44 protein-coding genes and 4 pseudogenes are annotated in these 57,671 nt (G+C 71.7%); 35 read left to right on the forward strand and 13 right to left on the reverse strand.

Annotated features, from left to right (window positions below):
• A partial coding sequence (locus tag ABT403_RS25860; protein WP_502966016.1) for a glycosyltransferase family protein occupies positions 1-914 on the reverse strand: 914 nt, incomplete at its 3' end.
• A 147-nt stretch (positions 915-1,061) separates the two neighbouring features.
• On the opposite strand from ABT403_RS25860, the gene ABT403_RS25865 reads away from it, so the two are divergent.
• Positions 1,062-1,676, forward strand: a complete 615-nt coding sequence (locus tag ABT403_RS25865) for a cysteine peptidase family C39 domain-containing protein (RefSeq protein ID WP_344161896.1) — start codon at positions 1,062-1,064, stop codon at positions 1,674-1,676.
• A gap of 65 nt (positions 1,677-1,741) precedes the next feature.
• Here the strand turns inward: ABT403_RS25865 and ABT403_RS25870 are convergent, their stop codons facing one another.
• Positions 1,742-2,362, reverse strand: coding sequence for a TetR/AcrR family transcriptional regulator (locus ABT403_RS25870; RefSeq protein ID WP_344161893.1), 621 nt, complete (start codon positions 2,360-2,362; stop codon positions 1,742-1,744).
• A gap of 85 nt (positions 2,363-2,447) precedes the next feature.
• On the opposite strand from ABT403_RS25870, the gene ABT403_RS25875 reads away from it, so the two are divergent.
• A complete protein-coding gene (locus tag ABT403_RS25875; RefSeq protein WP_344161890.1) occupies positions 2,448-2,885 on the forward strand; it encodes a DUF4345 domain-containing protein in 438 nt (145 codons plus the stop codon).
• A gap of 275 nt (positions 2,886-3,160) precedes the next feature.
• Complete coding sequence (locus tag ABT403_RS25880) at positions 3,161-3,781, forward strand: DinB family protein (RefSeq protein WP_344161887.1); 621 nt, start codon at positions 3,161-3,163, stop codon at positions 3,779-3,781.
• Positions 3,782-4,005: 224 nt separating this feature from the next.
• Here ABT403_RS25880 and ABT403_RS25885 read toward each other — a convergent pair whose 3' ends face one another.
• On the reverse strand, positions 4,006-4,749 hold the full coding sequence (locus tag ABT403_RS25885; RefSeq protein WP_344161884.1) for a hypothetical protein: 744 nt from the start codon (positions 4,747-4,749) through the stop codon (positions 4,006-4,008).
• 137 nt (positions 4,750-4,886) lie between these two features.
• Between ABT403_RS25885 and ABT403_RS39070 the strand changes: the two are divergent.
• Together ABT403_RS39070 and ABT403_RS25890 are read left to right on the forward strand one after the other, a co-directional pair.
• Positions 4,887-5,042: pseudogene (locus ABT403_RS39070) on the forward strand (hypothetical protein); the annotation flags it as partial.
• A gap of 213 nt (positions 5,043-5,255) precedes the next feature.
• Positions 5,256-5,894 (forward strand): annotated as a pseudogene (locus ABT403_RS25890) (aminoglycoside phosphotransferase family protein); the annotation flags it as partial.
• A gap of 158 nt (positions 5,895-6,052) precedes the next feature.
• Here the strand turns inward: ABT403_RS25890 and ABT403_RS25895 are convergent.
• Positions 6,053-6,502 (reverse strand): hypothetical protein, encoded by a 450-nt coding sequence (locus tag ABT403_RS25895; RefSeq protein WP_344161881.1) that lies wholly within the window; start codon positions 6,500-6,502, stop codon positions 6,053-6,055.
• A 257-nt stretch (positions 6,503-6,759) separates the two neighbouring features.
• Here ABT403_RS25895 and ABT403_RS25900 point away from each other — a divergent pair, with 257 nt between their 5' ends.
• Entirely contained in the window at positions 6,760-7,701 is a 942-nt protein-coding gene (locus ABT403_RS25900) for a DUF5829 family protein (protein ID WP_425580224.1), read from the forward strand.
• Positions 7,702-7,959: 258 nt separating this feature from the next.
• Here ABT403_RS25900 and ABT403_RS25905 read toward each other — a convergent pair whose 3' ends face one another.
• Positions 7,960-9,090: an NADH:flavin oxidoreductase gene (locus tag ABT403_RS25905; RefSeq protein ID WP_344161878.1), complete on the reverse strand. Its 1,131-nt coding sequence runs from the start codon at positions 9,088-9,090 to the stop codon at positions 7,960-7,962.
• Positions 9,091-9,189: 99 nt separating this feature from the next.
• Between ABT403_RS25905 and ABT403_RS25910 the strand changes: the two genes are divergently transcribed.
• A complete protein-coding gene (locus ABT403_RS25910; protein WP_344161875.1) occupies positions 9,190-9,729 on the forward strand; it encodes a MarR family winged helix-turn-helix transcriptional regulator in 540 nt (179 codons plus the stop codon).
• A gap of 271 nt (positions 9,730-10,000) precedes the next feature.
• Here ABT403_RS25910 and ABT403_RS25915 read toward each other — a convergent pair.
• Positions 10,001-10,830, reverse strand: a pseudogene (locus tag ABT403_RS25915) (IS5 family transposase).
• A gap of 128 nt (positions 10,831-10,958) precedes the next feature.
• Here ABT403_RS25915 and ABT403_RS25920 point away from each other — a divergent pair.
• Positions 10,959-11,228 (forward strand): hypothetical protein, encoded by a 270-nt coding sequence (locus tag ABT403_RS25920; RefSeq protein ID WP_344161873.1) that lies wholly within the window; start codon positions 10,959-10,961, stop codon positions 11,226-11,228.
• 227 nt (positions 11,229-11,455) lie between these two features.
• Here ABT403_RS25920 and ABT403_RS25925 read toward each other — a convergent pair whose 3' ends face one another.
• Positions 11,456-11,854, reverse strand: coding sequence for a VOC family protein (locus tag ABT403_RS25925; RefSeq protein WP_344161870.1), 399 nt, complete (start codon positions 11,852-11,854; stop codon positions 11,456-11,458).
• A 94-nt stretch (positions 11,855-11,948) separates the two neighbouring features.
• On the opposite strand from ABT403_RS25925, the gene ABT403_RS25930 reads away from it, so the two are divergent.
• The 3 genes from ABT403_RS25930 to ABT403_RS25940 all read left to right on the forward strand — a co-directional run bounded on the left by ABT403_RS25930 (position 11,949) and on the right by ABT403_RS25940 (position 16,810).
• Positions 11,949-13,043: a helix-turn-helix transcriptional regulator gene (locus tag ABT403_RS25930; protein ID WP_344161867.1), complete on the forward strand. Its 1,095-nt coding sequence runs from the start codon at positions 11,949-11,951 to the stop codon at positions 13,041-13,043.
• A gap of 897 nt (positions 13,044-13,940) precedes the next feature.
• Positions 13,941-16,292 carry a glycosyltransferase family 2 protein gene (locus ABT403_RS25935; RefSeq protein ID WP_344161864.1) on the forward strand — a complete coding sequence of 784 codons (2,352 nt, stop codon included), beginning with the start codon at positions 13,941-13,943 and terminating at the stop codon, positions 16,290-16,292.
• A gap of 140 nt (positions 16,293-16,432) precedes the next feature.
• Positions 16,433-16,810 carry a hypothetical protein gene (locus ABT403_RS25940; RefSeq protein ID WP_344161861.1) on the forward strand — a complete coding sequence of 126 codons (378 nt, stop codon included), beginning with the start codon at positions 16,433-16,435 and terminating at the stop codon, positions 16,808-16,810.
• A gap of 74 nt (positions 16,811-16,884) precedes the next feature.
• Here ABT403_RS25940 and ABT403_RS25945 read toward each other — a convergent pair whose 3' ends face one another.
• Positions 16,885-18,006: a sensor histidine kinase gene (locus ABT403_RS25945; protein WP_344161858.1), complete on the reverse strand. Its 1,122-nt coding sequence runs from the start codon at positions 18,004-18,006 to the stop codon at positions 16,885-16,887.
• Positions 18,007-18,011: 5 nt separating this feature from the next.
• Positions 18,012-18,728: a response regulator transcription factor gene (locus tag ABT403_RS25950; RefSeq protein ID WP_344162344.1), complete on the reverse strand. Its 717-nt coding sequence runs from the start codon at positions 18,726-18,728 to the stop codon at positions 18,012-18,014.
• 148 nt (positions 18,729-18,876) lie between these two features.
• On the opposite strand from ABT403_RS25950, the gene ABT403_RS25955 reads away from it, so the two are divergent.
• A complete protein-coding gene (locus ABT403_RS25955; RefSeq protein WP_425580223.1) occupies positions 18,877-19,599 on the forward strand; it encodes a helix-turn-helix transcriptional regulator in 723 nt (240 codons plus the stop codon).
• Between the two features lie 133 nt (positions 19,600-19,732).
• On the opposite strand, the gene ABT403_RS25960 is transcribed toward ABT403_RS25955, so the two are convergent.
• On the reverse strand, positions 19,733-21,853 hold the full coding sequence (locus ABT403_RS25960) for an eCIS core domain-containing protein (protein WP_344161852.1): 2,121 nt from the start codon (positions 21,851-21,853) through the stop codon (positions 19,733-19,735).
• 464 nt (positions 21,854-22,317) lie between these two features.
• On the opposite strand from ABT403_RS25960, the gene ABT403_RS25965 reads away from it, so the two are divergent.
• A complete protein-coding gene (locus ABT403_RS25965; RefSeq protein ID WP_344161849.1) occupies positions 22,318-22,977 on the forward strand; it encodes a Pvc16 family protein in 660 nt (219 codons plus the stop codon).
• A 2-nt stretch (positions 22,978-22,979) separates the two neighbouring features.
• Positions 22,980-25,058 (forward strand): ATP-binding protein, encoded by a 2,079-nt coding sequence (locus ABT403_RS25970; protein WP_425580230.1) that lies wholly within the window; start codon positions 22,980-22,982, stop codon positions 25,056-25,058.
• Between the two features lie 33 nt (positions 25,059-25,091).
• On the opposite strand, the gene ABT403_RS25975 is transcribed toward ABT403_RS25970, so the two are convergent.
• Positions 25,092-26,570: an RICIN domain-containing protein gene (locus ABT403_RS25975; protein WP_344161846.1), complete on the reverse strand. Its 1,479-nt coding sequence runs from the start codon at positions 26,568-26,570 to the stop codon at positions 25,092-25,094.
• 268 nt (positions 26,571-26,838) lie between these two features.
• On the opposite strand from ABT403_RS25975, the gene ABT403_RS25980 reads away from it, so the two are divergent.
• The 4 genes from ABT403_RS25980 to ABT403_RS25995 all read left to right on the forward strand — a co-directional run bounded on the left by ABT403_RS25980 (position 26,839) and on the right by ABT403_RS25995 (position 29,605).
• Positions 26,839-28,452: a phage tail sheath subtilisin-like domain-containing protein gene (locus ABT403_RS25980; RefSeq protein ID WP_344161843.1), complete on the forward strand. Its 1,614-nt coding sequence runs from the start codon at positions 26,839-26,841 to the stop codon at positions 28,450-28,452.
• A 75-nt stretch (positions 28,453-28,527) separates the two neighbouring features.
• On the forward strand, positions 28,528-28,971 hold the full coding sequence (locus ABT403_RS25985) for a phage tail protein (RefSeq protein ID WP_344161840.1): 444 nt from the start codon (positions 28,528-28,530) through the stop codon (positions 28,969-28,971).
• Complete coding sequence (locus ABT403_RS25990) at positions 28,971-29,450, forward strand: hypothetical protein (RefSeq protein ID WP_344161837.1); 480 nt, start codon at positions 28,971-28,973, stop codon at positions 29,448-29,450. The genes ABT403_RS25985 and ABT403_RS25990 overlap by 1 nt, the downstream gene beginning before the upstream one ends.
• On the forward strand, positions 29,447-29,605 hold the full coding sequence (locus ABT403_RS25995) for a DUF6760 family protein (RefSeq protein WP_344161834.1): 159 nt from the start codon (positions 29,447-29,449) through the stop codon (positions 29,603-29,605). The genes ABT403_RS25990 and ABT403_RS25995 overlap by 4 nt, the downstream gene beginning before the upstream one ends.
• A 1,860-nt stretch (positions 29,606-31,465) precedes the next feature.
• Here ABT403_RS25995 and ABT403_RS26000 read toward each other — a convergent pair.
• Entirely contained in the window at positions 31,466-31,588 is a 123-nt protein-coding gene (locus tag ABT403_RS26000; RefSeq protein WP_344161831.1) for a hypothetical protein, read from the reverse strand.
• Positions 31,589-32,837: 1,249 nt separating this feature from the next.
• On the opposite strand from ABT403_RS26000, the gene ABT403_RS26005 reads away from it, so the two are divergent.
• The 10 genes and pseudogenes from ABT403_RS26005 to ABT403_RS26050 all read left to right on the forward strand — a co-directional run.
• Positions 32,838-33,191, forward strand: a complete 354-nt coding sequence (locus tag ABT403_RS26005) for a hypothetical protein (protein ID WP_344161828.1) — start codon at positions 32,838-32,840, stop codon at positions 33,189-33,191.
• A gap of 43 nt (positions 33,192-33,234) precedes the next feature.
• Complete coding sequence (locus ABT403_RS26010; protein WP_344161825.1) at positions 33,235-33,660, forward strand: phage tail protein; 426 nt, start codon at positions 33,235-33,237, stop codon at positions 33,658-33,660.
• A 15-nt stretch (positions 33,661-33,675) separates the two neighbouring features.
• The gene (locus tag ABT403_RS26015) at positions 33,676-34,434 is read left to right on the forward strand and encodes a CIS tube protein (RefSeq protein ID WP_344161822.1); all 759 of its coding nucleotides are present in this window, start codon (positions 33,676-33,678) and stop codon (positions 34,432-34,434) included.
• Positions 34,434-36,338: a VgrG-related protein gene (locus tag ABT403_RS26020; RefSeq protein ID WP_344161819.1), complete on the forward strand. Its 1,905-nt coding sequence runs from the start codon at positions 34,434-34,436 to the stop codon at positions 36,336-36,338. Before ABT403_RS26015 ends, ABT403_RS26020 begins: the two co-directional genes overlap by 1 nt.
• 61 nt (positions 36,339-36,399) lie before the next feature.
• Complete coding sequence (locus tag ABT403_RS26025; RefSeq protein WP_344161816.1) at positions 36,400-36,840, forward strand: GPW/gp25 family protein; 441 nt, start codon at positions 36,400-36,402, stop codon at positions 36,838-36,840.
• On the forward strand, positions 36,840-38,798 hold the full coding sequence (locus ABT403_RS26030; protein WP_344161813.1) for a putative baseplate assembly protein: 1,959 nt from the start codon (positions 36,840-36,842) through the stop codon (positions 38,796-38,798). Before ABT403_RS26025 ends, ABT403_RS26030 begins: the two co-directional genes overlap by 1 nt.
• Positions 38,795-39,358 carry a phage tail protein gene (locus ABT403_RS26035; protein ID WP_344161810.1) on the forward strand — a complete coding sequence of 188 codons (564 nt, stop codon included), beginning with the start codon at positions 38,795-38,797 and terminating at the stop codon, positions 39,356-39,358. Before ABT403_RS26030 ends, ABT403_RS26035 begins: the two co-directional genes overlap by 4 nt.
• A complete protein-coding gene (locus tag ABT403_RS26040; RefSeq protein WP_344161808.1) occupies positions 39,355-41,076 on the forward strand; it encodes an NADase-type glycan-binding domain-containing protein in 1,722 nt (573 codons plus the stop codon). Before ABT403_RS26035 ends, ABT403_RS26040 begins: the two co-directional genes overlap by 4 nt.
• Before the next feature lie 109 nt (positions 41,077-41,185).
• Positions 41,186-46,300, forward strand: coding sequence for a hypothetical protein (locus ABT403_RS26045; RefSeq protein WP_344161805.1), 5,115 nt, complete (start codon positions 41,186-41,188; stop codon positions 46,298-46,300).
• A 366-nt stretch (positions 46,301-46,666) separates the two neighbouring features.
• A pseudogene (locus ABT403_RS26050) lies at positions 46,667-46,933 on the forward strand (IS5/IS1182 family transposase); the annotation flags it as partial.
• Positions 46,934-46,948: 15 nt separating this feature from the next.
• On the opposite strand, the gene ABT403_RS26055 reads toward ABT403_RS26050, so the two are convergent.
• The gene (locus tag ABT403_RS26055) at positions 46,949-47,716 is read right to left on the reverse strand and encodes an NAD(P)-binding domain-containing protein (RefSeq protein WP_344161803.1); all 768 of its coding nucleotides are present in this window, start codon (positions 47,714-47,716) and stop codon (positions 46,949-46,951) included.
• A gap of 950 nt (positions 47,717-48,666) precedes the next feature.
• Between ABT403_RS26055 and ABT403_RS26060 the strand changes: the two genes are divergently transcribed.
• The 7 genes from ABT403_RS26060 to ABT403_RS26090 all read left to right on the forward strand — a co-directional run bounded on the left by ABT403_RS26060 (position 48,667) and on the right by ABT403_RS26090 (position 57,364).
• On the forward strand, positions 48,667-49,413 hold the full coding sequence (locus ABT403_RS26060; protein ID WP_344161801.1) for a hypothetical protein: 747 nt from the start codon (positions 48,667-48,669) through the stop codon (positions 49,411-49,413).
• A gap of 650 nt (positions 49,414-50,063) precedes the next feature.
• Complete coding sequence (locus tag ABT403_RS26065; protein ID WP_344161798.1) at positions 50,064-50,462, forward strand: hypothetical protein; 399 nt, start codon at positions 50,064-50,066, stop codon at positions 50,460-50,462.
• A complete protein-coding gene (locus ABT403_RS26070) occupies positions 50,459-52,012 on the forward strand; it encodes a PrsW family glutamic-type intramembrane protease (protein ID WP_344161795.1) in 1,554 nt (517 codons plus the stop codon). The genes ABT403_RS26065 and ABT403_RS26070 overlap by 4 nt, the downstream gene beginning before the upstream one ends.
• Positions 52,009-52,440, forward strand: coding sequence for a hypothetical protein (locus ABT403_RS26075; RefSeq protein ID WP_344161792.1), 432 nt, complete (start codon positions 52,009-52,011; stop codon positions 52,438-52,440). The genes ABT403_RS26070 and ABT403_RS26075 overlap by 4 nt, the downstream gene beginning before the upstream one ends.
• A gap of 118 nt (positions 52,441-52,558) precedes the next feature.
• A complete protein-coding gene (locus ABT403_RS26080) occupies positions 52,559-54,622 on the forward strand; it encodes a hypothetical protein (protein WP_344161789.1) in 2,064 nt (687 codons plus the stop codon).
• A gap of 1,049 nt (positions 54,623-55,671) precedes the next feature.
• Positions 55,672-55,911, forward strand: a complete 240-nt coding sequence (locus ABT403_RS26085) for a hypothetical protein (protein ID WP_344161786.1) — start codon at positions 55,672-55,674, stop codon at positions 55,909-55,911.
• 1,084 nt (positions 55,912-56,995) lie between these two features.
• Positions 56,996-57,364 (forward strand): hypothetical protein, encoded by a 369-nt coding sequence (locus ABT403_RS26090; protein WP_344161783.1) that lies wholly within the window; start codon positions 56,996-56,998, stop codon positions 57,362-57,364.
• Positions 57,365-57,671: the final 307 nt, after the last annotated feature.

Consider the following 57,671-nt stretch of genomic DNA (forward strand, 5'->3'; position numbering starts at 1 on the left):
GCCCACGACGACGAGGCCGCCGCCCCCCCCCGCCCCCCCCCCCACGCATCGCCTACCGCGAGGGCCAGGGGCGGGGCCTTGTGCCGGCGCACCACGGGGAGCGTCAGGACGGCGAGGGGGGTGCCGGTGAGCAGGAGCTTCAGGGCGGCGGGGAGGGTGTCCTGGCCGGGGGTGAGGAGCCAGGTGAAGCAGCCGAGCGGGGTCCCGGCGGTGACCGGCGCGGCGTCGCCCACGGCGGAGCTCTGAGCGGAGGCGAGGATCAGCAGCGGGAGGACGGCGGCGACGCCCGCGCTTTGCGCCAGCAGCAGGCGGACGACGACGCGGCCGCCCGGGCGCCGGAGGGCGATGGTGACCGCGTGGGCGGGCACCAGCAGCAGCCCCAGCAGGTTGAACCAGCCCAGCAGCGCGAGCAGCACGGCATAGCAGGTCAGCCACCGGCCTCGGGCCCGGCCGCGCAGGGCTTTCACCAGGGCGCACGTGGCCAGCACGGCCACCGCCATGACGAAGACGAACGAGCGGGCTTCCTGCGCGTAGCGCGACGCGGTCGGCAGGACGGCGAGCAGCAGCCCGGCGCACAGCCCGAGACGCCGACCGCCGAGCAGCCGTCCCAGCCAGGTGGGCCCGGCCGCCGCGACGGCCACCGCCATCGCGGACGGCACCCGGGTGAGGAACTCGTTGAGTCCGCCGAAAAGCTGCCCCACCAGGTACATCAGCACGTACTGCAGGCCGTGCACCGCATCGACCCGGCCCAGCAGCTCCATCAGCTCCGGCCAGGACCGCCGCGCCACGTCGATGGTGACGAACTCGTCGGTCCAGGCGGAGGGGACCGTGTTCCCCCACACCCCGAGGCTGAACGCCAGGACCGGCGGCACCCACCCGACGATGCGCATCCAGCGCACACGGCCGGTCGACACGCCGGTACCGGCGCCCTGGCCGCCGTCCTCGCGCGCCGTGCATCCCGCGAGTCGGGGACGATCGGGGTGATGACCTCCGGTGGCGGCGTGGGCCGGCCCCCTTCCACCGGCTCATCCGCCAGCCCACGCACCGGAAGGACCCCGCACGTGCCCGACCCCGACCTTTCGTTCCCCACCGTCACGCAGTACGCCAGCCCCGACCTGATCTCCGCCATCGTCTACGACGGCCACGACCCAGGGGACGACCCCCGCTGGGCCGGGACCGGCGCCCCGGACGTCGACACCTACCGCACCTGGTGCGGCCACATGTGCGGCATGGCCTGCCTGCGCATGGCCCTCCTCGCCCGAACCGGCGACGCCCCCACCCTCTTCGAACTCCTCGACGGCGCACGGAAGTACGGGGCCTACGTCGAGAGCGCGGACACCGGGACGATCCGCGGCCTGATCTACGCCCCGTTCGCCCAGTACGTGAACGACGTCCACCCCCTGCACGCCGAGGTCCACCCCGCCCTGCCGTCGGCGGACCTGCTGGCCCTGCTCGACTCCGGCCGGCTCGTGATGGCTTCCGTGCACAAGGAGATCCGCCAACCTGAGAACCGCTCCCCGGGCAAGGGCGGTCACCTCGTGCTCGTCACCGGCCGCCGAGGAGACACCGTGTTTTTCCGCAACCCGTCCGGCCACACCGACCAGGCCCGCACCGCGAACCTGCCTCTCGCCGAGTTCACCGAGTTCTTCGCCGGCCGCGGAGTATCCCTGAGGTGACGGTGCCTGACGTGGCCGGGCTGCTCGCGAACCGGCGCGCGGAATGCCGCATGGGACGCGGGCGTTCAGGCGGGCGGGGCGGGCGGCCAGTCCGGGGCGGGGTCCTCGGGGAGCAAGGGGCGCAGGGCGCCGACCGCCGCGCCGACAGCGGTGTCCCGCAGCTCGGTGCGGGTGCAGGTCTCGTGCGTGAGCCAGTCCACGCACAGCACCTGGACGAACACGAGCCAGGCCTTCAGTACCGCGGAGACGGCGGCGTGCATGCGTTCGTCGGCGAGGGGGAGCACCCCGAGCAGGCGTGCGCGCAGGGCGTCGAGTTCGTTCGTCATGATCGTCTGGATGACGGGGTCGCCCGCCAGTACGCGGTTCGCGGCTAGGACGGCGTGGCGGTTGGGGATGAAGTAGTCGAGGTGGGCGTCCAGGCCCTGGGTGAGCTGCTCGACGAGCGTGGCGCCGGGATCGAACGTGGTCGCCTCCAGCAGTCGGTCGGACGCCTGCTGGTACACCGCCGCGAAGAGGGCGTGCTTGCTCGGGAAGTGCTGGTAGAGCAGCGCGCGGGACACACCGGCCTGCCGGGCGACGTCCTCCATCAGCACGTCGTCGTAGGGGGCGGCGGAGAAGAGCCGGGCGCCGACGTCGAGCAGCTGGGTACGGCGGTCGGCGGGGTTCATACGTCGGCGAGGAGGCACGCACCCACACTACTTGACATGTGTCTACTAAGGGGAGCTAGGCTGAATCTTAATAGACATGCGTCAACTAAGGGGTGGGGGCGTCATGACCAAGGCACTCCGGGTGTTCGCGTGGGTGACGGGCCTCGCCTGCACGGCGATCGGGCTGTTCCACGTGGTCGCCGGCAATGCCGCGATTCCGGGCGAGGCCGACGCCGGCCCCACGATGGACAGCCTGGGCCGGTTCTTCGGCGCGATCTTCGCCGGGTACGGGCTGGCCTGGCTGTGGGCGGCCCGGCAGGAGCCCGTGCCGGCGCGGGTCGTGCGGTGGCTCGCGGTGGTGTTCCTGCTGGGCGGCGTGGGGCGGCTGCTGTCCCTGGCGGTGGAGGGGTGGCCGCACCCGTTCCAGGTGGTGCTGACCTTGATCGAGCTGGTCCTCCCGCTCCTCTGGTTCTGGCTGGCGGATGCCGATGAGCGGGCGCCCCGAGAGCGGCCGACCGCGGGTACGCCGGCCACCACGCCGACTCTTCCGGATCCCGCCTGACCCGCGTGGCGGCGTAGCGGGAAACCCAACGGGGGCCCCCGCCTTGGGACTGGTGGGTTCGCATGTTCAGGTTCCGTGGCGAAGGCGGACGAGCGTGGCCGGGAGCGGGTCGATGAACACCCGCCTGACGGCGTCGTTCTACGAATCCGCGGCCCGGTGGGTGAGCGTTCCCGGGTCGGCTCCGGTGAGGCCCTCGCGAAATTGGGACGCGGTTGTGGTGCCGGCTGTGCCAGGCTGATGGACCGTCCCCGGACCGATTCGACACAGGAGCTCCGGTGACGGCAGCGTCCCGCCTGTCTCCCCTGCTGGCGCAGTTCGACTTCGCGTGCAAACGCCTCGTCGACCGTATGACAGGGCCGGTCATGGACAGCGGTGACGGGACGGACACCGAGGTCGGCTGCATGACCGACGAGGAATACCTCTGGGAACCGGTGCCCGGCTGCTGGTCGGTACGGCGGCGCGTGGACGGGCCGGGACCTCGCGCGACTTCCCTGGCCGGCGCCGGCGACTGGGGCCGCGACGCCGCTTCCTACCCGCATCCCTGGCCGCCGCCCTTCACCACCATCGCGTGGCGCCTGAGCCACCTCGGCGAAATGCTGGCCCTGCGCGCCGACCACACTGCCGGCAGCCACGCACTCACCCGGGACGACCACCCCGTCAGCGGGGACGCCGCAGGAGCGGTCGCGGCCTTCGACGCCAGTGCCGCGGCCTGGCGGAAGGCGCTGCTGAGCGTCGACGAGGCGGCGCTCGACACCGTGGGGTATTGCACCTACCCGCACGGCAGCGACCCGGAGGAGCCGTTCATCGACATCGTGTGGTGGGTCAACCAGGAACTGCTGCACCACGGGGCCGAGGTCGCCCTGTTGCGCGACCTCTATCGCGCCCGGCCGCGCTGAGCCCCGTCACCAGCGCACACCGCGTGGCAGCCAGGCTGGGTTCCGGGACAGAGCCCGGTTCCCGGGTGCGGTCGGTATCGCCGCCCAGGGCCACGGCCCGAGCGCCGGTGGTGTGGCGGCGCGCGGCGACTCCGACGCGAAAGGGGAGCCCGGCGCCCGCCGCGATGCCGGCATCCGGCCCTGGCATGCGACGGCTGCCAGGTGGGGGTGCGTGGCGGGTGTTGTCAGGGGAGGGTGCGAAGCCGCTGCACCTGATGGGTCATGAGCTCGGCCGGGAACTCCATGGTTTCCGCCGAGGGAGACGGGTCCAGCCGGAACTCGGCGATCACGGAGCCGATCCGCACGAGCGTGAACCGTTGGATGGTGCGGATCTCCGGCACATCGGGGTTGAGGTCACTGACGTCCGTCCAGAGCGTCAGGGTGTACCCCACGGCCTCATCGCCCTGCGTGGGCGCCTGCCCCACCGTGAGGGTGGCGCGGGTGCCGGTGCCGTTGCCGCTGTAGACGTTGCGCCAGTGGAAGTCGCGGCAGCCCTGCATGGCCTTGCGGAGCCGGTCGAACTCGGAGGCTGCCTCCGTCGGGCCGGGGTGGGCTGTGAGAGTGGTGGCGCCGGCCCACTCCAGGTTCTCCTTGCTGTGGAAGATCTGGAGCACTGTCGTGGGCTGTGGCCTGTCCCGGTACGGGTCGGTGAGCAAGGCGCAATGGGGGTCGCTGATGGGGAAGGGGGCACGTTCCGGGTCGCGTTCGTACACCTTCTTCTCTGCGGAGCCGGCGGGTTCGATCTCGCCGTCCGGCAGGGCGGCCGCGAGCAGCCTCTGGGCGTCGACGGGGCGGGGCGCGGGCGGGGCCGGACGCGGTTCCGCTGCCGCAGGGCCGGACGGACCGGCGGCGGTGCAGCCTGCGGCCAGGGCTGTCACCAGCAGCAGCCCCCCGACCGCTGTGCCTCGTCTGCCGTGTGCGCTACTCATGGTTCCCCCAGGTGGATCTGTTGCGTCCCGGATGCTACTCGGGGCCGCCACGCGCAGAACGCCCGGGCGGCCCGGTTGCTCGCCGTCCACACGGTCGCGTAGCTCCTGACGGCTGGGGGCCGGCCCCTGGCCGAGGCGTGGCGCCCGCGTACCGGCCCACTCCCCTCGATCTCTTCATACGGCTGACGAAGGCCAGGGACTGGTCCCGGCTGCTCGGCAGAGTGCCGCCGCGCCACGTCCCGGTCGTCGCTGAACTCACCTGCGGTCGCGCCGACATGTGGCGGCAGATGGCCGAACACCTGGAAGAGGTCGTGGTGGACCTGACGAACGTCCGCACCACGGACGCGAAACATCAGCCCGGTGCACCGGGCCGGACGGGACTACGGTCGGGTGCCCGAGCACGTACCGCCCGACTCCTCCCCGCTCGGCTGCCCTCCGGCCGGCGAAACCCGCCCGGGTTCCGTCGGCCCGGCGCGGGAAGCCCACACCCCGAAGGAAAGCCCCACATGACATCGGCGGAAGACATCGACGTCCCCGAGGACGGCGGCAGGGCCAAGCTGAAGCCCCAGATGCCCCGCGAGGAGACCGCTGCCGCGCTGATCGGACTGCGGGCCTGGAAGGGCGACGGCATCGTACGGCTGCTCGATCACGACCCGGAGAGCAGCGCCATGCTGCTGGAGCGCCTCAACGCTTCGCGCAGCCTCGCGTCCGTCGTCGACGACGACACGGCCCTGGGCACCCTGGCCGCCCTGATGGCCCGGCTGCACGCCGCCCCGGCACCCGCCGGCCTGCGCCGTCTCGACGGCATCGCACGCGACATGCTGGCGGCAGTGCCGCAGGCCCTCGTCTCCCTGTCGGACCCTGACGACCAGAGGCGGCTGCACACCTGGGCAGCGGCCGTCGCCGAGTTGGTGGACGAGCCCGGTGACCGGCTCCTGCACTTCGGGAACGTGCTGGCCGCCGAGCGCGAACCATGGCTCGCCATCGACCCCGAACCCCTGTTCGGCGACCCGGGCTTCGACCTGTGGCCAGCCCTGGACACCGGCTGGGAGAAGTCGGAGACCACCGGGGACGCCAGGCGGGTGGTGCGGCGCCGCTTCGACCTGCTGACCGAGGCACTGGAACTGGTCCGCCGGCTCGCAGGGCCGCTGATCACGTCGGCAGCGACCCGCCCACCCTCCGGCGGCGGTGGGTCACCCATCTGTCCCTTCCCGCCGGAGTACAGTCCAACGCCGTGCTCGCCCGCAGGCCGCACAGGGGTGGAGCGGGCGGGGCTCGCCCTCCGCCCCCCCGGCTCAGCCGCTCACCGGGCGGGCCGCGCCGTCCGCAGCCGCGACGTTCGAGCCTCCCGGCCCGCGGTGCCCTCCCGAATGGCGCCTGCCCGGTCCATGCCGCTCCAGCCGGAACCCCGCTCGGCGTTCACCTCCTCGCGTACGTCCATCAGCCCGTAATGTGCGAACAACCGCTGCTCCTCCGCCACGGTCAGCACGTCCCCGCAGTCCAGCGCCGCGCACGGAGCCCGTTCGATCAGCGAGACGGCATACGGCAGCACGAGCCGGTCCCGCTCCAGCACCGCGTGCCGCAGCGGGGCGAACACGCCTCCCAGACCGGACGCCAGGTCGATGATCCGCACCCACTCGGGCCTGCCGGTGGTGTCGTCCACCAGGACGTACTCCACACCGCCGACCCGCTGGCCCCCCTCCGCCCACGCCGCACACCCCGCCATGGCCGCAAGCTGCTCCTGCTTGATCATCGCTCCTCCTCCGTCACCTGCCGCGCGCCGCTGTCACTGCCCGGCTACCCACACGGGGCGGCGAGAAGCGGACCCGTCGCCACCGGCCGCAGCCCGGCCCGGACACGTCCCCGCCCGGACAGCGCGACGGCGGACTACGAGAGCGACTGGAACGCCTGGCTGGCCGGTGTGCAGCCGCTCAGCCGGAAGGCAGCTCCAGTTGCGTGCACGGGAAAAGGCAGAGGTGGATGCGGGCCGCGCCGCCTACGATCACCCGCATGCGACTTCGACGACTGTTGCACGTGTTCATGATCCTCGCCGTGGCACTGGCCGGGTGGGCCGGCGGCACCAGCGGGATCGCGTCGGCGCTGGAGGAAGGTCCGCCGCCGACGGATCGTCAACTGCTCTTCTTCAACCACGCCTACGGGGTGCTCGACCGGGAAACCGCCGACGCCATCGAGCACTCCGCCTACCTGCGTGACTTCGCGGACTTCCAGGTCCGCACCACGACCGGCTCGGGGGGCGAGACCTGGACCGGCCGTTACCTGATGGGACGCGAGACCTACCTCGAGCTGTTCGGGGTCGGCGACGTCCCCGGCCAGGACGGCACGCTCGGCGCCGCCGGAATGGGGATCTCCGCCGAACGGGCCGGCGATCTCGCCACGGCCACCGCCCGTCTGCGCGACCAGGGCGTACCGAACCCGATCACCTTCCGCCAGACCAGGGACTTCGGCGACGGCGTACCGGTGCCGTGGTTCGACGCCGTCTTCACCACCGGCCAGTACGACGGCTTCGGCGCCTGGGGCATGGAGTACCTCCCCGAGTACTTCGCCGACCCGCGCGGCAACACCGAGCCGGCCGCCTACCCCGGTGACGTCGGCCGCGAACGGTACCTGTCCGACCGCTACCGCGACCACCTGATGCGGGACGTGACCTCGATCCGCCTCGCGGTCACCGCCCGCGACCTGGCCGCCACGCTGCCCCTCCTCCGGGCGGGCGGCTTCACGGTGCGCGAGCTCCCCAACGGCAGCGTCCTGGCGCAGGGCGCCGGCACCACCATCCGCCTGGACCCCGTGGCACGCGAGCAGGCCGGGCTGCGCCGGGTCGAGATGTCCCTCAACCACCCGGTGCCGTACCGCCACGAGGAGCGCATCGGTAACTCGACCCTCGTCGTAGGCCCGGGCGACCGAGCCGTGTGGACCTTCGGGGCCGCAGGGTAACGGGGACGGCCGCCCCCGCCGCCCCCCTCCCGCCGTCGCCCGCCCCGAAGGCCCGGGCGGCGGCGGCACTTCCGAGGCGGTCGGCGGTCACGAGCGCGTGACCGTCGAGGCGACGAAGGCGGAGAGGAGAAGGCGGCGAGGCGACGAAGGCCGCGCAGAGGCCTGCGCGCCGCCCGCGACTTCGCCCGCGCGGTGGCCCTGACCGCTCCCGCGAGCGGTCAGGGCCACGAGCCCGGGAGCCCCCGGCCTGCGCCGGTGCTAGCGGCTGAGCGACGTGAGCGCGGCCGCGTCGTACGGCTTCAGCTCGTCGAAGCGGTTGCCGAGGACCTTCGCCGCCCACTGCGGGTCCTGGAGCAGCGCCCGGCCGACGGCGACCATGTCGAACTCGTCGCGCTCCATGCGGTCCAGGAGGTTGTCGATGTCGCCGAGAGCCGCTCCCTCGCCCGCGAACGCGCGGATGAAGTCCCCGTCGAGGCCGACCGAGCCGACGGTGATGGACGGCCGGCCGGTGAGCTTCTTCGTCCAGCCCGCCAGGTTCAGGTCCGAGCCCTCGAACTCCGGGACCCAGTAGCGCCGGGTGGAGGCGTGGAAGACGTCGACGCCGGCCGCCGCCAGCGGGGCCAGGATCGCCTCCAGCTCCTGCGGGGTCTGCGCGAGGCGGGCGTCGTAGGCCTCCTGCTTCCACTGCGAGTAGCGGAAGATCACCGGGAAGTCGGCGCGGACGCGCTCGCGGACCGCGGCCACGATCTCCGCGGCGAACTTCGTACGGGCCACCGCGGTGCCGCCGTAGGCGTCGGTGCGGCGGTTGGTGCGCTCCCACAGGAACTGGTCGAGCAGGTAGCCGTGGGCGCCGTGCAGTTCGACGCCGTCGAAGCCGATCCGCTCGGCCTCCGCGGCGGCGTCGGCGAAGGCGCCGATGACGTCGTCGAGGTCGGCGCGGGTCATCGCCTTTCCGGTTCCCTCGGTGCCGTCGACGCGGATGCCGGAGGGGCCGACGGCGGGCGCGTCGGCGTACGGCGCCTGGCCCTGCTCGCGCACCATGCCTATGTGCCACAGCTGCGGCACGATCGTGCCGCCGGCCTCGTGCACGGCCGCCGCCACCTTCGCCCACCCGGCCAGCTGCTCCTCGCCGTGGAACCTGGGCACCCGTCCGCTCTGCCCGGCGGACTCGTGACCGACGTAGGTGCCCTCGGTGACGATCAGGCCCACACCTGCGGCGGCCCGGCTGGCGTAGTACGCCCGGACGTCCTCTCCCGGAACGCCGCCGGGGGAGAACATCCGCGTCATCGGGGCCATCGCGATGCGGTTCGGGACGGTCAGGCCGTTCAGTGCGATGGGCCGGGACAGGATCTCGGCCGCGCGGGAGGCGGTGGACGTGGTGACGGTCATGCGGGTCCTCCGGGGTGAGGCTGTGGCTCGTCGGACGGCAACGAGAAGTGCATACTACACACGATATGTATTGTGCATATCGGCGAGGGGTCGGTGATAATGGATCCGCCGGAAGGAGCGGGAGGCGCAGTGCTGGAGAAACTGGAGCGGGAGCTGATGCTGCTCTCACGGCACCAGGTGCTGGCCCGGCGCGAGCGCGACCCCGAACGTCTGGAACGGTCGGCGTACCTGCTGCTCAGCCGGATCGACACACAGGGCCCCATGTCCATCGGGCAGTTGGCCGAGGCTTTCGGGCTCGACACCTCGACCGTGAACCGCCAGACTGCCGCACTGCTGCGCTGCGGACTGGCCGAACGCGTCGCGGACCCGGACGGCGGCATGGCCCGCAAGCTCCGCATCACCGCCGAGGGCGGGCGCCGGCTCGCCGACGACCGCGAGGTCAACCGGTCCTGCCTGGCCCGGGTGGTCGCCGACTGGTCCCCGGAGGAGGTGCGGGAGCTGGAGGACGTCCTGGTCCGCCTCAACCGCAGCGCCGAGGCCCTCGAGGGGCGCTACTGGCCCCGCGAGGAGGAAGACGACACCCGCGCCACGCCTGGCCGACCGCCGGTCCCGCGGGCTTCCGCGGAGCCCGCACCGTAGGAAACCCGGCGCTCCGCGAAGACCCGGCGGCGGTGCCTGAAGGGGAACGACAGCGGGGGCGATAAGGCCGCCCCCGCGGTGATGGCCCGCTGGTCGCCGGGGAGCGCCCCACCCTGAGCTCCCTCGCCTCACAGTCCTGGCGACGGGGCATGTTCAAGCCCCGCGTACTACCTCCCCGGGGTCCTTGCTCCATGTCCGAAGGCCGAGGCGCACGCCTGCGGTCTCCCGCCACACGATGAGGGCGGCCTAGTCCGGAGTTGTCGTCAAAGTGTCACGCCCACAGCAGGAGCGATGCGAGGGTGACGGCTGCTTGGTAGGACTGGGCGGTCTTGTCGTATCTGGTGGCGATGCCGCGCCACTGCTTGAGGCGGTTGAAGCACCGTTCCACGACGTTGCGGCGCTTGTAGACCTGCTTGTCGAAGATCGGGGGGCGGCCGCCCCGGCTGCCGCGCCGGGCCCGGTTGCGGACCTGATCGGACCGCTCGGGGATGGTGTGGGCGATGCCCCGGCGTCGGAGCCAGGTCCGGATCGCCTTCGAGCTGTAGCCCTTGTCGCCGATGACATGGCCGGGCCGCTTGCGCGGCCGGCCCGGTCCTGTGCGAGGTACCCGTATCGCGTCCATCACGGCGGTGAACTGGGTGCAGTCGTTGGTGTTCCCGCCGGTCAGGACGAAGGCCAGCGGCCGGCCCGCTCCGTCGCAGGCGAGGTGGATCTTGCTGGTCAGCCCGCCGCGGGACCGGCCGAGGGCCGGGCTGCGGAGCCCCCTTTTCGGGCTCCGGCCGCGTGCTGGTGGGCACGCACGACAGTGGAGTCGACCGACACGAGCCACTCGATGTCGCCCGCGGCGTCCGCTCCCGCCTGGGCTGCCTGGAGCATCCGCTCGAAGGTCCCGTCCGCCGCCCACCGGCGGAAACGGGTGTGGAGGCTGGCCCACGACCCGTACCGTTCGGGCACGTCTCGCCAGGCGACCCCGGTCCGGAACTTCCAGACGATCCCGTTCAGGACCGTCCGGTCGTCCAGCCGCGGCCGCCCGAAAACGGGCCGGGGCAGCAGCGGTTGCACGAGTTCCCACTCGGCATCGGACAGTTCATGGCGACGTATCACGACACCATGATCCACAACGCAAGATCACTTTGACGACAGACCCTAGTCCGCACGGCCGTACGGCCATGACCGTCCAACGCCCGGCCGCCCTGAGGCCGATTCACAGGCCCGGCTAGGATTCGGGCATGACTCACTCGGGGGACAAAACGCCTACCATTGCCACGCGCGGTCAACTGACCGCACTCGCTTTCCTGCTGGCTGCCATAGCCGTACTGGCGAAGTGGCACGACGGCCCGGTCTTCTGGTGCGGCGCCCTCCTCGGCCTCGCCGGCATCGGTGGCTACTTCACCCAATTCGACAGCCCGCGCGGCGCGGCCCCGTGGCTCCTCGCCGCCGTCGGCTTCTGCATGGTCGCCATGTTCACCATCCAACTGCTGATCGGCGTCTTGTCCTGACCGCAATCGCCTCTGGCCCCGACATCGCCACGCGAGGGGCAGCGATAGCAGTACGGCGGCCATGGGCGGTCCAGCCCCCAGACGGGCCATCCCGGGCGGATGCCGACCGATCCCCGACGGGCACCCCGGACAGGTGGCTGCGCTCGGCCTCCGCGGGGACCTGCGGAGGCGGGGCACAGGTGTGGAGGTGGCTGTTGGGGCCGTCGAAGCAGTGGTCGCCGGCCGCGTCAGCGAGCGAACTTCTCGATGGCCACCGGCGTGACCGGGGTGAAGAAGTTGACGAGGTTGCCGTCGGGGTCACGGAGCAGGAGCGACCGGTTCCCCCAGGGCATCGTGGTGGGCTCGGTCACGAAGTCCTCGACGAAATCGGCCAGGTTCCGGTACACGCCGTCCACGTCGGCGACGAGGAACTCGATGATCACGGTGTTGTTGTCGGCCGGACGGGCGGAGCCGGGAGCGAACAGTGCCACGGTGCGGGTGCTGCCGATCGCGAGGGTCCCGCTCGGGGTCCGCAATTCGGCGAAGTCCTCGGTGGACCAGTGGGCCCGCACACCGGTGGCCCGCTCGTAGAAGTCGACGAGGCGTGCGACGTCGCTGGTGATGATCCGGATCGAGACGAAGTCCATGGTGCTCTCCTCAAGCTGGTGAAGCCGTTGCACCTCGGACGCTAGAGCAAATAGTGGACAGAATCGGTCCAGTATCAACGCTAGGCTCGTGGACATGGCTCGACCCACCAGCCGCGTGCTCACCCTCCTGGAACTCCTGCAGTCGGGCGGCATCAGAACGATGGCCGAACTCGCCGACCGGCTCGGCGTCGACGCACGCACCGTGCGGCGGTACGTGGCCCACCTGGTCGACCTCGACATCCCGGTCGAGGCGGTCCGCGGCCGCTACGGCGGGTACCGGCTCGCCCCCGGGTACCGCCTGCCACCGCTCATGCTCAACGACGACGAGGCGCTTGCCGTGCTGCTCGGCCTCGCCGCCGGCCGCAGGACCGGGCTGCCGGCGACGACTGAAACCGCAGGCGAGACGGCGACGGCCAAGATCCGCCGGGCACTGCCCGAGCGCCTGGCCCGTCGGCTCGACGCCGTCATGGAATCCCTCGCCTTCACCGCTGAGCCCGGCGACGTGGCCTCCCCGGAGACAGGGGTCCTGCTCGCCATCGCCGATGCGGTACGCCATCGCCGCCCGACCTTGATCAGGTACACCGCCCGAGACGGCCGACGGAGCGAACGCACGTTGCACCCGTACGGGATCGTCGCCCATGCGGGCCGGTGGTACGTCACGGGCACCGATCCCGGGATCGGCCAGGAGCGGACCTTCCGGCTCGATCGCATCGCGGACGCCAGGCCCCTGCCAGGCTCGTTCGAGCCGCCCGCCGGCCTCGATCCGGCACAGCGCGTCCTGTCCGGGCTCGCCGAGGCCGCCTACCGGCACCAAGTGAGCCTGCGGATCCACGGGACGGTCGAACAGATCCGCACCCGACTGCCCGCCAGCGTAGCGAGCGTGGAGGAGCCCGTCGCCGGGGACGCCGCAGATCCGCAGGCCGAGCGTTGGCTCCGCGTCGAACTGAGAGCAGAGCGCCTCGACTGGTTGCCGCCCGTGCTGGCCTCGCTCGACCTGCCGTTCGTCATCGAGCGACCGGACGAACTGCGAGACCTCGTCATCGCGCTCGCCGACCGGCTCACAGCCTCTGCTTCTCCCGCAGGGCGACGTCCAGCCGCCACAGGGCGGCGATCTGGTTCTCCGCCGGGGCCTTGGCGCGGTCCGGCGCCGCCGGACGCCGCTGGATCCCGGTCGCCGGATGGAACCTGACCCGGCCCTGCCCCTGCCGCTGCCACAGCCGATCGCCTTGCGTGCGATCGACAGCCCCCGGTTGACGGTGTCCCCGTCCACCCCGTCCGCCCGGGCCGGTCGGCGCGGGCTCGCCGGCGAACATCCACCCCCACGTCGTCAGCGGGATCCGGTAGACCCTGGCGGAGGACTTCGCGATCCCGCCGCAGCGGGCTTGGTCGTCCTCGCCATCGGCGCGGTGGTCGCCTTCGTCGGACTCCAGGTGTCGCCCCTCCGAGTGAGGCGGCAAGCAGATGAAGGAGGGCGACACCTGCGTCACCTACTCGGCCGGCCATGAGGCCGGAGCCAAGGACCTGGAGGAGCAGGAGTCCAGCAACTCGGCCAGCTCGACCATCTTCCTCATCGTCGGGGGGCTCGTGATGCTCGGCGCTGGCTGGGCGACCGTCAGGTCCCTGAGAGGCGCCGGAAGAGGGCCTTGACGGCGGCGCCGTCGCCGAACGCCTCCACGCCGTCAGCAACCTGGTCCTCGCCTGGCGCGGCGGGCTCCGGAGCTCCGCCGACGCACCTGAAGCCCCGGGGAAGGGGACGTTGACCTGCTGCTCTATGCGTATGGGGGCTGGGTGCGGCGTTCGCCCGGATCTCGCCCTCGTTCAGTTCGCCTGTCCGCACCGCCCCCGGGGGTCGGTATTCCGCGAGCGGAGCAGCGAGCCAGCCGCCGTCACGTTCCGTGAAGCGCTGGCCGTAGTACTATCCGCCGAACCGCACCTTCCTCTGTCATGTACCCGCCGCCCCTCCGGGTCAGGAAAGTCGAGATATTGCGTGCAAAACGCAACACGTCAGGAAAATTCCGGTGAATCGGTCAACGTGCATGACAGGTGCCTCCACCTCGGAAGGTATTGCTGCGGGAGTCCCGCGCTCTTGCTCACCCTGATCTGCGGGGTTGTGTTCGAAGCGGTCCTCCTGCGGTTCGGCAGGACCGATACCGGGGTGCGGTCGCTGCTATGGCTTTCCGTGGTCACCGGCCAGTCTCTCGTCGTCTGGCACACCGGTGTCACCTGGCTGACCACCATCCGTCGGCGGAACCCCGTTCCAGCGCGGGGCGCGGGGCGGTGGCAAGGCAGTGTCGATGCCTTCGTGACGGTGTGCGGCGAACCGCTCGACGTCGTGCGTCCGGTGATCCAGGCCGTGCGGGACATGGAGATCCCCCACGACACATGGGTCCTGGACGACGGCGCGAGCCCGGAGTTGAGGGAACTGTGCCGTGCGGAAAACGTCGGGTACCTTACCCGGCCCACCCGGGTGAACGGAAAGGCCGGCAATGTCAACTACGCGCTGGCGCGCACGACCGGCGACCTCGTGGCGATCTTCGATGCCGACCACCGCCCCGACACCACCTTCCTCCGGAAAACGGTCGACCATTTCACGGACGACCGGCTGGCATTCGTCCAGACCCCGCAGAGCTATGTCACCCGCGACACCCTGGTCTCCCGCGGTGCGAAGCAGGCCCAGCTTCCCTTCTACCGCGCCGTCATGCCGGGAAAGGCAAGGCAGGGAGCCGCGATCTGTGTCGGCACCAACGTCGCCTTCCGGCGGGTGGCGCTTGAACAGATCGGCGGACTCTACGAAGGAAGCCAGTCCGAGGACGTCCACACCTCGCTGCGCCTGCACAGCCTCGGCTGGCGCTCGGCCTACGTTCCGGAAGTCCTGGCGCACGGCCTGCCGCCCGAGAACTGGCAGGTGTACCTGAGGCAACAACGACGGTGGGCGCGCGGAGCGTTCGAGATACTGTTCGGCGGAGCACTGTGGGGACGCGGCCGACTCGGCGGTGCACAACGCCTCCAATACAGCATGCTGGGAACGCACTATCTGTCCTCGCTCATATTCCTCCTGGCGTCATGCCTTCCCTGCCTGTACCTGCTCAGCGGCGTGACACCGGTGTCCGTGCATCCGCTGGTCCTGTTCTCGCTCGCGCTGTGCTCGCTGGTGGTGATCGGGCTCGCGAACCGCTGGGAGAACAACAGCTTCGGCGTGGCCGGAGCCATCGCCTTCATGGTCGCGAGTCCGGCCTGTGCGCTCGGTCTCATCGACGCGTTGACCCGACGCCACATCGATTGGGCCCCCACGCACGGGCGGTCGTCGCCCGTGCGACGTACGACCTCGACCTCGATCTCGACGTATCGCATCGCGACGGCGGGCGTCTGTCTCGTGGCGGCGGTCGTGGGACTGGCCGGTGGCCTGGCGCGGCAGGGCCACATCGACCTCGCCGTCCTGCTCGGACTGCCGGCCGCCCACAACACGTGGGTATTCGTCCCGACGGCCTGGTGCCTGATCGCAGCACTGGTGTTCCTGCTGCCGTCGATCCGTCGGCTGCCGAGGGTGCGGATGTCCACGCCGGTGCGCCGGACCACCGTGGTCGCCACCTGCGCGGCGGTGCTGGTCGCGGCAACCATCATCCATCCGTACGGTTCGGCACCGAGTTCGTCGGCAACCCGCCCGACGGCACCGGAATGGTGGCGAGAGGACTTCTCAGGCCCCGCAGGCACGCAACCGTCGGAGCGAGACTGGAGCTTCCAGACCGGTCATCACTACCCGGGCGGACCACCGAACTGGGGAACCGGTGAGAGCCAGGAGTACGTGCGCAGCTCGCGCAACGTGAGGCTGGACGGTCATGGGCATCTCGAAATCGTTGCCACGACCGACGGGAACCATGGCTATCAGTCCGCCAGAATCGAGACGAGGCGCAGCGACTTCATACCGCCGCTCGGCGGCACGCTGCGCATCGAGGCGCGGGCGAAACTGCCTGCGGCGCGAGGATCATGGGCCACTTTCTGGGCGCTGGGAAGCTCGTTCCGCCGTGATCTGCGCTGGCCGGAATCCGGAGAACTGGACGCGATCGAATATCGGGGCGCACGACCGGACGAAGTGACCGGAGTCGCGCACTGCCCGGGCTGCGGCGAACCGGTCGGGAAACGGGCACAGTACCGGGATCAGCGCGGGTTGGCCGATGAGTTCCATACGTACACGATGGACTGGCGAAGCCAGCCGGATCGGATCGACTGGTACGTCGACGGAAAGCTCTACCACTCAGTCACCAGGAAGATGCTGGGCGAAAAGAGCTGGGTATTCGATCAGCCCGTGTTCTTGCTGCTCAATCTCGCCGTAGGCGGAGACTGGCCGGGACCACCGCAGGAGACCGACTATCCAGCCACCATGGTGGTCGACTACGTCGCGGCCCGTACCTGCCTGGGCCAGTGTTCGTCTCCTGGCTGAGCCACGATCCGGCCGCGCCCAGTCCGGCCTTTCGATCCGGAGTTCCGTAAGGAGTTGGTAAGGGGCAGTCGGCCGCCGGTGGGAGAAGACCTGCTTACCCTCTCAGTGCACGAGATCTTCGTTACTGACCGAGGAGAACGATGAAGAACAGGTTCAAGATGTGGTCGGCGCGCCTCGCGGCGGCCACAGTGGTCGTGGCGGGTGCCACGCTGGTTCCCGCCACCTCCGCGTCTGCGGCCACGCCGCGCTATTTCACCATATGCAACAACGGATCCGACTTCACGGTCCAGGCGGAGTTCCCGCCCGCTCCCGGCGACTTCGGATGGAAGAGTTCGTGGTTGAACAAGGGGTACTGCTCGCTCATCGACGTGCAGAACAAGGACCAGCGGGTCGTGATCCGGGCGAGGAATGCGAGCGGGCAGACGTACCAGGTCGCCAAGTTCACCTTCCCTGCCGAGCGCGGAGTGGACGTCAAGGTCAGGGGCTCCTACGGATCCGTCATCACGGCCCGCAGCTGACGATGTTCTCTCTGGTCCGGCGTTGACCGCGGCCGGCCGGTGGCCTGGAGTCTCTTGCTGAAGCAGCGGGCTCCCTAGGCCCCGGCGAGGGGCAGGGTCACCTCGAAGCGGCAGCCGCCGGCGACGTTGCGTACGCTGGCGTGGCCCGCGTGGGCTTCGACGATGCCCCGGACGATCGCCAGGCCGAGACCCGCCCCGGCCGGAGGCGTGCGCGCCTCGGTTCCTCGCCAGCCGGTGTCGAAGACCCGGGGCAGGTCCTGCTCGCGGATGCCTCCGCAGCCGTCGGTCACCGAGAGGACCACCGTGTCGTCCGCGCTGGACTCCGCGGCGATGGCGACCGTGCCGTCGGTCGGCGTGCGGTGCAGTGCGTTGCTGAGCAAGTTGCACAGGACGCGCGTCATCTCCTTGCCGTCGACCTCGATCGGCAGCGCAGTGACCCGCTCTCCGACGAGCCGGACCCCACGTTGGCGGGCGAGCGCCTCCACACCGGCCATCGCATCGCCGACCAGGTCGTACGTCGAGATCCGGGTAGGCATCAGCGAGAGCGCTCCCGCGTGGATGCGGGAGAGCTCGAAAAGATCGCCGACCATGCCGTTCAGTCGTTCGGCCTCCGTCCGGATCTGGCGGAAGTACCGCTCGGGATCGGCGGCCATGCCGTCCTCCAGGGCTTCGGCCATCGCACGCACTCCCGCCAGCGGAGTCCGCAGGTCGTGTGAGATCCATGCGACGAGTTCCCGTCGAGACGTCTCCAGCGCCCGCTCGCGGTCGCGTGACGCGTTCAACTTGGCGCTGGTGGCCGCCAGTTCCCGGGTCAGCGCGTCCAGTTCCGCGGTCCCGGCCTCGTCCGGCGCGGCGAACGACCCGCCGTCACCGAAAGAGCGAGCCGCCAGGGCCAGGGCCGCGCTGCGGGCGACCACCCATCGGCCCAGTACGAGGGCCAAGGCGAAGGAGACGACTGCCGCCATGGCGACGACCGTCGTGACCACGGTCAGGTCGTGTCGCGACAGGAACATCGCCCAGGCGACGGTGAGGGTCCCGGCGAGCATCGTCGTCACGGAGGCGGCGGCGACGACCGTCAGGGAGACCGCCGCCGACCGGTGGCGTACCGCGCGCAGGACCGCGGCCCCGAGTGCTCCGGCCGTCGCCGCGCCGCCGAAGGCGTACAGGGCGATGAGGAGGATGTCCTGATCCCGCATCGTGTTCATCCTTGTTCCGTGGTGGAGTCGAAGCGGTATCCCACACCCCAGACGGTCTGGATCAGTCTGGGGTTCGCCGGATCTTCCTCGATTTTGGTTCGAAGCCGTCGCGCGTGGACGGTCACGGTGGACAGGTCACCGAACTCCCAGTCCCATACGTCCTGCAGGAGCTGTTCCCGGCTGACGGCCCGTCCCGGATTGCGCATCAGGTAGACGAGTAGGTCGAACTCGCGCATGGTGAGGGCGAGTTCCCTCTCGCCTCGGACGGCACGGCGGGCGGTCACGTCGACCACCAGGTTCGCGGCCGTCAGGAAGGTTCCGGTGCCGGGCTCGACCGCGACCGCGGCGCGGCGGCGCAGGACGGCCCCCACCCTGAGCACGAGTTCGCGCGGGCTGAAGGGCTTGGTGACGTAGTCGTCGGCGCCGACTTCCAGCCCGAGCACCCGGTCTTCCTCGTCTCCTCGCGCCGTGAGCATGATGACGGCGGGCGCCGGTGAGCCCTCGCGCAGGCCACGGCACACATCTATGCCGTCCATGCCGGGAAGCATCAGGTCCAGGACGACCAGATCGGGCGGAGCGCTCGCGGCGCACGACAAGGCCTCATGTCCGTCGGCGGCTGTGTCGACGACGAACCCTGCGTTCTCGAGATAGCCGGTGACGACTTCGGTGACCGTCGGGTCGTCGTCGACGACGAGGATCCGACGTGGGGTTTCGGGGTGCATGGCGTCAGCCTCGCATGCCGCTCGGGGCGGCGCCATGAACCCGCGGTCCGGACGTTCCACGTAAGCGATTCGTAAGCGCTGGATACCTACCGGGCCGTAACGCCCGTCGTCAACCATGAGCGGGAAGAAGCCGGCGCGGCGCGCTGACATGGGGGAACACGTGCACAGTTCATTGCGGAGCGGGAGCGGGACTAGGAGTGGGGGCACGGGTGTGATCAGGGCCGCGGACACGGGATCGGCGGACCCGGACCGCAGGATCCCGGTCGTGGTCCACGCCCCGGATCCGATCTCCTACGCCGGAGTGGTCAGCCAGCTGCGGCACCATCCGGTGATAGACCTACGCGACGAGGCGGGGAGCAGGCCCGGAACCGTGGCGGTCCTGATCGGCGAGACGCTGGACGAGGCCACGTTCGCCCGACTGCGTCGGATGGTGCGGGGTGAAGGGGCCCGACCCGTCCTCGTGGTGAGCGCGGTACGGGAGGCCGAACTCCTCGAAGTCATCGAGTGCGGTGTCGGGGCGGTCGTCTGGCGCCACGACGCCACCGCGCACCGTCTGTTGCAGGCGGTGCTCGCGGCCTCGCGGGGGGACGGCGATCTCCCCGCCGATCTGCTCGGCCGCCTGATGAACCAGGTGGGGGCGCTCCAGCGATCCGCTGTCGGAGGTACCGGCGTGCCCGCGACCGGGCTGACGGCGCGCGAGGTGGATGTCCTGCGACTGGTCGCGGACGGGCTGGACACCGCCGAGATCGCCGGCAAGCTCTCCTACTCCGAGCGCACCGTCAAGAACGTCATGCACGGGCTGACCACCCGTCTGCACCTGCGCAACCGCGCACACGCCGTGGCGCACGCCCTGCGGGAGGGCTACATCTGAGCACATGGCAGCGGCACACGGCCGCCCGGACGCCGGGGCGGTGGGTTCCCGGCGCGGCCGGCCCGGGCACGCGACCGGGCGGCGGCGCTCATCGGGGAAGACGGCGCCGCCGATCCCGCCGCCGCCCGGGGGCTCAGGGGCCTGGCCTGGTCCCGACGGCCGGTGGGGGAGCCGTCTGCAGGGAGCCGCAGATCGACTGGTACAGCCTGATGGCCTGCTGGCAGAGCAGCGCGAACTCACGCAGCGCGCCCTGTCGTTCCTCGTGCCGGCCGTTCTGCTCGGCATCGTGGACCTCGGCGGACAGCCGGGCGAGTTCGGTCACCATACGTTCGAGCTGGGCGAGGGCTCCGGTCAGAGGCGGGAAACCCCCACCGATCGCCCGCTTGTCGTGGTCCTCGACCGGCTTCCCCAGCTTGTCCACCTCGTCCTCCATGTGCGCGTGCCAGCCCCTCAGGTTGCCCAGGAGACCGCCCGACCGGTAGCCCCGCAGCCCCAGCTCCGGCTGCAGCAGGTTGTACGGGACCCCGAAGTTGTTCGCGATGTCCAGCACCTCGTGGAGCGTGTGATAGCCCCACTGGACGGTGTGGTCGTAGTCGAGGCGCCAGAAGGCGAACAGCGCCCACGCGGCGGCGCCGAGCTCGGCGCTGTCACCCCCCGCGACGGCACCGAAGTTCATCATGCGCGCGGTCGTCTCCGACTGGCCCACCCACACGGGGACCTGGTAGTCCCGCGCCAGGACGGTGGTGGGGTCCCTCTCGTCACGGGTGATGAAGCCGACGTTGCGGTCGACGTGCATCCCTTTGCTGGGAACCGTCGCGATCCGGCTGCCGAACAGGTCCACCTTGGAGGTCCCGCGCTTCTGGTCCGGTGTCGGGGCATCGAGGAGACCGCTGCCCGCCGTCCGTGCACCGTGGCGTGCGGCCAGGAAGTACTCCATCACGTCGTGCAGGACCACGACCTTGTCACGCATGGCGTACTTCTCGGGACGCTGAAGTACGGCGAGCATGTTGCCGTTGATGCCGGTCTTCACAGCCGGGTTGCGCGCGGCCGCCGTGACGTCGAAGTGGGTCCGGTACGTGCCGTACTCCCGCTGGTTCACGAGACCGGTCCGCAGCTCCTGGATGATCTGCTGGTGCCTGGCCGGATCGATCGGCTTGGCGGCGAGACCGGCGATCCACCGGCTCACCCTCGTCAGAAGAATGTCGAGATGGACCTCTATCTCGTCGTTCCCCTTCACCTCGTGGGCGAGTTCCTTCTCCCGGTGGCGCCCCGGCTTCTGGACCACCCAGCCCAGCAGGCTCCGGTAGAGCTGCTCGACATCGGGGAAGCTGTGGTTGCGGATCTTGCGGCCGTACACCGGATGATGGCCGCCGGGGCCGCCCGGGGTGTTCTTCTCGCCGGCGCCCTGGTCGTCGACCCACTTGTTCAATTGCTTCTTCAGAGCCGCCTGATGTTTCCGGAACTCCGACTGGCGCCCGGCCGGCTCGTTCTGCACCCATGTCTCCAGCTGCTTCCACAGCGGATCCGGGTCCTTCTCGTGGGCCTGCGGGTGGGAGTTGGAGTACATCCGGGTGCCCACCACCACGGCACGCTGCAGGGGCGCCGTCGGGGCGTCCGGCTGCGCCGGGGCGCCGGTGCGCTGGACGTCGTTCGACGGCGCGGGCACCGGACGGCCCATCACAGCACGGGCGTTGGCCTCGGCCGCGCGCTCGAAGCGGTCCGAGGGATCGCTCACCCGCAGGCCCGCGCCGTTGTCCGTACCGGCGACGGCCCCCTGCCGCTGCTGGATCACGTGCGTCAGCTCATGCGCGAGGGTGTGCTTGTCGCCCCCGCCCTCTCCGATGACCACGTGGCTGCCCGAGGTGAAGGCGCGGGCGCCCAGCTCGGCCGCGGAGCGCTTCGCGGCGCTGTCGGTGTGAAGGCGTACGTCCGAGAAATCGGCGCCCAGACGTGACTCCATTTCGGCCCGGGTGGTGTCGTCCAACGGCCGCCCGGGCTGCCGCAGGACACCGTGGGCGGTGGAACGCTGCACGACGGGTGCGTCTGCCTGGTGACCGCAGCCGTCGCTGTGCTCGTGCCGGTCCTGGGCCCACTGATGCCCCGCCCGGCGCAGCAGCTGGGCGACCACGGCGTTCCCCGCCGTGGTCTGCAGACCCCGCAGCCCCGCCTCGGATGTGCTCGCGGGAGACGCGGTACGGCGCAGGGGTACGGGATCGCCCTTGGCCGTGGAGTTCTTGTCCTTCGCGGAGATCATGGATCCTTCGTCACCTCGGGCCTTCAGGAAGCGGCCGTTCGCCGGTTGGTCCGGCAATGAAACACGCCCCTGACGGCCGAACCGTAGGAGGGAACGGGCAACACGGCACCGAGGGGCAGGAGTTCTGCACCATCAGGCAACCCGCGAACGGCTCCCAGGGTGGAAAGGGCAACCGGCTCCGGGCTCTTCGTCCGGTGCGACCGAGTGCCCTTCAGGGTGAGGTGCGGTCCGGGGTGGCGCCCGTGACGACCGGCACCCGTCGTACTCCGGCCCCTGCGGGAGGGCCGCGACTGACCCGGAGGGCAATGGCGCGGGGCCGCACGGCCACCGGAACGCGCCCCCGGGACGGCCCCCACGGGCTTGCGGGCGGCCCCCGGCGGTCAGAAGAATCAACAGCACCCCTCCGGCGACCGTGCGGCAGGCGCGGACACCTTCGGCACCTCAGGCAAGGCGGGAACACGACGATGATCCACGAGGTGGACGAGGTCCTCGAACGGCTGCTGAGCGGTGGCGCGCTGGCCGGCTCCGGCATCGACGTCTCCTTCGACGCGCCGACCCGTGACTGGGCCGCCCGGCGCAACGCCACTGCCGTCAACGCTTACTTGTACGACCTCCGCGAGGACGTCGGCCGACGCCAGCGCGGTACGGTACCGGTCACGGGTGCCAACGGGGCGGTGATGAAGCGCCGTCAGCCGCCCCGCTGGTTCCGGCTGTCCTATCTCGTCACCGCCTGGACGAAGCAGCCCAAGGACGAACACCGGCTGCTCTCCGCCGTGCTGGCCACCCTGCTCCCCAGGGAACTGCTGCCCCCCGAGGAACTTCCCGGCTCTCTCCACGCGCTGGGACTGTCCGTGCCGCTGACCGTCGCCGGGATCCAGACCGAATCGCGCTCCCTCGCCGAGATCTGGTCCGCGCTCGGCGGTGAACTCAAGCCGTCCCTGGACGTGGTGGTGACGGCACCCTTCCCCGCTTTTCCCGAATACGACGCCGGGCCACCGGTCACGGAGGGCGCCGCGGTGCGCGTACGCGCCGTCGACGGCAGCCTGGAGGACTCACCCGAGCGGCGGCACCGGCCGCGGCACATGGCGGCGGCGAGCCGCCGGAACCCGGAGCCACGGCAGTGACCATCCCGTACCCCTCCGCCCCCGTCCACCACGACGGCACGGTCCCGCCCGCCCCCGGTCCCGTGCCGGACGCGGCCGAGGCGCTCCTCGTACGGCTCGACAGGGTCCGCGACCGGGCCTCCCTGCTCGTCGAGGAGCGCAGCGCCACCGATCCCACCGCCGCCGACCCGCTGCGCGGCCTGTACCTCTCCATCGAGGCCGTACGGCACCTGCTGGACACCGCCGTACCGGATCCGTCCCCCGGGCCGGGCGGACCGCAGGACGCCGGAGTGGACCGGGCGATGCGCGCTGCCGCGACGACGGCGGCCGGCGACCGGCTGGCCCGGCTCGCGCACCGGCACGGACTCACCGAACTGGACACAGGGCTGCTGCTCGTCGCCCTCGCGCCCGATGTCGACCGGTCCTTCGAGCCCCTGTACGGCTACTTGAACGACGACGTCAGCCGACGCCGGGCCACCATCGGACTCGCGCTCGACCTGTGCGGACTTCCCGTGCACCTGGCGTCGACGCGCGCCAGGTTCCATCCGTCGGCGCCCCTGTCCGCCCTCGGCCTGCTCGCGGTCGAGGAGCCCGAGCGCCCCTTCCTCAGCCGCACGCTGCGGGTCCCGGACCGGCTGATCGCCCATCTGCTCGGCGACGACGTCCCGGACGCCGCCCTCACCGGGCACCTCCGCCCGCTCGCGGCGCCCTCGGGGCCGTACGACGAGGAGTTCGCCCGCAGGCTCGCCGCGCGGCTGACCTCCACCGGCCCGGACGCCACCGCGCTCACCGTCTACCTGCGCGGACACCGCGAGGGCGACGGGCCGGCCGTCGCCGCGGCGGCCGTGCGCGCTGCCGGTCTCGACGCCCTGCACGTCACGGCCGCCGCCGACGACGTACCGTGCCCGGAGCTCCTGCGCGAGGCCCGGCTGCGCGGCTGCGCGCTCGTCGTGTCGCGGCTGCCGGACGGGCCGGGCCCGCTGATCCGGGCGCTGACCACGCCCGACGTCCCCGTGGTGTTCCTCGGGGAGCGGCCCTACGATCCCCACTGGTGCGACCGTGACCCGCTGGTCCTGGACGCGCCCCGGCTGCCCGCGGGCGCCGAAGGCTCCTGGTCGGCCGCGCTCGGCGGGGCGGACCCGGCGTTCGACCTCGCGGCGACCGTGGCCCCGTACCGTCTCGGCGGCGACCGGATCGTCCGGGCCGCCCGCGCGGCCATGGAACTCGCCGCTTTCGAGGGTGTCCCGGTGGCCGCCGGCCACCTGCGGCTGGCCGCCCGTCAGCAGTCCGCCTCCGGTCTGGAGCGGCACGCCCGCCGGATCCGGCCCGACGTCGGCTGGGAAGACCTCGTCCTGCCGGACGGCCCCCTCGCCCAGCTGCGGGAGCTCGCCCTGCGTGCCCGCCACCGCGACCAGGTCCTCGGGGACTGGCGGCTCAGCGCGGGCGGCGGCCGGGGCCGCGGAGTCCTGGGGCTCTTCGCGGGCGAGTCCGGTACCGGCAAGACGCTGTCGGCCGAGGTCGTCGCCGCCGAACTCGGCCTCGACCTCTACGTCGTCCAGCTCTCCTCGATCGTCGACAAGTACGTGGGCGAGACCGAGAAGAACCTGGAGCGGATCTTCACCGAGGCCGGCCGCACCGACGCCGTGCTCCTCTTCGACGAGGCCGACGCCGTCTTCGGCAAGCGTTCCGAGGTCAAGGACTCGCACGATCGCTACGCCAACATGGAGAGCGCCTATCTGCTCCAGCGCCTGGAGTCCTTCGACGGTATCGCCCTGCTGACCACCAACCTGCGGGCCAACATCGACGAGGCGTTCACCCGGCGCCTCGACCTGGTGATCGACTTTCCGTTCCCCGACGCGCAGCAGCGCCTCGCACTGTGGCGGCACAGCCTGGTCCGGGTACCGTGCGCACCGGACACCGACCCGGGCGCCTGCGCCCGCGACTTCGAGCTTGCGGGCGGCTCGATCCGCAGCGCCGTCGTCACCGCCGCCTACGCCGCGGCGGGCCGCGGCGGGCCGGTCACCACCACGGACCTGCTGGAAGGGGCCCGCCGCGAGTACCGCAAGGCGGGCCGCCTGGTGCCGGGCGAAGGCGGCTGGTAGCCGGAGCCGCCCCCGGGGCACCGGCCCGGCCGCTCAGCCCAGCGGGTGGACGATCTGCCAGTCCGGCCTCGTGGGGTTGACGATCTGCCAGAGGTCCTCGCCCTTGCGGCAGTCGTTGATCCTGAGCCTGAGCCTGGCGCTCTCCCTGCTCGTGCTGGGGCCGGTCCAGTCCAGGCACCGGCCGTTGCTGGTGTGGTTGCGGATCCAATAGGTTTCGCCGTCCTGCTTCTCGAGCCACCACAGCTGGTTGCCGGTGAGGTTGCCGTTGCAGCCGAACGAGGCCACCTCGGTGCCGGTGGGCTTCTCGCCGAATCCGCCCGGCAGATCCAGGCAGTTCCCGTTCTTGACGTTGCGGATCTGGAAGAGCGCGGCGCCGTAGGGCCCCTTGTCCTTGCTCACCAGGTCCAGGTTCCAGAGCTGGTTGTCCTCCGTGCCGGGGTTGCAGGTGGCCGTACTGCCCGCGGCGCCGCGCTCGGCAACGCCGTTGCCCGGGAGGTCGGCGCACAGCTTGACGGGCCTGAGCCGCAGCAGGACGTTGCTCACGGTGTGCGGCTCGGGCTTCTTCTCGCCCGTCGGAGGTTTCGGGGCCCCGCCGCCGCCCCCGCCCCCGCTCCCGCCGCCTCCGCCGCCCGCCTGCGGGTCCGGGGCCTTGGACGGTGCCGGTTCGGCGGGCGGGGGAGAGGAGGGCGGAGCGAGGGGTGGGGCCCCGTCCTTGCCCGGCGGCGGGATCGCGCTCGCGCCGGCTTCCTGGAGCTGCTCCACGGCGGCGCTTCGGACATCGGGTTTGTACGCGATCCACAGCAGTACGAACGTCACGGTGAGGGCCAGCAGAACGCCGAAGAACGTGGCGAGCCAGCCGGGCAGGAACCCGCGCTGGACGTACCTGCCGTCCACGGCCAGCGGGGCCGTCCCCGAGCGGTGTACGGAGAGGGTGTACGGCCGCTGCTGCTTCGACCCGAACCAGATGATCTCGCGCGGTTTGAGGGTGGCCTTCACGAAGGCGGCCCGGCCCGGCTCGATCTGGACGTTGCCGGGGCGGATCTCGTACGACAGCTCGTCGCCGTTGTCGCTGCCGCTGATGGACGCGGTGAGCGTGGTGTTGCCGAGGTTGTCGATGGCGAGCCTGGGGCGGCCTCGGAAACGGCCCTTGACCGTGGGCGGCACCAGTTCGGCACGCACCTCGCTGAACGGGGTGACGGTGAGGTTGCCCTCGGGGACGGTGACCGCCTCGGGATGCTCGGTCGGCGTGATGCACACGGCGAACGGGTTCGGGCCGGCCGTCGCGTCGGGTGTCCGCGGCGGCGCGAACGTCAGTTCCACCGTCCCCGTCGTCCCCGGATAGAGCCGGAGTGTGGCGGGTTCCACCGTGGTCCACGGCGCGACGGCGCCGACCGGCTCGAAGCGGTACTCGTCGACGACGTCACCGGTGTTGCGCAGACGCAGGCGAACGGTGGCGCTGCCACCGGGATCCACGGTCGCGGACGCGGGCTCGAAAGAGGTCCATAGGCTCACGCCCCGACGCTACGACCGGCCCCGGGGGACGGTCAGAGGCCGCAGGGCAGCCTTCGCTGCCCGAACGGGCACCCTCGCGCCCGCACCGCGGGCAGGGCGCGCAAGGCCGGGGCGAACCGCGCCGCGCCCCGGCGGCGTCCGGGTCCCACGGGCTGCCCCTGCGGGCAACCGTGCTGCCCTCGAACAGGTACCGGAGGACGTTTCCGTGGACCGGCTCCCCGACGAGGGTTGAGGACATCCGGTCTCGTACCCCCGAGGAGAGCACAGCATGCCGTCCTACCTGTCGCCCGGCGTATATGTCGAGGAGGTGGCCAGCGGCTCCCGCCCCATCGAAGGGGTGGGGACCTCGGTGGCGGCCTTCGTGGGTCTCGCGCCGTCCGGTCCGTTGAACGAACCGACGCTGGTCACCAACTGGACCCAGTTCGTGGCGTCTTTCGGTGCCTTCACCGACGGCTACTACCTGGCGCACAGCGTCTACGGCTTCTTCAACAACGGCGGTACGGCCGCCTATGTCGTCCGGGTCGGCGGCACCCACGGCGGCGCCGCCGCCGAGGCGGCCCCGTCCCCCGCGGCTGTGAACGGCGCGCCCGCCCCCGCCGCGCTGCCGCCCGGCGAGCCGAAGCAGCTCGGCACGTTCACGGTGGCCGCCGCGGCCGCCGGCGCGCTGAGCGTCGAGGTCGCCGACCCGGAGGGCGACGGCCCGGCCGAGCGCTTCAAACTGATCGTGAAGGACGGCGACCAGGTCGCCGAGACGTTCGACGTGACCGCCAAGAAGGGCGGCCGCAACTACGTCGTCACGCAGGTCAAGGAGCACTCCAAGCTCATCACCGTGCAGGAGGCCGCTCCCGCCGGACAGCTGGCGCGCCCCGGCAACCAGACGGTGGCCCTGGCGACCCCGTCCTCCCGCGCTCAGGCCTCCGCGTCGGCGGGGGCGGCCATGCCGTCCACGCCGTCCGGGGCGGACGCATCCCACCCCGGCCCCGCCGAATACCTCGGAGACTCCGCCGACCGCACCGGCTTCGGCGGGCTGGAGGCGGTCGACGAGATCTCGATGGTCGCGGTTCCCGACCTGATGGCCGCCTACCAGCGCGGTGCGATCGATCTGGAGGCGGTCAAGGCGGTGCAGCTCGGGCTGATCGCGCACTGCGAGCTGATGGGTGACCGCGTCGCCGTGATCGACCCGCCGCCCGGCATGAATGCCCGTCAGATCCGCGTCTGGCGGCAGGACACCGCGGGCTACGACTCCAAGTACGCGGCCCTGTACTACCCCTGGATCAAGTCGTTCGACCCGGCCACCGGCCAGTCCCGGATGATCCCGCCGAGCGGTCACATCGCCGGCATCTGGGCCCGCAACGACTCCGAGCGCGGCGTGCACAAGGCCCCCGCGAACGAGGTCGTGCGCGGCGCCGTGGACCTGGAGATCCAGATCACCCGCGGTGAGCAGGACCTGCTCAACCCGATCGGCGTCAACTGCATCCGCGCCTTCCCGGGCCGCGGCATCCGCGTCTGGGGCGCCCGCACCCTGTCCTCCGACCCGGCCTGGCGCTACCTGAACGTGCGCCGCTACTTCAACTACCTGGAGGAGTCGATCCTGATCGGCACCCAGTGGGTGGTGTTCGAGCCGAACGACCACCACCTGTGGGCCCGCATCCGGCGCAACGTCTCCGCCTTCCTCGTCAACGAGTGGCGCAACGGCGCCCTGTTCGGCTCCCGGCCCGAAGAGGCGTACTACGTCAAGTGCGACGAGGAGACCAATCCGCCGGAGTCGGTCGACCTCGGCCGGGTCATCTGCGAGATCGGCATCGCGCCGGTCAAGCCGGCCGAGTTCGTGATCTTCCGGCTGGCCCAGTTCTCCAGCGGCAGCGGGGAGCTGGAGGAGTAGCCCCCCTTTTTTTCGCTTCCCGCTCCTCAGTGAGCGGCCACGACCTCACGTACCTCTTGGAAGGACGCAGCACAGATGAGTCTCCAGCCCGGTGACGCCCTCACCTCACATAATTTCGGCCTCCAGATCGACGGCGTGATGGTCGAGTACCTCGCCGAGGTCAGCGGCCTCAGCCTCGAACAGGACGTCATCGAGTACCAGCAGGTCTCCTCGCAGGGCAAGGCGGTGACGAAGAAGCTGCCGGGCGTGAAGAAGGCCGGCACGTGCACCGTCGTCCGCGGTATGACACACTCCGCCTCCTTCAACCAGTGGATCAGCGAGTCGGTCGCCGGGAACATGGGCTCGGCCCGCAAGAACGCCACCATCATGGTGATGGACTACCAGGACAACCCGGTCAAGCGGTACAACATGCGCAACGCATGGTGCAGCAAGATCGACACCAGCACGGTGAAGGCCGGTGAGGCGGCCGCGCTCACCGAGACCGTGACCATCACGTTCGAAGAACTGGTCATCGAATAATGCGGCGTACGGCTCCCAGGGCGGGCGCGGCGGTCACGGGCGCCGACGCACCGGAGGCTCCGGCCCCGGCGCAGACCGGTGCCCCGGCCTCGGCCCCGGCGGCCCGGCCGCTGGTCACGGAGTTCTCCTTCGAACTGCCGCGCGGCTACGTCGACGAAGCCGGAACCGTGCACCGGGACGGGACCATGCGGCTCGCGACCGCCCGCGACGAGCTGATCCCGCTGCGGGACATGCGGGTCCAGGAGAACCCGGCCTATCTGTCGGTGGTGCTCCTCGGCCGGGTGATCACCCGCCTGGGCACGCTGCCGCTGGTGCACGACGGGGTGGTGGAGAACATGTTCGCCTCGGACCTCGCCTTCCTCCAGGACTTCTACCGGCAGGTCAACGCCGAGGGCCACACCCGGGCGGGTGTGACCTGCCCGCATTGCGAGGAGCCGTTCGAGGTCGAACTCGGCGGGAGCCGCCTGGGGGAATCGTGACGTACGCGACCGACCGCCTGCACGAGGAGATCGCGTACATCGCCTACCACTTCCACTGGACTCTGGAGGACATCCTGGACCTCGAACACCGCGACCGGCGCGGGTTCACCGAGCAGATCGCCGGGTTCGTCACCCGCGCCTCCGTGGAGGGGTGACGGCATGGGACTCCTCGGTCGGCTGATGGGCGGCCTGACGAGCGGCCGGGGGCAGCGGCCCGCTGCCCCCGAGCCGGGCTCCGTACCGGGTGCCGAGCCGGGCCATGGGCCGGTCCGGGGCCCTGGTTGGTCCGCGCTGCCGCCGATTCAGCGGGTGACCGCCGGCGCGGGCGGGCCGGTCGCGGACGCGGGTTTCGGCGGCCGCCTGAGTACCTGGCAGGACCCGTCCTTCCGCGGGACCATGTCCCACGCCGTGTCCGGCGGCGCGCCGGGCGGCCTGCTGAAGGGCGTGCTCACGGAGTCGGCGACGCCTGGAGCGGGGCTTGAGCTGCCGGCGTTCACGCTGCCCGTGGCCTCGCACACGGCCCTGGGCGACGGGGCCCTCGACGCCGACACCCCGCCGGTGCGGCGGGCGGTGCTTCCGCCCGCGGCCTCCCCTCCGGCCGGCGTCGCGGTGACCCCCGTCAGGACGCCGTCGCCCGCCCGCGCGACACCGCTGACCACGTCGCGCCGTACCCCCGCGGTGCAGCGGCGGTCGCTGCCGGTGGCGCGGCGGGCGACGCCCGCGGCCTCCGGAGACCTGGGTTCCCCCACCCGGTCTCCGGGGCCGGAGCCTTCGCGCGCCCCGGGGCCGGCCCCCGTGCCGGCCGCTGCTCCGGCGCCGGCCCCGGGCCCGGCCCGCGCGCCGGCCCCTGCCTCGGCGCCGGCCCCTGCTTCGGTGGCGGCTCCTGGCCCGGCGCCGGCCCCTGCCCCGGAGCCCTCCGGCAGCCTGCGCCCCACCCCTGCTCCCATTCCCGCCGCGGCTCCCACCCCGGCTCGGAATCAGACCGCCGTGCCCCCATCCCCGACGGCGGCATCGGACGGTCAGGCTCCGCCCGTCCAGCGGAGCACTCTCGACAGCGCACGCCACACCCCGTCGGCACCCGGGGCCGCTGTCCCCGTTCCGGGCCGGAGGCCGGCCGACGGGCCGCGCCCGGCTCCGGCGCGTCCGGCGGACGTCGACGGGCCCGCACTCCCCATCGCGTCCTCGGCCGGCCGGCCGGCTCCGGTCCAGCGGCGGGGTGTCGACGGACCCGTGCCGCGAGCGGCCTCAACAGCAGCTGAAGTAGCGCCGGTTCAACGGAGTACGACGACGGGAGTGCGGCGGTCTGATCCGGTTGCGCCTCCGGCCGCAGGTGCGTCCCCGCTCCCGAACACCTCATCGGCCGGTGACCCGCGCCCGGTTCAGGCGCGTGGTGCCGACGCCGTGCGGCGACCGGTTCCGGATGGCGCCCCGGCGGGTCACGTACCCGTGTCCACGATCCCGTCGTCGGCAGGCCCGTCCACCCCCGTTCAGCGCAGTGCCGTCGACGGCGCGCGGCGAGCGGGACCGGCCGAGTCCGCAGCCCCGACACCCGGGCCGGCCTCCGGACCGCGCACAAAGCCGTCCGGTGGGCTTCGCCCGGTGCGTGCCGTCGACGCGTTCCCACCACGGACCGCGCCGTCCGCCGGTACGGCCTCTCCGGTGCAGCGGAGCACTGCCGACGCGCCTGGACGTCCTGCCCCGAGCCTGCCGCTGTCCACCGGCCCGGCTCCGGGACCGACGGCATCCACGCGCAGGCAGCCGACTTCGGGTCCGGGCCGGGAGACCTCCGGTGACGGGTCCCGTTCCGGGACTGCGCCGTCGGCTGGTGCGGCCCCGGTTCAGCGCAGCGCCGCCGACGGGGCGCAGGCGCCCGCTCCGAGCCTGTCGCCGTCCACCGGCCCGGCTCCGGGCCCGACGGCATCCACGCGCAGGCAGCCGACTTCGGGTTTGGGCCGGGGGACCTCGGGTGACGGGTCCCGGTCCGGGACTGCGCCGTCGGCCGGTGCGGCCCCGGTTCAGCGCAGCGCCGCCGACGGGGTGCAGGCGCCCGCTCCGGGCTTGCCGCTGCCCACCGGCCCGGGCACGGCCCCGGCGGGGTCGACACCGGGGCGGCCGGCTTTCGGTCCGGTGGCTCCCATCCAGCGGAGCACCGCCCACGGTGCGGGACGGTCCGTTCCGGGGCTGCCGCTGTCCACCGGCCCGGTCACTGCTTCGGCTCCCGGGGGACCGATGTCCAAGCCGACCCTTCGGCCGGGCCGGGAGCCCCATCGTGAGGCATCCCCGCCGCGAACCACGCCCTCGGCCGGTCCGGTGGACCCGGCTCAGCGGAGCACTGCCGACGGGCGGCGCAAGGCGGGACTCGGCGCGCCGATATCCACCGGTCCGGCTCAGGCCCCGGCTGCGCCCCCTGCCGTGTCCCTGGGGCCCGCCCTGTCGGCCGGTGCATCCGTACCCCGGAACACGCCGGCGGCCCGTCCGGTGGCCCCCGTGCAACGGCGTACGGCCGACGCGGCGCGGCCGCTGCTGGGCGAGCCCCTGACGGTGCCGCCCGCCGACGTCAGACCGCTCACGGGCGGAGCCGCCGCCGTCCAACGAGCCGTGAGCTCATCGAAGGCGACCTCACAGAACCCGGTCGGGAGCGGGGCCGGACCCCGCACACCGGCTCTCCCGCAGGCCCCGGGGCCGCGGCAAACGCCGGCGGGTCAGGCCGTCCAGCGCGCCACCGTACCTCCCACGGTCCGGCAGGCCCCCGCTGACGGCGAGGTGAGGAGCACGGGTGCGCGCACGGTCGGAGACACCGCACCCGAGCCCGCCCGGCGGGCGCTCGCTCCCGCCCGCGCGCTGACCTCGGCCGTATCATCCGTGACGCCGCCCGTCTCCCCGCGTCCCGTGCAGGCGCGGGCGGCCGTACCGCTGCGCCGTGGGCGGGCGGCAGGGGCCGCTCCGGTGCCAGGCGGTGGGACGGCGACCGCCGCCACTCCCGCCGTTCAGCGCATGACGGCCGGGGGCACCCCGACGGTACCTCGCGCAGCGACCCCTCCTCCCGCGATACCGGGAGCCCGGCCGACTCGGCCGGAACTCCGGCCGGTCGGCGGTGGGCGCCCGGCGGGGAACCCCGGGGGAGGCTCCCTGCCGCCCGCGCGGCGGCTCGCCGTCCAGCGCCTCACCGACCCGAAGCGATCGATCCCGTCGAAGCGGTCGTCCGGCAGCGGCGTCACCCCGGCGCCGCCGCCTGGCATCGTCCGGCCCCAGGCGGTATCCGGCACCCCGGTCACGCTTGCCGGGGGTCCTCCCGCGCCGCCGCGCGCCGCGACGGACAGGGAGGTCGGCGGGCCGGTCCCCGGCTCAGTACAGCGCTCCCCGCTGCCCATCGCCCGCCCGACGGCGATGACGGCGGCGACCGCCCTCGCGGTGCAGCGTGTTCCGGCGATCCCGCACCTGCCCCCCGTCCTTCCCGCACCCGCACCCGCACCCACACCGGCACCGGCGCCGGCGCCCCGCATCATCCAGCGCGCCGAACCCACGCCACGCACGGCACATACGGAAAACACGGCGCACCCGGCCCACAACCGTCCCCGCCCGCCGGCCCCGGCGGACGGCACCTTCAACCCCCGTTCCCTGACCGAGTTCCAGCTGGACGAACTGGCGCACCGCCTCATCGGACGGATCACCCGGCAGCTCCGTACCGAACTCCGGCTCGACCGGGAGCGCGTCGGGAAGCTCCGCGACCCGCGCAACTGACCCCACCCGTGCACCGCACGTATGCACCAGAAAGGCCCACCCGATGCCCCGCGATACCGACCCGGGCTCCACGATCTTCTTCACCCTCACCATCGACGGCGAGAGCCTCGGCACCTTCAACGGGTGCGAGGGGCTCTCCTCCACGGTGGAGATCGAGCAGCGCCACGAGGGCGGCAACAACGGATTCGTGTGGCAGCTCCCGTCGCGTGTGACCTTCTCCACCATCCGCCTGACCCGGCCCCTGACCCCCGACACCGCCAAGGTCGCGGCCTGGATCTCCTCCGTGACCACGGGCGTCACCCGGCCTACGGCTCAGATCGCGGCGCTGCGCGCGAACGGCTCCGAAGTGGCCCGCTGGGGGCTGATCGACGTGCTGCCCGTCAGCTGGCAGGGCCCCTCCCTCGACCCGGCCAACCCGGCCGTGGCGACGGAGGTACTGGAGATCACGCACCACGGGTTCACGGACTGAGGGGACGGACGTCACATGGCAGGCAAGAGCGGAAAAGCGGGCGGTGGCTCCGGCGGCAAGGGCGGCGGTGCCGGCAAGAGTCTGGTGCGCGCCTCGTTGGCCATTCACGAGCCGCCGGTCGGCCAGAGCACCACACCCGGCGCGCTGATCGGGAACTTCACCTTCGAGTTCAATCCGTCCCAGCTCGCGCTCAGCCGGCGCGCGCAGTGGAAGGCCACTCCGACGGCCGCGGTGCGCGACGGTGCCGTTCCCGAGTTCATGGGGCCCGAGCCCCGTGAGATGACCGTCGAGATCTTCCTGGACTCCTCCGCGGAGCCGGGCGCCAACTCGGTGATGAAGAAGGTGGAATCCCTCTTCTCCTGCTGCGAGGTGACCTCCAAGTCCATCGCGGCCAAGCAGCCGTCCACTCCCTGGGTCGTCTTCCAGTGGGGATCCTTCTCGACCGCGCGCTTCACTGCGTACGTCTCCTCCGTGGAGGCGGCGTACTCGCTGTTCAGCACGACGGGCGTGCCCATCCGGGCCACCTGCCAGGTGCGGCTGCACGAGATCCCCGGCAAGACCAAGGGACAGAACCCGACCTCCGGCGCGCTCACCGCGCAGCGCGTGCACCAGGTCGTCGCGGGCGACACCCTCCAGTCGCTGGCCTGGCGGGAGTACGGCGACGCGACCGTGTGGCGGGCGATCGCCGAGGCCAACGGCATCGACGACCCGTCCCGGCTGCCCACCGGCACGCACGTGGTGCTTCCGGCGGCCGAGGAAGTGGGTGGCCGCTGATGACCCAGGCGTCCTTCTCCAACGTCGTGCACGTCTCGATCGGCGGCGGAAAGCTCCCGGATCACATCGCCGACGACCTCGTCGCCGCCTGGGTCGATCTGGGCGCCGGGGTGCCCGGCGCGTTCCGGCTCACCTTCCGCGACCCGCACGGGCTGCTGCTCGGCGAGCTGAAGGTCCGGTTCGGCACCAAGGTGGTGATCGCGCCCGTCGCGGCCGGCCAGGGCGCGGCGTCGCCCCTGCTGACCGGCGAGGTGACCGGTATGGAAACCGACTACGACGGCACCGGCACCTTCACCGTGATCCGCGGATACGACCTGGGGCACCGGCTGATGCGGCAGCGCAGGGTCGCCGCGTACCGCAACCAGACCGCCGCCGACATCGCCCGCAGGCTGGCCCGGCAGAGCGGCGTCCCCCTCGGCAAGGTCCAGGCCACCAAGACCGTCTACGAGTTCATCTCCCAGTCGAACGTCACCGACTGGGACTTCCTCTCCCGGCTCGCCGACGAGAACGGGATGGTGATGTCACTGGACGCCAACGGCATGTTCCAGTTCGTCCGGCCGGTCCCGGCGGCCGGCGCGCCGCCGGTGAGCACCGACGGCGACAAGAGCCCGTTCGTGCTGCACGCCGGCCAGGACGTGCTGCGTTGCCGGGCCGCGGTCACCTCCGCCGACCAGATCGGCAGGGCCGAGTCGCGCGGCTGGGACGTCACCGCGAAGCGGACGCTCACCGCGACGGCGCCGGCGACCACCACCCGGGCCGTCTCCATCGGCACCACCCCCGGGCAGGCGGCCTCGGCGTTCAAGGCCGGGAAGCTGGTGGAGACCGGGACCCCGTACGACCGCCAGTCCGAGGTCAGGTTCGCCGCCGACTCGCTCGCCGACGACATCACCTCCTCCTTCGCCGAACTGGAGGTCACGGTGCGCGGCAATCCGAAACTGCGCCCCGGGGTGCCGGTCACGCTCCGGGACGTGGGCACGCCGTTCGAGGGCAAGTACACGGTCACTTCCGTACGGCACGTCTTCGGCGACGACAGCCACTACCAGACCTGGATCACCGTCAGCGGCCGGCAGTGGCGCTCCCTGTACGGCCTCGCCTCCGGCGGCGGGTCCGCGGTCGCGCCCAGACTGCCGAGCGTGGCCAACGCCCTGGTCACCGACGTGCAGGACCCGCTGAAACAGGGCCGGGTGAAGCTGCGGTTCCCGTGGCTGGACGACATCTACGTCAGCGACTGGACCCGTACGGTCCAGCTGGGCGGGAAGGCCGGCGGCGGGATCTTCCCGCTGGACGTCGACGACGAGGTGCTGGTGGCCTTCGACCGCGGGGCCCTGGACCATCCGTTCGTGATCGGCGGCCTCTACAACGGCCGTGACCTGCCGACGCCGGTCAAGGACGTGCCGCTGCACGACGGGCTGCGGAAGAAGGCGATCCGGCACACCCTGTCCGACCGGGACGGCAACCGGGTGGACCTGCTCAGCCAGACCACGGGCGCCCGCAAACAGGGCGTGCGCATCGCCTCCGGCAACGACCGGCTCACCATCAACCTCGACCGCACCAGGACCGAGATCACGGTGGACAGCAAGGGGTCCGTCACCATCTCGGGCGGCACGTCGGTGTCGGTGGAGGCGGGGACGGACCTGACGCTGAGCGCACGCCGGATGCTGACCATCAAGAGCGGAGGGCCGCTCAACATACAGGGCAGCGGACCGGTCAACCTCAGGTCGCTCGGCGGCGCGGTCAACGTCAACGCGCTGGGCGCCCTCAGTCTCTCCGCGGCGGGCGCGGCGACGATCAACGCGGCCGGGACCATCCAGGTCAGCGCCGCCGCGAACGTGGGCATCCGGGCCGCCTCGCTCATGCTCCAGGGCGCGGTGCTGGTCAACAGCAAGCCCTACCCCATCCCGTGATGGCCGGTCAGTCATCGAGGTTCACCGGAAGTAGGACGAGGAGAGGGCGGGTGGTCTGCTGATGGCCGAACAGTTCGTCGGGTCCGGCTGGGCGTTCCCCCTGCGCATCGGGCCGACCGGAGGCATCGCGCTGGTCAGTGGGGAGCGGGAGATAGAGGAGGCCATCCGGCTGGTGCTGGCCACGGCGCCGGGAGAGCGGCCGATGCGGCCCGAGTTCGGCTGCGCCATCCACGACCTGGTGTTCGCGCCGGTCAACGAGGCCACCGCGGGCCGCATTCAGCACGAGGTGCACGTCAGCCTCGACCGCTGGGAGCCCCGGATCGAGGTGACCGAGGTCGAGGTGACCGCGGGCACGGAACAGGGCGTGCTCTTCATCGACGTCCGCTACGCGATCCGCGGCACCAACAACCCGCGCAGCCTCGTCTTCCCCTTCTACGTCATCCCGTCCCACGACGAGCCCGGCGAGGGCGACTCGGACACCACCCCGGAAAGTACACGCTGATGGCCCTGCCCTCACCCCACCTCGACGACCGTCGCTTCCAGCAGTTCGTCGACGACGCCAAGCGCTACATCCAGCAGCGCGCCCCCGAGTGGACCGACCACAACGTCTCCGACCCCGGCGTCACTCTCGTGGAGACGGTCGCGCACATGGCCGACCAGATCGTCTACCGGCTGAACCGGGTGCCGGAGAAGAACCACCTGGCCTTCCTCGACCTCGTCGGTATCACGCTGTTCCCGCCGTCGGCGGCCCGTACCGACGTCACGTTCTGGCTCTCCGCTCCGCAGGAGGAGCCGGTGCTGCTGCCCGTGGGCACCGAGGTCGCCACCTCCCGCACGGAGGGCGAGGAAGCGGTCGTCTTCGCCACCGAGCGCGAACTGGCCGTCGTACCGAGTCGATTGCTGCACCTCATGGTGCAGCGCCATGGCGGACCCGTCGCCGAGGTGACCGCCGACCTCGCCGAGGGCAAGGATGTGATGTGCTTCACCGAGGCCCCGCGGCCCGGCGACTGCATGCTGCTCGGGCTGAGCGCCGCCGTCCCGCACTGCGCGGTGGTGCTGGGCCTGGACAGCCGGGTCGACGGCGTCGGTGTGGACCCACGTCAGCCGCCCCTGGTGTGGGAGGCGTGGACCGAGGACGGCTGGGCCGCGTGCGAGGTCGACCAGGACGGCACGGGCGGACTCAACCGGCCCGGCGAGGCCGTACTGCACGTACCCGGCGGGCACGTGCTCTCCCGCACGGGCGGCAGGCAGGCCGGCTGGCTGCGCTGCCGGGTCGCGGACCCGCTGCCCGGCCAGCCCTTCTACACCACCTCGCCGACGGTGCGGTCCGCCGAGGCCTTCACCATCGGCGGCACCACGGGCGTCGTGCACGCCGAGACCGTGTACGACGAGGTCCTCGGCGAGTCCACCGGCCTGCCGGGCCAGCGGCTGCGCCTGGCCCACGCGCCCGTGGTGGGTGACGACCCGGCGGTGCTGCTGCAGACCGCCGAGGAGGACGGCTGGCGGGACTGGGCCGTCGTACCCCACTTCGCCGCCTCCGGCCCCCACGAACGGCACGTCGTGCTCGACGCCGCCACCGGGGAGATCTCCTTCGGCCCGGCGGTGCGGGAGCCGGACGGGACCCTGCGCCAGTACGGGGCGGTACCCCCGCAGGGCGCGTTCATCCGAGCGAGCCGCTACCGCATCGGCGGCGGCCGGGTCGGGAACGTCGCCCGCGGCGCGATACGCGTGCTGCGCGAATCCGTCCCGTACGTCTCCGAGGTCGTCAACCGGGAGGCGGCGCGCGGCGGGGTCGACGGCGAGACGGTGGACGAGGCGAAGGTGCGGGCGCCGATCACCCTGCGGGCCCAGGAGCGTGCGGTGACCCTGCGCGACTACGAGGAACTCGCGCGCCGGGCCGCCCCCGAGGCGGCCCGGATCGCCTGCCTGGAGGGCGAGGAGAGCGAGCACGGAGCGTACGCCGTACGGGTGTTGGTGGTCCCGCAAGCGGTCCCCGATCCGGGCGGACGCCTGCGGTTCGAGCAACTGGTCCCCGGCGACGCCCTGTTGCGGCGGATCACCCGCCACCTCGACGAACGCAGGCTGATCGGAACGCGCCTGGCGGTGGGCCCGCCCTTTTACCAGGGTGTGACCGTGGTCGCCACCCTGCACGCCTTCCGCGGCGTGGACGCCGACCGGGTACGCCGCCAGGCCCACGACGCCCTCTACCGCCACCTCGACCCGCTGACCGGCGGCGCCGACGGCACGGGGTGGCCGTTCGGCCGCCGGGTCCAGGCGGGCGAGATCTTCGCGGTGCTCCAGCGGGTGCCCGGCGTGGAGCTGGTCGACGAGGTCCTGCTGCACCCGGCGGACCCGCTCACCAGCAAACGCGGCGAGGCCACCGAACGCATCGACCTCGAAGCACCGGCGCTGGTGTTCTCCTTCGACCACCGGGTCCGCGTGATCGGGGACGATGCATGAGCGGGAGAGGCTCCGTCGACGGGCTGAGGTCGTCCGCGCCCCTCGGCGCGATGCTGCCCGCCGTCTTCGCCGAGGACGAACTGGCCCAGCACTTCGTCGCCGGACTGGACGAGGTCCTCGCGCCGATCCTGAACGTCCTGGACTGCCTGGACTCCTACTTCACCCCGGCCCTGGCCCCGGTCGACTTCACCCGCTGGCTCGGCGGCTGGGTCGGAGCCGAGACCGAGGGCACCGAAGCCGAGGACCGGCTGCGAGCCGCCGTCTCCGCCGCCGCGCACCTGCACCGGGTACGAGGCACCCGCAGCGGCCTCGCGGAGGCGGTCCGGCTCGCCTTCGGCGTGGAGCCGGAGATCAGCGAGAGCGGAGGCGCCGAATGGAGCGCCCGGCCGCTGGGCCCGGTCCCCGGCGAACGCCGCCCGCGGCTGCACGTCACGCTGCGGCTGCCCGCTCCGACCGCCGCGGACGAACACCGGCTCGACAGCCTCGTGGCGGCGGCCCGGCCCGCGCACATGCCGTACACGGTCCAGGTGACCGCCATGGAAGGGAAGCCCGAGAGATGACCAGCCAGACCCGCGCCACCGGTACCCGCAGCGACGGCGGCGAGTGCTGCGCCGAGTGCGGCACCCGCGCGGAACCCGGCCAGTCCTTCTGCGAATTCTGCGGTGCGGTGCTCGGCTGGGCCGACCGCGCGGCCGCCCCCGGGCAGGACGGCCGGCCCGGTACGCGCGCCGCGGACGCGGCGTCGCCGCCGGGGACGCCCGCCCCCCGGGCCGCCGCCACCCCGGCGCGCCCGGCGTCCGCCGCAGGGCCGCAGCCTGCTTCCCGTACCGGCGATTCCCGGGCGGGCGCGGCCTCGTCCAGGGCGGGAGCCGGGGCGGCCGCCGCCTCGCAGCCCGCTTCCCGGCCGGGCGCCGTCTCGACCGGTGCGGACTCCGCCGGGAGCGCAGCCGGGCAGCCCGGCCCCCGGCCGGGCGAGACCCCGCCGGGCACCACGCCCGCAGGCGGCGGCGCTGACGGTGGAGCGGGCCCCGTCGGCCCGGGCGGTGCCCGGCCGGGTCCGCATGGCACCTCCCGGGAAGGGGACGGCGCTCGCGCGCTTCCCGGCCCGGGCTCCGGGGCCCAGCGCGACTCCGGCGGCGCGAACTCGGCCGTGCCCGCAGCCGGTTCCGGAGCCGGTTCCGCCCCGCAGGGCGGCGGCCGTGAGTCGGGACGGACCGGTCCGGACGCGACAGGTCCGGACCCGACCGGTCCGGACCCGACCGGTCCGCAATCGGCGGGTCCGGACCCTGCCGAGCCCGGTCCCAGCGCCGCCGACGCCCCCGCCGGCCCCCCGTCCACGCTCACCGCGGCAGCCGTCCCCGCCCCGGAAGACGCCACCGCACGGGCGAGATCCCTCCTCGTGCCGGTCGCCGATCCCGGCCCCCGGCAGGCGGCGGAGACGCCCTCCGTGGCACCCGTACTGCCGGGCCGCCCCGTCGCGGACCGCCCGCAGGTCCGCACCCCCGGACGGGAGCCGGGCACCGAGGGCGGCACGCCCTGCCCCTGGTGCGCCACGTCCAACCGGCCGGACCGGCACTTCTGCGTCCTGTGCGCCATGCCACTGGCCGACGGCCCCGCCGCACCCGGCCGCCGCCGCCCCTGGTGGCGCCGCGTACTGGACTTCCGCAACCGGGAGGCGCCGTGGGCCGGTGACCGGCCGCGACTGCGGCGCGGCTTCGGATACCTGGTGACCTGGGTGCTGTGGGCCTGCGTACTGGCCCTGCTCATCACCGCCGTCGTCTACGCCGACACCGCCGTCAGCGCCGTGCGCGACCACTTCGCCAAGCGCACCCCGGTCGCCCCGGACACCGTCGCGGCCTCACGGTCCTACGAGGGGCACGAGCCCCGGCTCCTCTTCGACAAGCTGAACAACACCTGGTGGGGTCCAGGGATCAGCCAGGCCGGCACGGGGGAGTGGGTCGAAGCCCGCTTCGAGAAGCCCACCCGGCTGCTGGACGTCATCATCACCCCCGGCGTCTCCAGCCGCGCCGACAAGCTCGCGCAGTCGGCTCTCCCACACCGTGTCGAGGCCGTGATCACCACGGCCGACGGCAAGACGGCGACCCGCATCCTCACCCTCGACCAGGGCGCCGGGGGCCAGCGCCGTGCCTTCCGGCTCGGCGAGGTCACCGCCGTGCGCTTCGTCCTGCGCTCGGCCTACGGCGCGGCCGCCGACAAGCAGGTCTCCATCGCCGAGATCGAGTTCTTCGGCCCGTCAAAGAGCGGATGGGTCTCGTAGATGACCGGGCGGTGTACCGGAGCCGACCCGATGGGTAAGCAACTACCAATAAATACAACTAAGTTGGGGAATCGGTAGCATTCTCCCCGCCCATGGATACCGTGATGCCGTGCGGACTCAGCGACAGCCGGGCAGCGGCCGGACCGGCGACTCTCAGCAGGCCCCCCAGGTGCCCCGCCCCACCAGGCAGCCACCCGCCCCTGCCCTCGGCGCCCCTCACCACGCCCTGCTCGGCTTCCAGCAGACCGCGGGGAACGCGGCCACGGCGCGAGCACTGGGCCGGGCCCGAGCCACCGCCCGGCAGCTGCCCGGCGGCTCCCTGGCCCAGATCGAGGAGCGCACCGAAGCGGGGCTGGAGCTGCCGTCCTACCTGATGCAGCTGGAGGCCGGCGGGCTGTCCTCCTCGTACGCGCTGACCGGGGACGCCTTCGTGCCGCGCGCGATCGCCGCGGTGGTCGGGCGCGCCGACGGCGCCGTCGCCGACATCGGCGGCGAACTTGCCGGGCGGCCCGAGACCTTCTTCGGGGCCGGCCGCGCCTTCACCGTGCGGGGCGGCACGGACAAGGAGTGGTACGACGTCACCGTCCGCATCGGCCGGGCGACCGACGACATGCCGCCGGTCTTCGTGCCCGACCTCCCGGCCGGCGCCCCGCCGGTCACCGCCGCCGGACTGCCGCAGGCCGCACTGGAGGACCCCGAGGGCAAGGACACCAAACTCGACGTCCACCACAACACCGCCGCCACCGCGAGCGGTACGGCCGGCGGATCGTCGGGCAAGGGCGTCGGAGGCCTGCTCTTCGGGCTCGCGCCCGTCGCGCCGGCGGTTTGGGTCGGCGCCGCCGGCACCGCGAGCCTCCAGCCCTGGCAGTCCTCCCGCGAGACCCGCAGCCAGCGCAGCGTGGCCGAACCGCGCGTCCTGCGCAGCGACAAGGGCACGGTCGAGGTACCGCGCAAGGTGCGCTACGAGGTACGGATCAAGAAGCACGGAGCCGGCGGCGAGCGGACTCTCCGAGGCCCCGGCACGCTCACCCAGCGGGTACCCACCGAGCACCTCGTCCCGGTCGGCACCGACCGGCCCGCCCTGTCCCAGGTGCTGGCCCCGGCCACCGCCCGCGACGTCTCCCTCGCGGACTCCCTGGCCCCACTCGCCGTGACCGAACGGGGCGCCCCGCACCAGGGCGGTGGCGGCCTCTTCGACGCCGTCGCCTCCGTCCTGCACCCCGACGTCACCGCGCCCGGCGCGCCCGGACGGGCCCGGCTTCAGGGGGCCACCTCCACGGCGACCGTCCTGGAGGACCTGCCCCGGCTGCTGCGCGACGGTACGGTCGGCGAAGACCTCCTCGCCAAGGACGGCACCACGGTAAGCAGTTACCACCTGCAGGCCGCGATCACCCGCCTCTCCCCGGCCTGGAGCACCGGCAAGACCCAGCTGCGCACCCACCAGCAGTCCCAGACCTCGGTCACCGAAAGCGCCGCCAAGGGCAGGGCCGTCCAGGCAGGAGCGGGACCGGCGATCGGCGTGGGGGCGGCGGGCAACGCCGCCGTCGTCCGCGGCACCGTCATGCCGGTGGCGGCCGTCCGCAAGGCCCGCTTCACGGTGACCGAACAGAGCGTCTCCAGCCGCCAGGGCGCCGAGGTCCGCGGCGAGAAGGCGCTCTACTTCGGCACGGTGACGCTCACCGCGCGGGGCACGGGCACCCGTTCGCCGGAGATGGTCCTGCGCCCGGGAACCCGGGTGGCCACGCACTCCATGAACGTGTGGATCAGCCTGCGCGCCGACGAGGCCCAGGCCTTCGGACTTCCACTGCCCCAAGGAATGCAGGCGGGCCCCTTCATCAAGAAGCCGACCAGGACCGACGAGAACGGCGACGAGGTCGACGTCGAACGCCACCTGCCCTTCGACGGCCGGGGATCCAGCGTCGCCCTCAGCCGGCTCGACACCGCACCCATGCTGCGCGCGGTACGGCAGCTGTTCGCCACCGACCCCCGGTTGGCCGGGTACCTCCCCGCATTCGGCGCCACCCCGCCCGCCGCCGACACCACCAGCGAGGAGGCAGAGGCTCAGCGGCGCAACCACCGCGAGCTGATGAACGCCCTCTCCGAGACCAACCTCCGCGTCAACAAAGACCAGTTGGTGTCCACCGGTCTCCGGGTGCGGCTGCGCCGGAAGACCAGCCTGCACTCCCACGACGTACAGCTCCTCGTCAAAGGCGCGCTCAGCGACACCGCCTACCAGGGCGACATCAAGGACTGGTCGGTACGCAGCCACGCCGGGGTTACGGCGAACTCGCAGAGCGGACGCGGCAGTTCGCGCTCGATCGGCGGGCTGGTGCTCGGCCAGGCCCGGCTGGTCCCCGGCGTCCTGACCGGCGCGGCCCGCTACGAGCGGCACAGCAGTGGCACCCGCCGCAACCAGGCGGGCCCCACCGGCCGCTCGGACATCGTGGCCAACGGCTCCGACACGGCGAGCGCCTTCACGGCGGCCCTGAAGCTCGACGTGGAGGTCACCATGACTTCCAGGCCCCGCAAACTCGCCCGCAGCCTCACCGTGGGCGCGCCCGGCCGGACGGCGCCGGAATCCGAGACGCTGGCGTACATGAACCTCGGCCACCAGGACGTACGGCTGCTCACCCCGAGCGCGTTCACGGTGGACCAGGCGGCCAAGGACCGGATCGACGCGCTGGCCGGCGCCCGCCGCCGGCAGCCCCCCGGCCCCGACCACGACTTCAGCGCCGAGGGCATCGGCGACCTCGCCACGCTCACCCCCCAGCCGTCCACGGGACGGCTGCTGCGGGACTGGCAGCTGGTGGAGACCCTCGACGGGGAGCCGATCCGGGCCCTCGCCCTCCAGCTCCTGGCCCGGGCCGCCGCCCGCAACAAGGGCCTGCGGGAGGACCCGGCACTGGCGACGGAGGGGCTCGCCCCGCGGCAGGCGATCGACGAACGCTTCGGCGAGCGGACGCTCCAGGGCGCCCTGCGGCAGGCAGCGTCCTCCGGCTGGGTTGTGAAGAACCTCCGCTACCCGCGGCGCCTCACCGGCCTGCAGGGCGCCGTCGGCACCCGGCTGTCCCTGGCCAACCCGAGGTACCTGCACACGGGCGAGGGTCCCGGTACCGAGACGTTCGTACTCGGCGGGCACCAGTCCGCCGGACAGACCGGGCAGGGCACGTCCAGCACGGTCCAGTTCGGCATCAGCGGGGCCGAACAGGGCTCCGCCTGGCGCGCCGCACAGGGCATGACGACGTTCCACACATCGACCGAGGGCACCGCCGAAGCCCTCAGCGTGTCGGGCACGGTCGAACGCAACGCCCACACTCCCAAGAAGGCCCCGCTGTACCTCGTCCAGTGCGACGTGCTGGTCAACATGATCGCGGAGGTCAAGGTCACCGGCGGCGGCCCCTACGTGGCGAAGGGCGTCCGGACCCTGCCGGCGGCGGCGGGCGTGTGGCTCACGCAGGCTCAGCTGCCGGCGCGAATACGTCGCGAACTGGGGCTGGACGCCGCAGCCACGGCCCCTGCGCAGACCCCGGCGGCCGCCACCACCGGCCCGCAGGGCGACCACCGGGCGGAGAGCTCACGGACGGCCGCCGAGCGGGCCACCGCCGGTCCGTCCACCGCCCCGACCGCGCCGGCCGCGCCGGCCGCCGCTCCCGCCCCGAGCCTCGGCCGCGACCGGGCCATCGGCTTCGGCATGATCGAGCGGCTGCCCGACTTCGTCCCGCTGCTCGGGCAGCTGCGCACCCGCCTCGCCCAGGGCCGGCACCGGGGCCTCGCCGACGAACTGCTGCCCCGGCGGCAGCTGGGCGACCGCAACGACAACGTGCAGCGGCTGCTGCGCGTCCTGGACCGCGACGGCTCCGCCGGGCTGCTGTCCAGCGCCATGGACGGCGGCGTCACCGTCGAGCTGTTCGACGGCCGCAAGACCCCGTACTGGGCGGTGTTCAAGGTGGACCGGGTGGGCGACGGCCGGTTCACGGGCGACGCGAACGACGGCCGGGACATGGAGTACATCACCTCGGCTGTCGTACAGCAGGCGAACTCCCACGACGAGAGCACCCTGACCGGAGTCGATGGCGTCCTCGCCGGGTCGGGCAAACCCGAGGGCGGCTCCGGCCGGCTGAAGAGCGCGGGCGGCGCCGCAGGACTCGGCTACGCCTCCGGCAACTCGCGCCGCAGCGGTGCGGTGAGCCGCGCCCAGCTCGGCATGAAGTCCGTCGCGGACAGCTCCGCGCGGTCGGCGCGCATGGACCTCCCGATCCGGGCCAGCCTCGAACTGTACAGGGGCAACACCCGGTTGGAGCTCGTCCGGCTGACGAACCAGACGATGACCCACCGCGTGATGCGCGGGGACCTGGACGCGCTGTCCCGCGTGCGGCTCCCGGCCGCCGATGTGCGGCTCGCCGCGCGGGGCAGTCGCGACGGCGGAGGGGTCGCGCTGGGCGCCTGGCGGGGCGCGGGCGTGTCACTGCCCCTGGAAGCGCAGGTCAACGGGTTCCAAGGTGCGCCGCAAATACGGGAGTTGGTGAACGCCGCAGTCCGGCAGGCGGGCGGCGGCCACCGGTTCGGCGACATGGGGCAGGCCGCGGCATACGCCCTGAACGAAGCGGTGTCCACCGAGTGGCTGATCGCCGCACTGCCGCTGCTCACCTCGTCGGGGGCCGACCTCCCGCCCGTGCACGCCCCCGGAGTGGAGGGCCATGACCTGCGGGCCTCCCTGCACGCCCGACTGCGCGGCGGCCGGGTGCTGGGTCTCGGCGACAAGATGACCTTCGAGACGATCGGCCAGAGCCATCCGGAAGCGCCCCGCCCCACGCAGACGGACGGCCAGAGCTCCGCAGACCACAGCAGGTCCGCCCGTCCGGTGTTCGGCGCGGGGGTGCTCAACGCCGATGACTTCCGCCTCAACCAGCTCCTGGCCAATGCCGGCGGCTCGGGCGGTACGACCGATGCCACGGCCAATGCCTCCGGCTCGATGCCGGTGCACAAGCCGAAGATGAATTCGGTCCTGGTCCAGTTCACGGTGGACGTCAGGGTGGTGGCCCAGGTGACCTCCCGGGCCGCCCAGGCCTACCCGGTCACGGCGGTACGCGAGATGACCCTGGCCCAGCCGGTGGTGATCCGCATGCCCGAGCCCGTGGTCCGCCGCATGCTGGCCACCCAGGCCGACCGGCTGACGGACGACGGAAACCACCTGAGCCGCACCACACCCCGGCCCGCTCCTTGACAGGCACACGATTGCCGGCGGTCCCGGTCTTCGTTGATCTCGGCCCTCTGTGCCGCCCGCTCGGCTGCCCGGTCCGGTCATTGCCGAAGCAGTTGATCGTGCCCTTGCGTCGGGGGCTGGCCATGTGCTGCCGGGGTATCAGGTGCCTTGTGGCCCACTGGCAGGACCGGAGTTCGGCGAGTTGTGCCAGCCACGCCTTCTCGCCGGGCTCACCCACCATCCTGGCCCTACGTCACCGAGGGGTGCCTTCCACCTCCTACGTATACGGCAGGACCGCCCCTTCGACCAGGTATGCGTGCACCGGGCATCGCCGCGGCCCACCGCACCCGCGCCCACATGCTGCGAACGGGCCAGCCACCGGCATCCCCTCTCGCCGCCACCCTGATCGGCGGTAACCGCAACGACAACGTCAACCCGCTCCTCCCACAGCTTCAAGCCGTGCCATCTGTGCGCGGCAAGCGTGGCCGCCCGCGCCGGCGACGGCGTCCGGACGGCGTACTCGGAGACCGCGGTCACGATCACGACAAGTACCGTCGGCTCGTCTGGGACCTCGGCGTGAAGCCGGTCATCGCCCGCCGCGGAACCGAGCACGGCTCCGGTCTTGGACCCCACCGTCGGGTCGTAGAGCGCGCGAACCTGTCGGCGTGACTACTTGAGGTCAGCGAGGATCGCGTCGAGCGCCTTGGTCAGTGCTTCAGCGTTGGCCGGTTCGAACCACGTAGTGCGAAGCCGCTCGTTGAGTCCCTTCGGCGTCTCGTGGTCGCTCGCGAGTTGCCGCAACGAGCGCGTGTCGTCGCCCAGTGCCCGCCCGACGCCCTGGAAGAGGCCACGGAGGTAGCGGTCTGCGCCTTCAGCAGGAATGCCCTGCCTGGCGGCCCAGTCGGCGAGCGTGGCCAGGTACCGGTAATGGGTGGTCAGCGTGCCCGTCAGTACCTGGAATGTATTGAGGGTCGCCTCGTCCGTGACGGGGAGGGTCCCTCCGAGGCCGCCGAAGAGGTCATCCACGGCCGGGTGGGAAGGACAGGTCACGGTGACGGAGCGGCGCTCGCGCGCGGAGGGGAGCGGGATAGCACGCACCACGGGAGCGTCCGTGCCCAACGTGCGGCGTAGCTCGCCGATGGCGACGCCGGTCAGGACACTGACCACGACCTTGTCACCGCCTACCCGGAGCCCAGCGAGAGCCTCGGCCCGGTCCTGGGGGCGGACGGCGAGGATCACCACATCGGACCGGTTCACCACGTCCTGATTATCGGCGCACACCTGCACATCGTTCGGATACCGCTGGGCCAGTTCGGCTGCCGTACGGGCGCCTCGTGGTGAGAGGTAGATCTCCGGCGGCTCCTCGACGCCGTCGCACAGGCCATCCACGAGGGCCCGTCCGATCTCACCCACACCGATGATCCCGATGCGTTGCACTGTGTCTTCCCATCAACTCGACCAGCGGTGACTCTCGCTCCGATACGAGGGCCACCGCCGAGTGTAGGTGTGAACAGCAGGCGCAAAGGCCGCGCATACCCCGGCGAAGGCACCCCCGAAACAGCGGCCTCAGAGTGAACCAACCAGCTAGCGGGACCATTTCGTTGGGAGTGGCGGTTCCCCGGTGCCGTCGTCATCGGTGGAGACGGAAGCCGCGAGCTGCTTGCCTACGACTTCCGCCAGGACACCCTCTGGTCACCCTCGACGTCTCCGCGGAAGACTGGTCATCAGCCATCCACCAGGCGACATCCCTCTCCGCCCTTCTGGAGCACTTCCACCAAACCGGCTGGAAACGCGACGACGCCGACCCTTACCCCCTTGCACTACGACCGGCCGTCCCGGCCGGTGGGGCGGCGCGGGAGAAACCGCACACGACCACCATTGCCGCCGTACGGGGCCGGGCGCACGACCCCGTCTGCCACCAGCAGGCGGGGCCGGGCCGATGATGCGCGCCTGGCGCGGTGGAGCCCACCGGCCGGAGTGGAGGACGCCCTGCTCGGCAGACCACTCCTGAGCGGAGCCCACTCGGTGGAGTGGACGCCGTCGCCGGGGAAGATGCCGATCCCGTCCCACCCGCCGCGTTTCCCCTTGACCTCGGGGCCGGGGCTCGCGGAGGGCTGTGTACCGGTGCCGACGCGGGGGAAGCATTACCGGCCGGTCGAACATTTTTTGCAGCGGGGGGAAGCAATGGACGCAGCGGCATTAGCGGCGTGGGTGACGTCGGTGATCACCGGAATCGCCACGGGCGTCGGCAGCGGTCTTGGGACCGCTGCCGCCGACCGGATCAGCCGGGTCGCTCGGGAGCGGCTCGGACCACCGCAGGAATGCCATCCGGGCCGCCCGGATCAGTCCACCAGCATGTCCACGTCGGCCGCGACATGAAGAATGGTGTGATCGCCATCGGGCCGGTGAGGATCCGCAAGACGCCCGGGACGATCACCGCCCTGGTTATCGCGGCGGTGCTCGTTCTGGGCTTCGCCGTCAAAGGCGTCGTCAGTCTCGCCGACAGCGAGAACAGCCCCGCCAGTGGCGTGCCATGGGGAGTGGGGGCGGCGGCGCCCGGGTCGGATGGGGACGGCGTAGACCCGGGTGCGGGCGGTAGCCGGAACAAGGCCGCGGCTGTGCGGGACGTCGCGCTGGCGAAGGCCATCGCACCGGACCTGCAGTCCATGCCCTCCGGCTGGGGCCTGAAAGCAGGACCTGTTATCAGCGACGCCTGCACGTCCGACTGCCAGGGAGAGCTGTATACCGGCGGAGTGGGATTGGTCGACTCCTCAGGCGACACCCAGGTCACCTTCAACTACCGGACCTTCGACACGGTCGAGAACGCAAAAGCCGCCTACCAACGCTACGTCGACAACGCCGGAGGGACGGTCAACGAATCCCGGGCCACCATGTCTCTGGCACAGGTCGGCGACAGCAGCATGGCCTACTCCTCACGCCAGTACACCGGTTCCGAGTACCTGTACAAGGGCTTCGTCTACTTGCGCGTGGGTACCGTCTACGGGCAGGTCGTGTACAACACCGGCTACAAGGACCTCGACACAAAGAAGCTGACCACCTTCGCCCGCCTGCTCGTCGACCGCGCGCAGCAGGCCCAGAACGGCCAGATGCCGTCGGCGCAGGCCACCCTTTGACCCTCGCCAGTGGTTGGGCGCTGGTCAAGAACGTTGATCCCGCATGGATGGCGGCCGCGTACGCCTGCGTAGGCGTAGCTGAGCTCTAAACGCCCGCCCGGCAGGTCGCACCACCCCGCCAACAGAACCAACGGTCTCGGCTGATCTCCCGGCCGCGCCGGGACGACGGCCGATCGGCGGCCCGGTCGAGCTCGTCTGCGATAACCTCAACGTCTACAAGGCCGTGGCCGCCTACCTGCGGGAATGGGCGACAGCCCAGGACTGGCTGACCATCCACTACCTGTCGCCCTGCCTCGCCGAGACCGGCCTGACCACCAGACCCGCCTGGGCAACCCAGTGACCTCACGAGTTCAACCTCAGCAACCCACTCCCACTCCCAGGCTTCCGCGTGCCTGCCGCCCCACCCGCCGTTAGCCGAACTTCCGCAGGAGTGGCTGAAGCTCAACACCGACTTCCTCGGACAGATGGGACGTGTTCACGCCAACTTCCTGCGGGGTCCGGGGGAACCTGTACTCCCACGCATGCCGTATATAGCCTGCGTTGCGCAACGCAGTTAACAGCATGGCCCGGCAAACCTGCATGGGTTCGTCTGAACGCCGACGCAGAGCCCCTCCGCCGGGGTCTTCGTCGAGCGACTTAAGGACTTGCGTATGAATCACGTGACCGACGTGCCTGACGTGGCCGACCAGGCCGACGAGGTGCCGCGGCCGCAGGTGTTATTGGTGGTGATCGGCTCGGTCATCGGAACGGTGCTGCTGGGAGTGTCTCTCGTGATCAGTCTGGCAGGGCTCAATCAGCCCGAGATGCCCAAGATGCCAACTCCTCCGGGCATGACGTCACTTCCGAAGCTCCCGACCGGCTCCCCGCCCGGCCCGTCGTTACCGGGCGGCTTACCGACCGGGTTCCCCTCTGACTTCCCGACGAACTTCCCGACGAACTTTCCGACCACCTTTCCGACGGCCTTTCCCACGAGCCTGCCGTCGGACCTGCTCTCCCAGTTCCCGACCGGCCTGCCCGGTGCACCCGCCGTCCCGGGCGGTGCGCGGTGACCGAGAGCCTTCCGACCGCCAAGACCCCGGCCGCGGCGCCCAGGCGCGTGCGCGACGAAGCACTGGTGCGGGGGCGGGCGCTGCTGATCGCCCGGCTGGTGATCGCGGCGTACCTCGTCGAGCTGGCGCTCAACGTCACCCGTCCGCACGTGCTGCCGGACGAGCCGGCGGTGTCCATCTTCTACGAGCTGCCGAAGTCGATCTCCCAACAGATGAACCAAGGGCCATTCGGCTCGCTCGATCGGTTGCTGTCCATGCCGCGGATGGTCTTCTGGGCCGTCATGGCGGGCATCGTGGTGGGCGCGCTGCTGCAGGTGTTCGCGATGATCACTCGTCCGGCGGGCCGCCGGGCCGTGGTTCTCACCTGGGCGACCCTGGCGGCCCTGCTGGGGCCGTTCGCTTTGATGGGCCTGGCGGTCATTACCACGTACCCGCTGACCGCGCTCGCCTGTGTGCCCAGTACGGCCTTCGTCCTGTGGCTGCTGCACCACGGCCAGCGGTTCGCCCGGCTGCCGCTGTCGGTACTGCTGACCGCGTTCGGCTGGGGCGCGTGCATCGTGTTCGGACTGGGGCGTGCCTACAGCGGACTCGCGTTCGCGACGATTTACGGCTACCTGTACAAGGAGCCCGGCTCGTATGCCGACCTCACCGGGCACCTCCAGGACCTCTACCGCGTGATCGACTTCCTGATCCTGCACCTGAGCGTCGTGAACGCGCTGCTCGTCGCGGCAGGCGTTGCTCTGATCCTGCTGATGTTCCGGCATCGGGTCACCGATACCGTGACCGGTCTCGTTCTCGGAGCCTCCGTCGGGCTCGGGTACGCCTTCGTGGAGAGTGTCCTGTTCATCCGTCTGTACGGGGCGATGAGCTCGTTCACCGGGGCGACAGGCGGCTTCGAGTACTGGATCCGGCAATCGATTGGCCTGCTCGGCGGGCAGGTGGCGTTGGGCGCGCTGCTCGGGGCCGGGCTCGGCCTCGCAGCCCGGACGCGGCAGCGCAGACAGCGCGTGCTCATCGCCGGGGCGGCCCTCGCGGCGGCGGTCGGGGGTGCCGTGGCCACCGAAATCCTGGCGGCGTGGCTCTCACACCTGGTCAGTGATCACATCGAGGTCGGCTCGGCACTCGACACGCTGGTCATCTCCCCGCTCCTCTGGCTGCTCCCGCAGGCGCCTTTCATCGTGCTGGCCGCCCTTCTGCTGGTGGCCGGGAGACGGGCGCGGGCTGTGGCGGCGCATGGGGCGGTGTCGGCCGAGGCGGTGGAGGACGGGGCCATCACCCCCGGGGAAGTGCCATTCCTGACGAATCCGCCGCTCCGGTTCTGGGCGCTGGCGAGCACCTGGCGGTCGCACGGGCGGAATGCGGCGCTGGCGCTGCTCCGACTGCAGTCCGCGCAGCTGGACCTGGCCGGCTGGCGACTGCAACAACAGGCGGCCTCCGAGGACGACGTAGCCGATACAGCCGGCGGGGCGAGCCGGGAGAAGGGTGAGCAATTGCGCGCGAAGGTGATGCGCTTGAAGGCGAATGCCCGCTCGGCGGCGGTGACATCATGACCGGCCGTCGCATTGCGGCGCGGACCTTGCGCGCAGCCCGTCTCATCGCGGCAGCGGTCCCCGTTGCCTGCCTCATGCTGCTCCTCGTCCCGCAGCAGGCGTCGGCGTGCACGGTCAGTCTCGACTACAAACCATCGATGAAATTCAGTATCAGCCACCCCCACCTCGGTAGCGGCCGCGCGTGCGCCAACGGCACTTCGCTCGCCGGCTCCGGCATCGTGGCCCTCCTGGCGGTTGGCGCCTTGGCCGCCGCCGGCACCAGGGCGTTCAAACGGGGCGCGGCGCTCGCCGCGTCGTCCTCCCCTGGCCAGGGTGCCGGGCCCGGCCAGGCCCTGACCGACTACCTACAGGCGGCGGGCATGGCCCCGGCCGCGGCCGATCCGGGTCGAAGCCAAGCGGGAGACCACGGTGCGCATCCCAACTCATAGTCGGTGGCGACGCCTTGCCGCACTCTCTGGCGCGGCGCTCATCGCCTTCGTTTCGGGGGTGCCGGGGGCGCTCGCCGCGCCCACACCCACACCCCCTCCCTTCATCGACGCAAACGGTGTGCACCTCTTCGTGCCGCCGGGCGCGAGTCTGGACACCGACCAGCAGTTGGAGGCGGCATCCAGTCAGCTGCTGCAGAGCCCGATGGGACGCAGGCTCGTCGCGGCTCGGATGAGGTTCGGAGTCCGCCCCGGGAACGTATCGGTCGAGTGGTTCGACTTCTCCTGGCTTCAGGGCGAAAAGCCCTTTCCAGGGTTTCAGGTGGACGCATTCCACAATGACATGCTGAATGCGCTCAGGGCGGCAAATTCCGCCTTCGATATAAAAGGTGAGTACAGTATCGCGGCGAAGTCTGTCGATTACGCAGACAACAAGCAGATCTACGCGGAGCTCGGAGCGAAGCAAGCGGGCAAGCTGCTGGAGGTCTCGACGAGCAACGTGTTTCAAGGTACCCATTCCGAGCAGATCCCGCTCGATCGCATCCGGGCCGCCGGTCCGCTGAGCCTCCAGCGAATGTCCAAGGGGATCAGTGACGCGGCAGCAAAATCACTGACCGAATCGATCTTGGCGAAGTCGTCGGTGGGGCTCGCGAGCGAGAACAGTCCCTGCCTCAACAAATGCGACAAACAGACCCAGGACTTCCAGCGCAGGCTCGCCATCGCCCATTACGGCAAGGGCGGAAGCCCTGACTCCAAGGCTTCCGTGGCCGCCTCACAGAATGTCATGGGAAAGGCCGCCCCCAAGCTGCGACGGGAGATGAGCCGGAAGTCGGAGCAGGAACGCAGGGAGGCCGTGGGGCTCAAGCCGGACTGCGACACCGGGGTGGCGGGCCGGTCCGGCGAGGGGGGCGGCGGCCGTGGCGTGGTGATGGCGGCGGCGCTGCGTAGGCAGGCACCCTGTTCCTCGGAGGGCGGATCCTCCTCGGGCGGTCTCGCCGAGGCGCTCGCGTCGCAGGACACCGGCGGCATCGACTTCTCCACCCTCGAAATGCGCTACCTGTCTGACAACCCTGGTTCCGGAGGGCTGCAGTACTCCTTCTCTGCGAAAGCGGCCGCGCCAGGGCTCCAGCAGGACATCGACGCCGGCCTCGACTTGCTCACCACCAGCATCGAGGACCTGAGGGCCTGGCTCGTGCTGGAGCCGACCAAGTTCTGGGTGAATCTCAACCCGAACGAGCCGGGCAGGATCGTGGACGCCGATCTCGGCCAGACGAACGCCGGCCGCGCGCTGCTCGAGGCAGACCTGCAGATGAAGCGCACGGAGGGCAAGCTCCTGGACCCCGAAACCGACTTCGGCGCACGCTACTGGAAGGCGCTGAGCGGCCCCTCGGGTAAGGGGTGCTATTCATCGAGGCTGTGGATCGTGCCCGGCGACGTCCAGGTACGCGAGGAGGGTGGGTCGCTCTACATCCTCAAGGCCTCCCTTGCGGTGAACGCGAAGGCCGAGCACATCGCCGGACTGCCGCAGTCGTGTGACCCCGATCCCGAGAGCGACGCCCGCAACGAGCGGCTGGAACAGACGACGGTGGTGCCCAAAGTCGTCGAGGCGGTCAACACGGCGCCGGAGTACGCGCCGCTGCGCCGCGCCTTCCTGGCCCGCATCGTGGCTCAGTGGATCCGCAAGCGGCACCAGGAAGGCCACCCCACGTCCTTCGACAAACTGATCGACTCAGGAGATCTCGGCCCGGCCAAACTCCAGGGCGACTGGCGGCCTCGGCAGGTGTTCGACGACTACGTTCACTCCATCGAAAGCGGCGAGTTCACCTACAAGCAGACCACCGAAGAGGGCGACACCGTCGTCACCTCCACGATGGTGTTCGGCGGGGTCGACTTCAGCAAGCTGAACACCAACCCCGTCAGCGCCGAGCAGATGAACAGCCTGTACCCACGACTGCCGCAGACCGTGAAGGCATCGAAGGACCACCCGGCGTCCGCCCCGGACGGATCGATCTGGCTGGGCGAGACGGCCGCCTCACCGGGCAGCAGCCTGTGGTCCAGGACCTCCGACGCGGTCGGTGATTTCGCGGCCAGCCGGACCGGCGTCATGGTCATGCTGGTCGTCGCGCTGGTCGTGGTCACCTTCGGAATCCGCAGCGGCTCCGGCCGCAAACGGCAGCCGTCATGAGCCGCAAGTGACCTGAGGCGGAGATTTGTCGTTCGTGGGCATGAGTGGCCCGGGCCCGAGGATTCCGCCGTCGTCGGTCACTGATGCCCAGCGGGCGGCGCTGGAGGGCTGCCTACGTTACCCGGCAAGGACCCAGGCCCTGGCTCAGCGGTCGCGCATCGTGCCGGAGTGCGTTGAAGACCCGACCAGCGCCGAACAGCCCTGGCCGGACGGGCCCGAGGGCGGACCGCCGATTCCCTCACCCGCGGGCGCGGCGGCCGGCGCACGCTCCCCGGCATCAGGGCCGGGCTGTCGCCGCCACGCTGCTGAGCCGGGCCGCCACACCAGCAGTGGGCCGTCGTCGACGATGTAGTGCCGTTTCAGCAGCCGAACAGGTCACTCACCCCGGTGGGTCCCGGTGTGGGCCTCTGTCGCCGGGCGGGTCCGACCCGCTGCAACCCGGCTGCGCTTTACGGTCATCCGGCTGGCCGGGGCGTCGAGGGCCGCTTCCGGATCCGGCACTCCACCCCCTCGGACACCGAGGGTGGTCAGGCGGCGAGATCCCGCCTGACCACCCTCGCGGACGCCGAGAACATCAGCTGCCTCACGGGCGGCGAGGGCCGGCGGCCAGGGCGAGGTTCGTGCGGCACCTACTGGAGGGGCGGCCCACCCGCCGTCGATCGCCCACATTCGCAAACCGCTGTGGACGCCCCTCCACGACCCGAAGCGCTCGGGCAGATCCACAGGAGATTCCTCGGGAAAGCCCTCGACCGCGCTCCGGCTTCCAGGTGACACTGCTTCCATGGGAGTTGGCATGTCGGCCCGCGTGTGCGGAGGCTGTGGGCACACGCGTGGGGTCCACGCCCCCTCCCTGCGGCGCTGCCTCGGGGCCCCGGGCCAGGGGCCGGCCTGTGGCTGCACCCTGTTCTGGCGTGAGGACGAGCCGGTCGACGACCGCCCCGGGCCACAGCCCTGCGAGGAGTGCGGGGCATCCCGTGCCGGCCTGTGCAGGTGCGAAAGCGAGAGGTCTCCTTGGGAAACCGGCGAATGGCTGGTGTGAGGGACGTGGGATGAGCGCCGATTCCGAGGGAGTGGTGATGCTGGCCGTCGGCGCCGTACCGTTGCTCGCGTTCGTCGTCGCCCTCTGGTGCCTGTACCCGGATGCTTGCCGAACGTGTCACCACCGGCCCGGGGACCACGAGGCGGGCACCGGTCCGTGTCACAGCGAATTGTTCGACATCGACGCGACCGAACCCAACGGCAAGCAGTGCGACTGCTCGACGTACAAGGCCCGCCGCACCCGGGAATAGTCGCCGTTCGCCTCAAGGCCGCGAAGATACGACAAGCCGGGGCGACCGGCGAGCCGGGTCTCGCCGACGACGGTGAACCCCGCACGAGCCGGCACGGCCGGCCACGCCGCGTCGTCGAGCGTGGCCGGGGCGGCATGTGGGTCAGCCCGTACCTTGCGCCGGAGCCGCCACCACCGCCTCTGCCAAGGACGACCACCACCCGGGCGCGGGCGGTGCGACGCCGGCCGGGACGGGGTGGTCGCCGGACTACCCGCTGAACGAGAACCAGCCGACGCTCGGAACGACTGACCTGGTGCACTCCCAACCCGCCGCGATGCCAGGCGGCCCGGATCCGGACCACGTCCACGAGGACCTCCCTGCTCCCGGCCCAGGCCCGGCAACCGATCTTGCCTCAGTGTGGTGCGGTCGCAGCCACCAGGAACATCGGCAACGCCAGGAAGAGCCGGTCCTCCCCGGGCCGCGCACGCTGATCGGCGAGCCAGCGGTCCGTCTGCTCGGCCGTGATCGCGCCTGTGGAGCGAGCTCCCTCGGCCAGTCCGGCGAGCACGGGCCTGGAAGGCGAGCCCGTACCCCGTGGAGTGGGCGATCTCGACGGGGGAACGTCCCTGGCCCTGCTCGCCTGCCTCTCCGGGAGCTTCGCCGTCCTACTGACGGCGCGGGGGTGCGCTCAGCAGCGTCGCCCCGTGAGCCGTCGCTGCCCGGCCACGGGGGACGGGCTACGCGTGGTGAGGGGGAGGGGTCACACTGTGGGCCGGAGGCCTACCTGGACGCCGCGCTCAACGACCGGACCTCATCGATCCGCATGGCCCCCAGGGTGAAAGGACGGCACCCCGGCGGGGGACCGAAGCCCCACCTGAAGGGGCTGAAGGATCGGCGCCGTCCCCTTGGACGTCGGCCAGTCCGCCCGGGCCACTCCAGGGGCGTCGGAGGCCGAACCGTCCCCACACAGCGGCACACGCAGTTGCGACTGGTCGACGTATATGGCTTTGACCGGATCCGGTCCACGAAATCGTCCGCCCGTGCGACATGCTTCGGGCTGTCGTTCTTCCCGGCCCACGGGGAGAGCAGGAGACGGGAGGACCGCATGTCTGCACGACGCGTCCTGACTGGGGCCGCGTTAGCGGCGACGGTGGCTGCGGGTGTTCTGATACCGACGACGGCGAGCGCGGCGCCCACGGGCGTCACGGGCGCCTGCGGCACCACCAACGCCGCCTACACCTCGGGCGCCGAAGCGCACTGGACGATCCAGTGCAGCGGCGGCAACGTCAGCGTCACCGGCTGGGTGAAGGACACCGACGCCGACGGCCAGTGTGCCCAGGTGTACGCCTACTTCCCGTACACCGGAAACTGGAAGTACAGCGCCCGGGCATGCCCGAAGGGCGACGTGAAGGAGTTCACTCTGACCGACCAGGGGTCGACCGGCGCGAACGTCTACCTGCGCGAGATCGGCTGACCGGCCCCTTGCAACGACTCCCTGCCGTGCGGCTGGGCGTATGGCGGATCGGCGGCGTCGGCGGTCGGCGCCGCCCTCGGGCTCCGTGCCAACCGCCACGCTGCCTTCGCCGTCCCCGCGTCATGCAGGGTACGAGCCCGAGTTTCAACGTTCGGCTTCGGCAGCGCGGCGGCTGCCCAGACGAGAACGTCGTGTCCACGGCTGGTGAGCACCCGTGAACACGGCGCCTCCCCGGCCGACAGGCGCGTCGATCGATACCGATACGCCGCCGTGCCGCCACCAACGGGCTCGGGCTCGGCGGAGGGGG

The sequence above is a fragment of the Streptomyces sp. NPDC000075 genome (assembly GCF_040301925.1).
GTDB lineage: Bacteria > Actinomycetota > Actinomycetes > Streptomycetales > Streptomycetaceae > Streptomyces > Streptomyces polychromogenes.

Excerpts from the sequence above, each read along its gene's own strand:
- ABT403_RS26015 (WP_344161822.1), top strand. The coding sequence starts at position 33,676 with ATGGCAGGCAAGAGCGGAAAAGCGGGCGGTGGCTCCGGCGGCAAGGGC.
- ABT403_RS25950 (WP_344162344.1), bottom strand. The coding sequence starts at position 18,728 with ATGCACCCCGAAACCCCACGTCGGATCCTCGTCGTCGACGACGACCCG.
- ABT403_RS25925 (WP_344161870.1), bottom strand. The coding sequence starts at position 11,854 with ATGGACTTCGTCTCGATCCGGATCATCACCAGCGACGTCGCACGCCTC.
- ABT403_RS26065 (WP_344161798.1), top strand. The coding sequence starts at position 50,064 with ATGAATCACGTGACCGACGTGCCTGACGTGGCCGACCAGGCCGACGAG.
- ABT403_RS25955 (WP_425580223.1), top strand. The coding sequence starts at position 18,877 with ATGGGGGAACACGTGCACAGTTCATTGCGGAGCGGGAGCGGGACTAGG.
- ABT403_RS25980 (WP_344161843.1), top strand. The coding sequence starts at position 26,839 with ATGCCGTCCTACCTGTCGCCCGGCGTATATGTCGAGGAGGTGGCCAGC.
- ABT403_RS25885 (WP_344161884.1), bottom strand. The coding sequence starts at position 4,749 with ATGAGTAGCGCACACGGCAGACGAGGCACAGCGGTCGGGGGGCTGCTG.
- ABT403_RS25895 (WP_344161881.1), bottom strand. The coding sequence starts at position 6,502 with ATGATCAAGCAGGAGCAGCTTGCGGCCATGGCGGGGTGTGCGGCGTGG.
- ABT403_RS25905 (WP_344161878.1), bottom strand. The coding sequence starts at position 9,090 with ATGACCGTCACCACGTCCACCGCCTCCCGCGCGGCCGAGATCCTGTCC.
- ABT403_RS26005 (WP_344161828.1), top strand. The coding sequence starts at position 32,838 with ATGACGGCGGCGACCGCCCTCGCGGTGCAGCGTGTTCCGGCGATCCCG.
- ABT403_RS25910 (WP_344161875.1), top strand. The coding sequence starts at position 9,190 with ATGGATCCGCCGGAAGGAGCGGGAGGCGCAGTGCTGGAGAAACTGGAG.
- ABT403_RS26085 (WP_344161786.1), top strand. The coding sequence starts at position 55,672 with ATGAGCGCCGATTCCGAGGGAGTGGTGATGCTGGCCGTCGGCGCCGTA.
- ABT403_RS25940 (WP_344161861.1), top strand. The coding sequence starts at position 16,433 with ATGAAGAACAGGTTCAAGATGTGGTCGGCGCGCCTCGCGGCGGCCACA.
- ABT403_RS26075 (WP_344161792.1), top strand. The coding sequence starts at position 52,009 with ATGACCGGCCGTCGCATTGCGGCGCGGACCTTGCGCGCAGCCCGTCTC.
- ABT403_RS25875 (WP_344161890.1), top strand. The coding sequence starts at position 2,448 with ATGACCAAGGCACTCCGGGTGTTCGCGTGGGTGACGGGCCTCGCCTGC.
- ABT403_RS25990 (WP_344161837.1), top strand. The coding sequence starts at position 28,971 with ATGCGGCGTACGGCTCCCAGGGCGGGCGCGGCGGTCACGGGCGCCGAC.
- ABT403_RS26040 (WP_344161808.1), top strand. The coding sequence starts at position 39,355 with ATGACCAGCCAGACCCGCGCCACCGGTACCCGCAGCGACGGCGGCGAG.
- ABT403_RS25900 (WP_425580224.1), top strand. The coding sequence starts at position 6,760 with ATGCGACTTCGACGACTGTTGCACGTGTTCATGATCCTCGCCGTGGCA.
- ABT403_RS26020 (WP_344161819.1), top strand. The coding sequence starts at position 34,434 with ATGACCCAGGCGTCCTTCTCCAACGTCGTGCACGTCTCGATCGGCGGC.
- ABT403_RS26000 (WP_344161831.1), bottom strand. The coding sequence starts at position 31,588 with ATGGGAGCCACCGGACCGAAAGCCGGCCGCCCCGGTGTCGACCCCGCC.
- ABT403_RS26010 (WP_344161825.1), top strand. The coding sequence starts at position 33,235 with ATGCCCCGCGATACCGACCCGGGCTCCACGATCTTCTTCACCCTCACC.
- ABT403_RS25930 (WP_344161867.1), top strand. The coding sequence starts at position 11,949 with ATGGCTCGACCCACCAGCCGCGTGCTCACCCTCCTGGAACTCCTGCAG.
- ABT403_RS25945 (WP_344161858.1), bottom strand. The coding sequence starts at position 18,006 with ATGCGGGATCAGGACATCCTCCTCATCGCCCTGTACGCCTTCGGCGGC.
- ABT403_RS26025 (WP_344161816.1), top strand. The coding sequence starts at position 36,400 with ATGGCCGAACAGTTCGTCGGGTCCGGCTGGGCGTTCCCCCTGCGCATC.
- ABT403_RS25920 (WP_344161873.1), top strand. The coding sequence starts at position 10,959 with ATGACTCACTCGGGGGACAAAACGCCTACCATTGCCACGCGCGGTCAA.
- ABT403_RS26030 (WP_344161813.1), top strand. The coding sequence starts at position 36,840 with ATGGCCCTGCCCTCACCCCACCTCGACGACCGTCGCTTCCAGCAGTTC.
- ABT403_RS26035 (WP_344161810.1), top strand. The coding sequence starts at position 38,795 with ATGAGCGGGAGAGGCTCCGTCGACGGGCTGAGGTCGTCCGCGCCCCTC.
- ABT403_RS25960 (WP_344161852.1), bottom strand. The coding sequence starts at position 21,853 with ATGATCTCCGCGAAGGACAAGAACTCCACGGCCAAGGGCGATCCCGTA.
- ABT403_RS25965 (WP_344161849.1), top strand. The coding sequence starts at position 22,318 with ATGATCCACGAGGTGGACGAGGTCCTCGAACGGCTGCTGAGCGGTGGC.
- ABT403_RS26090 (WP_344161783.1), top strand. The coding sequence starts at position 56,996 with ATGTCTGCACGACGCGTCCTGACTGGGGCCGCGTTAGCGGCGACGGTG.
- ABT403_RS25985 (WP_344161840.1), top strand. The coding sequence starts at position 28,528 with ATGAGTCTCCAGCCCGGTGACGCCCTCACCTCACATAATTTCGGCCTC.